The sequence below is a fragment of the Streptomyces atratus genome (assembly GCF_900119365.1).
Classification (GTDB): domain Bacteria; phylum Actinomycetota; class Actinomycetes; order Streptomycetales; family Streptomycetaceae; genus Streptomyces; species Streptomyces atratus_B.
Window position 1 is genome coordinate 56,834 of record NZ_FPJO01000009.1, and the last position, 57,671, is coordinate 114,504.

40 protein-coding genes (2 of these 40 running past the window's edge) are annotated in these 57,671 nt (G+C 71.1%); 15 read left to right on the forward strand and 25 right to left on the reverse strand.

The genetic code is table 11. The features are described from left to right. From BT364_RS17435 to BT364_RS17465, 7 genes are all read left to right on the forward strand, one after another. A protein-coding gene (locus tag BT364_RS17435; RefSeq protein ID WP_072486100.1) for a dipeptidase crosses the window boundary here: on the forward strand, positions 1 to 400 show its end. It extends 638 nt beyond the left edge of the window; the window shows 400 of its 1,038 coding nt (coding positions 639-1,038); its start codon lies beyond the left edge, outside the window; the stop codon is at positions 398 to 400. A 108-nt stretch (positions 401 to 508) separates the two neighbouring features. Beyond that, on the forward strand, positions 509 to 2,638 hold the full coding sequence (locus BT364_RS17440; protein ID WP_256259948.1) for a dipeptide ABC transporter ATP-binding protein: 2,130 nt from the start codon (positions 509 to 511) through the stop codon (positions 2,636 to 2,638). Positions 2,639 to 2,705: 67 nt separating this feature from the next. Beyond that, a complete protein-coding gene (locus tag BT364_RS17445) occupies positions 2,706 to 3,656 on the forward strand; it encodes an ABC transporter permease (protein WP_072486101.1) in 951 nt (316 codons plus the stop codon). Further along, on the forward strand, positions 3,653 to 4,579 hold the full coding sequence (locus tag BT364_RS17450) for an ABC transporter permease (protein ID WP_079179507.1): 927 nt from the start codon (positions 3,653 to 3,655) through the stop codon (positions 4,577 to 4,579). The genes BT364_RS17445 and BT364_RS17450 overlap by 4 nt, the downstream gene beginning before the upstream one ends. A gap of 62 nt (positions 4,580 to 4,641) precedes the next feature. After that, positions 4,642 to 6,501 carry an ABC transporter substrate-binding protein gene (locus tag BT364_RS17455; protein ID WP_072486102.1) on the forward strand — a complete coding sequence of 620 codons (1,860 nt, stop codon included), beginning with the start codon at positions 4,642 to 4,644 and terminating at the stop codon, positions 6,499 to 6,501. A 30-nt stretch (positions 6,502 to 6,531) separates the two neighbouring features. Continuing rightward, the gene (locus BT364_RS17460; RefSeq protein ID WP_072486103.1) at positions 6,532 to 7,818 is read left to right on the forward strand and encodes an erythromycin esterase family protein; all 1,287 of its coding nucleotides are present in this window, start codon (positions 6,532 to 6,534) and stop codon (positions 7,816 to 7,818) included. Next, complete coding sequence (locus BT364_RS17465; RefSeq protein ID WP_072486104.1) at positions 7,815 to 9,905, forward strand: prolyl oligopeptidase family serine peptidase; 2,091 nt, start codon at positions 7,815 to 7,817, stop codon at positions 9,903 to 9,905. Before BT364_RS17460 ends, BT364_RS17465 begins: the two co-directional genes overlap by 4 nt. Positions 9,906 to 9,927: 22 nt before the next feature. Here BT364_RS17465 and BT364_RS17470 read toward each other — a convergent pair whose 3' ends face one another. The 11 genes from BT364_RS17470 to BT364_RS17515 all read right to left on the reverse strand — a co-directional run bounded on the left by BT364_RS17470 (position 9,928) and on the right by BT364_RS17515 (position 21,839). After that, positions 9,928 to 11,598 carry a PucR family transcriptional regulator gene (locus BT364_RS17470; protein ID WP_256259953.1) on the reverse strand — a complete coding sequence of 557 codons (1,671 nt, stop codon included), beginning with the start codon at positions 11,596 to 11,598 and terminating at the stop codon, positions 9,928 to 9,930. Positions 11,599 to 11,704: 106 nt separating this feature from the next. Beyond that, positions 11,705 to 12,811 carry an o-succinylbenzoate synthase gene (gene menC, locus BT364_RS17475; RefSeq protein ID WP_072486106.1) on the reverse strand — a complete coding sequence of 369 codons (1,107 nt, stop codon included), beginning with the start codon at positions 12,809 to 12,811 and terminating at the stop codon, positions 11,705 to 11,707. Next, positions 12,808 to 13,764: a GNAT family N-acetyltransferase gene (locus BT364_RS17480; protein WP_218172440.1), complete on the reverse strand. Its 957-nt coding sequence runs from the start codon at positions 13,762 to 13,764 to the stop codon at positions 12,808 to 12,810. The genes menC and BT364_RS17480 overlap by 4 nt, the downstream gene beginning before the upstream one ends. 13 nt (positions 13,765 to 13,777) lie before the next feature. Beyond that, positions 13,778 to 14,974, reverse strand: coding sequence for a M20 family metallopeptidase (locus tag BT364_RS17485; RefSeq protein ID WP_072486108.1), 1,197 nt, complete (start codon positions 14,972 to 14,974; stop codon positions 13,778 to 13,780). Between the two features lie 207 nt (positions 14,975 to 15,181). Next, positions 15,182 to 15,328 carry a hypothetical protein gene (locus tag BT364_RS41565; RefSeq protein WP_177328155.1) on the reverse strand — a complete coding sequence of 49 codons (147 nt, stop codon included), beginning with the start codon at positions 15,326 to 15,328 and terminating at the stop codon, positions 15,182 to 15,184. Between the two features lie 65 nt (positions 15,329 to 15,393). Beyond that, on the reverse strand, positions 15,394 to 15,954 hold the full coding sequence (locus tag BT364_RS17490; protein ID WP_072486109.1) for an RBBP9/YdeN family alpha/beta hydrolase: 561 nt from the start codon (positions 15,952 to 15,954) through the stop codon (positions 15,394 to 15,396). Further along, positions 15,951 to 17,282: an MFS transporter gene (locus tag BT364_RS17495; RefSeq protein WP_079179508.1), complete on the reverse strand. Its 1,332-nt coding sequence runs from the start codon at positions 17,280 to 17,282 to the stop codon at positions 15,951 to 15,953. The genes BT364_RS17490 and BT364_RS17495 overlap by 4 nt, the downstream gene beginning before the upstream one ends. A 30-nt stretch (positions 17,283 to 17,312) precedes the next feature. Beyond that, positions 17,313 to 18,230, reverse strand: a complete 918-nt coding sequence (locus BT364_RS17500; RefSeq protein ID WP_079179509.1) for a TauD/TfdA dioxygenase family protein — start codon at positions 18,228 to 18,230, stop codon at positions 17,313 to 17,315. 85 nt (positions 18,231 to 18,315) lie between these two features. Continuing rightward, positions 18,316 to 19,287: a quinone oxidoreductase family protein gene (locus tag BT364_RS17505; RefSeq protein ID WP_072486110.1), complete on the reverse strand. Its 972-nt coding sequence runs from the start codon at positions 19,285 to 19,287 to the stop codon at positions 18,316 to 18,318. Between the two features lie 101 nt (positions 19,288 to 19,388). Next, complete coding sequence (locus BT364_RS17510) at positions 19,389 to 20,447, reverse strand: beta-keto acid cleavage family enzyme (RefSeq protein ID WP_072486111.1); 1,059 nt, start codon at positions 20,445 to 20,447, stop codon at positions 19,389 to 19,391. Positions 20,448 to 20,816: 369 nt separating this feature from the next. After that, positions 20,817 to 21,839 carry an AraC family transcriptional regulator gene (locus BT364_RS17515; RefSeq protein WP_072486112.1) on the reverse strand — a complete coding sequence of 341 codons (1,023 nt, stop codon included), beginning with the start codon at positions 21,837 to 21,839 and terminating at the stop codon, positions 20,817 to 20,819. Positions 21,840 to 22,159: 320 nt separating this feature from the next. Between BT364_RS17515 and BT364_RS17520 the strand changes: the two genes are divergently transcribed. The 4 genes from BT364_RS17520 (at position 22,160) to BT364_RS17535 (ending at position 28,917) form a co-directional block, all read left to right on the forward strand. Next, entirely contained in the window at positions 22,160 to 22,534 is a 375-nt protein-coding gene (locus BT364_RS17520; RefSeq protein WP_143166504.1) for a hypothetical protein, read from the forward strand. A gap of 82 nt (positions 22,535 to 22,616) precedes the next feature. Next, positions 22,617 to 24,122, forward strand: coding sequence for a long-chain-fatty-acid--CoA ligase (locus BT364_RS17525; protein ID WP_072486114.1), 1,506 nt, complete (start codon positions 22,617 to 22,619; stop codon positions 24,120 to 24,122). Between the two features lie 122 nt (positions 24,123 to 24,244). Beyond that, a complete protein-coding gene (locus tag BT364_RS17530) occupies positions 24,245 to 27,607 on the forward strand; it encodes an outer membrane protein assembly factor BamB family protein (RefSeq protein WP_079179510.1) in 3,363 nt (1,120 codons plus the stop codon). A gap of 14 nt (positions 27,608 to 27,621) precedes the next feature. Next, complete coding sequence (locus tag BT364_RS17535; protein ID WP_072486115.1) at positions 27,622 to 28,917, forward strand: nickel/cobalt transporter; 1,296 nt, start codon at positions 27,622 to 27,624, stop codon at positions 28,915 to 28,917. A 144-nt stretch (positions 28,918 to 29,061) separates the two neighbouring features. Here the strand turns inward: BT364_RS17535 and BT364_RS17540 are convergent, their stop codons facing one another. Then, positions 29,062 to 29,259 (reverse strand): hypothetical protein, encoded by a 198-nt coding sequence (locus BT364_RS17540; protein ID WP_143166505.1) that lies wholly within the window; start codon positions 29,257 to 29,259, stop codon positions 29,062 to 29,064. 546 nt (positions 29,260 to 29,805) lie between these two features. On the opposite strand from BT364_RS17540, the gene BT364_RS17545 reads away from it, so the two are divergent. Next, the gene (locus tag BT364_RS17545; RefSeq protein WP_072486117.1) at positions 29,806 to 31,479 is read left to right on the forward strand and encodes a sensor histidine kinase; all 1,674 of its coding nucleotides are present in this window, start codon (positions 29,806 to 29,808) and stop codon (positions 31,477 to 31,479) included. Positions 31,480 to 31,506: 27 nt separating this feature from the next. Here the strand turns inward: BT364_RS17545 and BT364_RS17550 are convergent, their stop codons facing one another. Continuing rightward, on the reverse strand, positions 31,507 to 32,229 hold the full coding sequence (locus BT364_RS17550) for a response regulator transcription factor (RefSeq protein ID WP_072486118.1): 723 nt from the start codon (positions 32,227 to 32,229) through the stop codon (positions 31,507 to 31,509). Positions 32,230 to 32,509: 280 nt separating this feature from the next. Between BT364_RS17550 and BT364_RS17555 the strand changes: the two genes are divergently transcribed. Further along, positions 32,510 to 33,841: a globin domain-containing protein gene (locus tag BT364_RS17555; protein ID WP_072486119.1), complete on the forward strand. Its 1,332-nt coding sequence runs from the start codon at positions 32,510 to 32,512 to the stop codon at positions 33,839 to 33,841. Here BT364_RS17555 and BT364_RS17560 read toward each other — a convergent pair. Both BT364_RS17560 and BT364_RS17565 read right to left on the reverse strand, forming a co-directional pair. Further along, positions 33,792 to 34,472: a vitamin K epoxide reductase family protein gene (locus BT364_RS17560; protein WP_079179511.1), complete on the reverse strand. Its 681-nt coding sequence runs from the start codon at positions 34,470 to 34,472 to the stop codon at positions 33,792 to 33,794. The genes BT364_RS17555 and BT364_RS17560 overlap by 50 nt on opposite strands. After that, positions 34,469 to 34,948, reverse strand: coding sequence for a hypothetical protein (locus BT364_RS17565; RefSeq protein ID WP_107408254.1), 480 nt, complete (start codon positions 34,946 to 34,948; stop codon positions 34,469 to 34,471). The genes BT364_RS17560 and BT364_RS17565 overlap by 4 nt, the downstream gene beginning before the upstream one ends. Before the next feature lie 183 nt (positions 34,949 to 35,131). Between BT364_RS17565 and argB the strand changes: the two genes are divergently transcribed. Further along, positions 35,132 to 35,980 carry an acetylglutamate kinase gene (argB, locus tag BT364_RS17570; RefSeq protein ID WP_072486122.1) on the forward strand — a complete coding sequence of 283 codons (849 nt, stop codon included), beginning with the start codon at positions 35,132 to 35,134 and terminating at the stop codon, positions 35,978 to 35,980. Positions 35,981 to 36,014: 34 nt separating this feature from the next. Here the strand turns inward: argB and BT364_RS17575 are convergent, their stop codons facing one another. Continuing rightward, the gene (locus BT364_RS17575; RefSeq protein WP_072486262.1) at positions 36,015 to 36,536 is read right to left on the reverse strand and encodes a GNAT family N-acetyltransferase; all 522 of its coding nucleotides are present in this window, start codon (positions 36,534 to 36,536) and stop codon (positions 36,015 to 36,017) included. Between the two features lie 17 nt (positions 36,537 to 36,553). Beyond that, positions 36,554 to 36,763, reverse strand: a complete 210-nt coding sequence (locus BT364_RS17580; protein WP_072486123.1) for an MbtH family protein — start codon at positions 36,761 to 36,763, stop codon at positions 36,554 to 36,556. Between the two features lie 263 nt (positions 36,764 to 37,026). On the opposite strand from BT364_RS17580, the gene BT364_RS17585 reads away from it, so the two are divergent. After that, a complete protein-coding gene (locus BT364_RS17585) occupies positions 37,027 to 38,139 on the forward strand; it encodes an alpha/beta hydrolase-fold protein (RefSeq protein WP_072486124.1) in 1,113 nt (370 codons plus the stop codon). Positions 38,140 to 38,187: 48 nt separating this feature from the next. On the opposite strand, the gene BT364_RS17590 is transcribed toward BT364_RS17585, so the two are convergent. From BT364_RS17590 to BT364_RS17625, 8 genes are all read right to left on the reverse strand, one after another. Continuing rightward, the gene (locus BT364_RS17590; protein ID WP_072486263.1) at positions 38,188 to 39,888 is read right to left on the reverse strand and encodes an ABC transporter ATP-binding protein; all 1,701 of its coding nucleotides are present in this window, start codon (positions 39,886 to 39,888) and stop codon (positions 38,188 to 38,190) included. Next, entirely contained in the window at positions 39,875 to 50,761 is a 10,887-nt protein-coding gene (locus BT364_RS17595; protein WP_072486125.1) for a non-ribosomal peptide synthetase, read from the reverse strand. Before BT364_RS17595 ends, BT364_RS17590 begins: the two co-directional genes overlap by 14 nt. A gap of 57 nt (positions 50,762 to 50,818) precedes the next feature. Then, positions 50,819 to 52,606: an ABC transporter ATP-binding protein gene (locus BT364_RS17600; RefSeq protein ID WP_072486126.1), complete on the reverse strand. Its 1,788-nt coding sequence runs from the start codon at positions 52,604 to 52,606 to the stop codon at positions 50,819 to 50,821. 46 nt (positions 52,607 to 52,652) lie between these two features. Then, complete coding sequence (locus BT364_RS17605) at positions 52,653 to 53,702, reverse strand: iron-siderophore ABC transporter substrate-binding protein (RefSeq protein WP_072486127.1); 1,050 nt, start codon at positions 53,700 to 53,702, stop codon at positions 52,653 to 52,655. Between the two features lie 153 nt (positions 53,703 to 53,855). Next, positions 53,856 to 54,710: an ABC transporter ATP-binding protein gene (locus BT364_RS17610; RefSeq protein ID WP_072486128.1), complete on the reverse strand. Its 855-nt coding sequence runs from the start codon at positions 54,708 to 54,710 to the stop codon at positions 53,856 to 53,858. 39 nt (positions 54,711 to 54,749) lie between these two features. Further along, a complete protein-coding gene (locus BT364_RS17615) occupies positions 54,750 to 55,811 on the reverse strand; it encodes a FecCD family ABC transporter permease (protein ID WP_072486129.1) in 1,062 nt (353 codons plus the stop codon). Next, positions 55,808 to 56,866, reverse strand: a complete 1,059-nt coding sequence (locus BT364_RS17620; protein WP_072486130.1) for a FecCD family ABC transporter permease — start codon at positions 56,864 to 56,866, stop codon at positions 55,808 to 55,810. The genes BT364_RS17615 and BT364_RS17620 overlap by 4 nt, the downstream gene beginning before the upstream one ends. An 11-nt stretch (positions 56,867 to 56,877) precedes the next feature. Beyond that, positions 56,878 to 57,671: the 3' portion of a lysine N(6)-hydroxylase/L-ornithine N(5)-oxygenase family protein gene (locus BT364_RS17625; protein ID WP_072486131.1), read on the reverse strand. The gene runs 559 nt beyond the window's last position; the window shows 794 of its 1,353 coding nt (coding positions 560-1,353); its start codon lies beyond the right edge, outside the window — the gene reads right to left on this strand; it ends in the stop codon at positions 56,878 to 56,880.

The window sequence follows — 57,671 nt, forward strand, 5'->3', positions numbered from 1 at the left end:
TGACGACGAGCAGATCCGGGGCGTCGCCGCGGGCGGCGGAGTGGTGTGCGTGAACTTCTTCGCTCCGTACCTGCACGAGAGCGACTACTCGATCGGCCGACTGATCGACCACATCGAGCACATTGCCGGGGTGGCCGGCGTCGAGCACGTCGGGCTGGGTCCCGACTTCATCAAGGAAGTACTTGCCGACACCACTCCCCCGTGCTGCGAGCCGGCCTTCGTCGAGGGAGTGCCGGCCGACGCCTATCTGCCCGGACTTGCGGGTCCGGCCGGGCTGCCGCTGGTCACCGATGCGCTGCAACAGCGGGGGTGGCCGGAGCGCGACATCGTCGCGGTCCTGGGGGAGAACGTACGGCGCCTGTTGCGGAACGAACTGGGCCGGCCCGCGTCCGTCGGCTGAGCGCCGTGCACGGCAGGAGATTCCCTTCGTGCGATCGGAACGACGCACACCTGAATGTTCAGCGAACCCGACGAACGACGCCTGAAGTACGTGTCTCAAAATCGTCGGATGGTCGAGGAGATGGAGAGCCATATCGTGCGCGCGAGCGATGGTTTTGAGAACGCACGTGAGCCCGCGGACGGCAGCCGAGTGCTGACGATCCGCAATCTGTCGGTCGAGATCCGCCGGGGCGACCGGATCGTCCACCCGGTCTCGGACGTCAGTCTGGCGCTCGATCGCGGGGAGACCCTGGGGATCGTCGGGGAGACCGGATCCGGCAAATCCATGACCGGCCTGGCCGTGATGGGCATGCTGCCGGCCGGTGGCCGGGTGACCGGCGGCTCGATCGACTTCGGCGGTACGGAGCTCGTCGGACTCCCCGCGGACCGGTACCGGGCCCTCCGCGGCAACGACATCGCGATGGTGTTCCAGGATTCGATGACGGCCTTGAACCCCACCCGCCGCATCGGCGAACAAGTCGCCGAACCGGTGCGGTTGCACCAGGGCGCGTCGAAGCAGGCCGCGCGCGCACGTGCCGCGGAGCTGCTCGACCTGGTCGGGATACCGAAGCCCCTCGAACGGTTGGACGACCATCCGCACCAGCTCTCGGGCGGCATGCGGCAACGCGTGATGATCGCGATGGCCCTGGCGTGCGAGCCACGGGTCGTCATCGCGGACGAGCCGACCACCGCGCTCGACGTCTCCATCCAGGCGGAGATCCTCGATCTCCTGGACGACCTCAGGTCCCGGCTGGGCATGTCGATGATCCTCATCACCCACGACATGGGAGTGATCGCCCGGCACGCCGACCGGGTGGGCGTGATGTACGCCGGGCGCGTGGCCGAGACCGGACCGACGCCAGCTCTTTTCAGCCATACCCGGCACCGCTACACCCATGCGCTGCTGTCCTCGATCCCCTCGCTCACCCAGGACCGGCGCGAGCAGCTCTTCAGCATTCCCGGCACACCGCCGGATCTGTCCGCCTCCCCCGCGGGCTGTCCTTTCGCGCCGCGCTGCGCGGCCGCGACGGACCGCTGTCACGAGGAGCGGCCGCCGCTCTCGGTGGAGGAGGACGGGCACACCCACGCGTGCTGGCACCCGGTCGCCACGGCAGCGGTCCGTACCGGCTCAGGGGCATCGGCCGTCGCACGGCCCGCCGTCTCCCCCGAGGCCCCTGCCGCACGCGAGACGATGCCGCGGCTGCGGATCGTCGATCTCGGACTCGAGTACCCGGTGGGCGGACGGGGCTTCCTCGGGCGGCGCCGCACTGTCAAGGCGGTCTCCGGAGTGAGCTTCGACGTGGCGCCCGGTGAGACGTTCGGCCTGGTCGGGGAGTCAGGGTGCGGCAAGTCCTCGCTGGGCCGCATGCTCGTGGCCCTGAACCGGCCCACGTCGGGCGAGGTGATCTTCGACGGCGCGTCGGTGACCGGTATGAGTGCCCGCGAACTCGCACCGCGCCGGTCCCAGTTGCAGATGATGTTCCAGGACTCGAACTCCTCTCTCGACCCCCGCATGCGCATCGGCGCGATCCTGCGCGAGCCCCTCGCGATCCAGGGCATCGGCAGGCGCGCCGCCCGGACCGCCCGGGCCCGCGAGCTCCTCGGGGACGTGGGGCTGCCGTCGGGCGTCCTGGAGCGCTACCCCCACGAACTCTCCGGGGGACAGCGCCAACGGGTGGGGCTGGCCCGCGCGCTGGCCCTGGACCCGAAGGTGCTGGTCGCCGACGAGCCGGTCAGCGCGCTGGACGTCTCCATCCGTTCCCAGATCCTCAACCTGATGCACCGCGTCCAACGTGAACGCGAACTGAGCAGTGTCGTGATCTCCCACGATCTCGCGGTCGTGCGGTACCTGGCCGACCGCGTCGGAGTCATGTACCTGGGCAAGTTGATGGAGACCGGCACCACCGAGGAGGTGTACGGGTCCACCGCGCACCCGTACACCGCGGGGCTGCTCGCGGCGGTTCCCGAGGCGGACCCCGCCGCGCCGCGCCCCCGGTCGGGCACGCGCGTGCGCGGCGAACTGCCCAGTCCCATCGATCCGCCCAGCGGCTGCCGGTTCCGCACCCGATGTCCACTGGCGACCGAGGTATGCGCGGCGACGGAGCCCGCCCTCGCGACCCTCACCGGCACGCACAAGGCCGCCTGCCACCACCCCCTGCGCTTGCCGGCCGCACAGCCCGAGGAGCTCTCCGCACGATGAACCGTCACTCACCACTCCCCTGCATATCAGGGACCCCACGGATCTCCCGGAGAGGAGATGGTCACGCATGAGCTGGTACGTGGTCCGACGGCTGGCGATCTCCTTCGTCGTCCTGCTGGGCATCTCCGCGCTGGTGTTCTTCCTGCTGCACGTGGTCTCGGACGACCCGGGCCGCGTGGTCCTGGGACAGCGCGCGTCCCCCCAGGCCGTGGCCGACTTCAACCGGGAGCACGGGTTCGACCGGCCGCTCGTCGTGCAGTACCTCAGCTATCTGGGCCAGCTCGCCCACGGTGACCTGGGCAGGTCCTACAAGCTCAACGAGAACGTGGGGGCGGTACTGCAGCAGAACGCCGGCCGCAGCGCGATGCTGTCGCTCGCCGGCCTGGTCCTCGCGCTGCTGATCGCCGTCCCGCTCGGCATCCTCCAGGCGGTCCGCCGCAACAGTCTCGTCGACCGCGCCGCCACGGCGGCCTCCTATGTGCTCTACGCGACTCCGTCGTTCCTGCTGGGCCTGATCCTGATCGCCGTGTTCAGCCAGTCCCTGCCGTTCTTCCCTGCCGAGGCGTCCCAGTCGCACTCCTCGTGGGTGGTCCTCACCGATCCCCGCGCCATGGCCCTGCCCGTCATCACGCTCGCTATCACCAGCGTCGCGATCTTCTCCCAGTACCAGCGCTCGTCGGCTCTCGACCAGCTCGGCCAGGACTACATCCGGGTCGCCCGGGCCAAAGGGCTCCCGGAGCGGAGCGTCCTGACGCGCCACCTGCTGCGCAATGCCTGTCTGCCGCTGATCACGCTGGTCGGCACGCTCATCCCCAGCCTCCTGGCAGGCAACCTGATCGTCGAGTCGCTCTTCAACTACCCCGGCCTCGGCCTGCTGTTCCTCAACAGCCTGCAGCACGAGGACTACCCGGTGCTCCTCGCCTACACCCTGATCGGCGGCGTCCTCACCGTGGCCGGCAACTTCGTCGCCGACATCGCGGTCGCCGCCGCCGACAGCCGAATCGAGTTGAACAAATGACCTCACGACAGACGGACACAGCGGGGGCCCTGGAGGCGGGCGCCACGGCGCCGTCAGCAGCCGATCCGGCCGACGTGCGCGAGCGGTTCACTCTGAAACCGGTGCTGCGGGCACTGCGGCACCACCCGCTGGGCCTCGTCGGCGGGCTGCTTCTGATACTCGTCGTCGGGTTCTGTTTCCTCGGCCCCCTGCTCTACCAGACCAACCAGACCGACGTGGATCTGGTGAACGCGGCTCTGCCGCCCAGTACCGAGCATCCGCTCGGGACGGACCTCAACGGGTTCGACGTGCTCGGCCGCCTCATGGCGGGCGGCAGGGTGTCCTTGCAGATCGGGCTGCTCGCCGCGCTGTTCGCCACCACGATCGGTACGGTCTACGGCGCCGTCGCCGGACTCGCCGGCGGGATCGTCGACGGGTTCCTGATGCGGGTGGTCGACACCCTGCTGTCGGTCCCCTTCCTCTTCTTCGTCCTGATCCTCTCGGTGCGCTTCCACGCGAACGCCGTGTCGCTGAGCCTGGTCATCGGCGGGTTCTCATGGCTGGTCTCCGCCCGGCTCGTCCGCGGCGAGGTCCTGACCCTGCGGGTACGGGAGTTCGTGCTGGCGGCCCGGGTGATGGGGGCCTCCCGCCCACGGCTCATCCTCACCCACCTGATTCCGAACGCGCTCAGCGTGATCATCGTCGTCATCACCTTCCAGGTAGCCGACGCGATCCTCGTCGTCGCCGCTCTGGGCTTCCTGGGCTTCGGCCTGACATACCCGACCGCGGACTGGGGCAGCCAGCTTGCCAACGGCGCGACGTTCATCTCCGCCGACTACTGGTGGCTGGTGTATCCCGTCGGCATCTGCGTCATCGTCACGGTGCTGGGGCTCAACCTGCTGGCGGACGCGTTCCGCGACGCGGTCGGTCACCGGGCCGGCTGAGGCCGCTCGCCACGACCGTCACCTCTTCACCCTCTTCCACCACACCTCGCAGGGAGCCATCCATGACACATGTGCCCGGCAAGGCCCGAGGACGCCGCTTCGCGGTGCTCGCCGCCGTGCTCGCCGTACTGGCCACGGCGTGCACCGGCGGCGACCTGGCCAAGGAGCTGCAGGGCGGTTACAAGACCCTGCCGAAGGAGTCCGGGAAGCCCAAGGACGGCGGCACGGCCACGGTCGCGCTGACTCCAGGGCTCAGCCCCAACTACATCTATCCGTATCCGCCGGCGTCCGCCAACGGCACCGTCATCGCCCGGGGACTCCTGTGGCGCTCCCTCTACCGCCCCAGTGGTGAGGGCGACCAGATCGCGGACGCCGCACTGAGCCTGGCCGAGGCTCCCCGCTACAGCACCGACCGCAAGACCGTGAGCATCAAGATGAAGCACTACTCATGGTCCAACGGCAGGCCGGTCACCGCCGACGACGTCGTCTTCTCCCTGGCCCTGCTGAAGGCCGCGCTCAAGGAGAGCCCGGCCAACTGGAGCTTCTACACCCCGGGGCAGTTTCCCGACGGCATCACCGCGAAGGCCACCGCGTCGGACGAGCTCACCCTCAGGTCCACGACCGCGTACAACCCGTCCTACCTGATGTCGATGCTGACCCTGCTGTACGTGATGCCCTCCAAGGAGTGGAACATCGCCCGCACCTCGGGGCCGCACCTGGACTACACGCAGCCGAAGAACGCCAAGGCCATCTACACCTACCTCACCAAGCAGTCGGAGTCCCAGGCCACATTCGCCGACAACCCGCTCTGGCAGGTGGTCAACGGCCCGTACCGTCTCAAGAGCTTCGACCCCACGACCGGCTCGTTCTCCCTGGTCCCCAACACGTCCTACAGCGGTCCGGGCGGCTCACGGCTCGACCGGGTCGACTTCAAGTCGTTCACCTCCGCCCCGGCGGTCCTCAACCAGTTCAAGGCCGGCAACCTGACCGTCGGAACGCTCGACTCCAGCTTCATCATGCAGATCGGCGCGCTGAAGAAGAAGGGCTACCACGTCTACGGCGCCCCGGCGCCCGCCCGGTTCGACCCGCTGGTCCTGAACTTCGAGAACACCACCCACCACTTCGACAAGGTGATCGCGCAGCCGTACATCCGCCAGGCCCTGCAACACCTGATCGACCAGCAGGGCTACATCAGGAGCCGGGGCGTGTACAACGGTGCCGCCTCCCCCAACTACACCACCGCGGGCGGCGACTCCCCATACCCGCCCGCGTCCGGTGACCAGGCGCCCTACCCGTACGACCCGGCCGCCGCCAAGAAACTGCTCACCGACCACGGCTGGAAGGTCGAGCCGGGCGGCGCCACCACCTGCCAACACCCGGGCACCGGGGCCGGCGAGTGCGGGGCGGGCATCCCGCGCGGGCAGACGATCGACTTCTCCCTCGCCTCCGCGAACACCCCGGCGTACGTCGGCGCCCGGGACACCGCCTTCGCATCGGAGGCCAAGAAGCTGGGCCTCAAGGTCACGCTCGTGAGCAAGTCGCTCAACTACCTGTACACCAACTACGGCAACTCCTTCGCGCCCGCCAACAAGAACAAGTGGGCGGCACAGGACTACGGACCGCTGTACCTGGCGGCCGGATACCCGAGCAGCAACACCGTGTTCAACACGGGAGGCAGCTTCAATCTCGGCGGGTACCGCGACGCCGAGGCGGACAAGCTGATCGACGCGTCGACGTTCGGAGCGGATTCCAAGGCCCTGTCGGCCGAGGTGACCCACCTCGGCAAGGACCTGCCGGTGCTCTACTTCCCGACTCCGCACACTCTTGTCGTGTGGAAGAACAGCCTCTCCGGGCCGCCGTCGTCGTTCAGCTCACTGCTCAGCTTCCTGTATACGCCGGAACTCTGGTACTTCCACAACTGAATGCCGCGCACGGGAAGGTGGTGAGCCGTCATGGAAGCGTTCCACGACACGTCTGCGGACATGGCTGCGCTGCGTCAACTGATCGGCGGAGCACGGGTGGTGGCGCTCGGCGAGGGCGCGCACAACATCACGGAGTTCTACGGGCTCAGGGACCTGCTGTTCCGGTTCCTGGTCCGGGAGTGCGGGTTCACCGGGCTGGTCCTGGAGTCCGGATTCGCCGAGGGGCTGGCCGTCGACGAGTGGATCGACGGCGGGCCGGGACGGGTCGAGACCGTCGCCCGGGACGGCATCACCTACCGCTTCGGCGAGTGCGAGCCGATGCGGAGGCAACTGCGCTGGATGCGTCGGCGCAACTCCGGCGGGTCGGCGAAGGTCGCCTTCTACGGAATGGACCTGCCCGGCTCGTCCACCTCCCCCGGCCCGGCGGTCCGTGCCTGCCTCGACCGGCTGCCCGCACGTCCGGGCGACGAGGAGTTGCGGCGGCTGAGCGATCTGGGCGACCGGTCGCAGGCGGCGGTCCGTTACGCGGCGATGTCCTCCTCGGACCGTGCCCGGCTGCTCGACGGCCTCCGCGGACTGGACGAGCGCGCACTCCGTTACCGCCGGCACAGCGGCCCGGACGGCGAGGACGCCGAGATCGCCCTGTGGTGCGCGGCCTCGCTCGAAGCCTTCGTCGCCGAGGCCGACGAGGACGGGACCTCCTCGGAGGGTCCCTATCCGCGGGAGGCGTTCATGGCGCGCAGCGTGGAGTGGATCCTGCGCCGGGAGCGGCGCATCGTGGTGAGCGCCCACAACGCACACGTCCGCCGTACACCGCTGCACGGTCGGCCGACCCTGGGCGGTCTGCTCTCCTCCGAACTGGGAGCGGACCTCGTCGTCATCGGGATGACATACGGCTCCGGGCCCGAAGTCACCTTCACCCAGCGGTCGTCGCGTCCGTTCGACTGCGACGTCACGCTCGGGGCGCGGACCCTGACGCCGGAGTCCGTCGAATCGCGGCTCGACCGTCTCGGCCCGGAGGTGACCCTCCTCGATCCGCGCCGCGCGCCCGCCGGCTTCTTCGACGGCGTCGAGGGGACGCTCGCCGGTGGGGAGCTCGACCCCGTCGACGACTTCCCGGCTGCCTACGACGCACTGCTCCACGTCCGGCAGGTGAACCGGATCCCCGGGGCGTTCGAGCGGCTGCGTGCCGAGTTCGTCGCGGCCGCGCGAGCGGGCTTCGAGGCGGCCCCGGATGCAGATGCACCAGCAGATCAGTCCATGCGTCCCGGAGACCTCGACGGTCTCCGGGACACCGAGGAGTCGGAGTCACAGTGAACAGCAGCCCTCCGCCGTATCCGCCCGCGCGGACCGTCGACGCCTTCGAGGACGTCGCGGGCGTCCGGGTGCCGGACCCGTACCGGTGGCTGGAGCCGGAGACCGACGAGGTACAGCGGTGGCAGCGCCGGCAGGCCGAACTCGCCACTTCGATCGCCTACGACGGGCAGGACCCTGCGGCCGTACGGAAGCTGATCGAGACATACGATGCCGGGTCCCGCCCGGCACTGCCGAGGTTCGCGGCGGGCCGCTGGTTCCGCGCCGTGAACACACCCGGTGCGGCGGCGCCCAGCGTGGTCGTCGCCGACCGGCCGTTCGGCGCGGGCCGACCGGTGGTCGACCTGACCGCGTTCGGCGACGGGCAGAACCCCGCGTTCCTGTCGTGGCTCGCGCCGTCGCCGAACGGTCGCGTCCTGGCCCTGGGCGTCTGCACCGACGGCAGCGAGCACAACACGGTCCGGCTCATCGACGTGGACTCGGGGCGCGTACTGGACGGCGCGCCGCGGCAGGTCCTGCACAGCGCGTGGGCCGGTGGCGTGTCGTGGCTGCCCGACAGCAGCGGCTTCTTCTTCCTCGCTCTGACCGGTTCGCCGCATGAGTTCCGGCAGGCCGTTTACCGTCACCGGATCGCCACGCGGGACAGCGCGGGCAGCACCGTGGTGGAACCGATCCCGGTCGGTGAGGGCTCCCAGGAGTACACACTCCTGCAGTTCTCGGCCGACGGCCGCTGGGTCGTCGCAAGTCACCGGGTGGGCAGTCCTGTTCCGGTCGCCGTACGCGATCTGTCCCGGCCCGCCGCCCCCTGGCGTCCCTTCGTCACCGACTGCGCCGGGACCGTCGCCGGACACATCGTCGGCGACCGCTACATCGCGGTGACCGATGTAGCGGCACCACGCGGGCGCGTGGTTGCGCTCCCGCTGGACGCCGCCGACCCCAACGACCCGGCCTCGTGGACGGAGTTGGTGCCGGAGGGCGAGACGGTGCTGCGGTCCTTGTCTCCGGTCGGTGACCATCTGTACCTCAGTGAGTTCGACCGGACGTGCGCCCGGGTACGGATCCTCGACCGCTCCGGCGCCGTCACCGGGGAGGTTCCGCTACCCGGGCAAGGGGCGCTCTCCGCACCGTTCTTCGCCCTGACCGGCCTGGCCGTGGGCTCTCCCCCGGACGACTTCGTCTTCGCCTTCTCCACCCCGACCAGCTCCTGGGGCGTCTATCGGCACCGTCCGGGAGAGGCGGACATCGAGACGCTGTCGGCCCCGGCGGTCACCCTCGACGCCGACGTGACGTTCGAGCGGGCCGTCGCACTCGACGGCGTGGAGATCCCTTACCACGTGGTGCGACCGGCGGGCAGCGACCCGACGCAGCCCGCGCCCACGCTGATCTCCGCGTACGGAGCGGCGAACGTGCCTCTGCTGCCGCAGTACCAGCCCGAGATGGCCGCCTTCGTCGCGGCCGGTGGCGTGCTCGTACAGGCCCATCTGCGCGGGGGCGGCGAGTTCGGCCGCGACTGGTACCTGGCCGCGCACCGGGAACGCAAGCACGTGCGCGACCGCGACCTCATCGCCGTCGCCGAGCACCTCATCGCCACAGGGCTCACCACACCCGGGCGGCTCGCGCTGACCGGTGGCTCCGACGGTGGTCTCATGTGCGGGGTCGCTCTCACGACGCGCCCCGAGCTGTGGTGTGCCGTGCTGCCGATGGCGCCGCTCCTCGACCTCATCGGGGGCACCCGCGATCCCTATCTGGACTTCGTCATCCGCAAGGCGTGGGCGGATCCGGACGATCCTGCGGAAGTACGGCGGCTGCTGCGGCTCTCGCCCTACCAGTTGGTCGGGCCCGGCGTCTTCCCGGCGGTCTATCTTCAGGCCGGGGCGACCGATCCGCGGTGTCCTCCCTGGCATGCGCGCAAGTTCGCCGCCCGCCTGCAGGCGGCACAGGAAGGGGACGCGCCGATCCTCCTGCACGTCTTCGACAACGCCGGGCACGGCGCGGCGACGTCGTACGAGGTCGCGACCGCACAGGACGCCGAGTGGCTGGCCTTTCTGATCAGGACACTCGGTCTGGGCCGTCAGGAAGCTTCCGGATGAGCGGGCGGGACGGCCTGTCCGCTCATCCGCCGTCCGGGGCGGACCTGAGCGACATCAGGTGCAGCTGCAGCATGGCCGAGAGACGTGCGGACGGATCATTGAGGTCGATCCGGCCGACCTCCGCCGCGCGCCGAAGCCGGTAGCGGAACGTGTTGGGGTGCACGAACATCGAGGCGGCGGCCGTGGCGACATCGCCGAAGGCGTCGAGCCAACTCCGCAGCGTCTCGGCCAGGTTGGTCGCGTGGATCTCGTCGTAGGCGATGACGCGTGCGACGACGCCGCTGGGCAGGTCCCCGCGCGGGACGAGGTCGGCGAGCTCCAGCAGCAGTGCCTCGACGTGGACGTCGTCCAGGCGGGCGACCGGCTGCCCGGCGGTTCCCGAGCGCAGGACGCGCGACGCCCGTTCGGCTCCGGTACGCGACCGGGCCAGTGCCGCACTGTCCTCGGCGTACGGCCCTACGCCGATCACGGGGCGCAGCCGGGAGCCCACGCGGGCCAGGAACTCGGTGGCGATGCGGGCCGCCCGTTCCTCGGCGTCGTGCCGGTTCTGCGGAAGAAGGGGCAGGATGCCGTACGCGATGTCGCCGATCAGCGCCGCGGTGGCGCGCGGGTGCACCGCGGCCAGATGCATGGCGAACGCGTCAGTGAGGCGTTTGCGTTCGGTGGCGGTACGGGCGGGCAGCCGGTGTTCATTCGCCGCGTCGACGACGGTGAGTGCGAGAACGACGGCGGGCTCGTCCTTCAGGCCGAGGCGGCGGATCGCCTCGGGTGATCCAGGGCCGCTCTCCAGTGCGGTGGCCAGCAACTCCGCGCGCTGCCGCCTCTCCATGTCCGCGTCCGCGCGCTGCCACACCATGTGCATCGCGACCAGCTTGGACGCCTCGTAGAGCACTTCGCTGCGGTCCTCGCTCAGCGGCTCGGCGACAACCACCCAGATCGCGCCGAGGATCTCGTCCCCGGCGCGCACGGCGATCGCCGCGCGCGGCAGTTCGGGCGACTGTGTCGTGTCGCCCGACTCGGGGAGAGACGCGACGAAGACGGGTCGGTCGCTGCGGTAGATCGCCTGGAACACCCCGCGTTCCTCAAGGATGCGCGTGTAGTGCTCGGGGACCTGCCGGCCCAGGATCGTCTGGACCCGCGAGGGGTCGATGTCCTCCTGCCGGCTGGAGAAAGCCAGCAGGCGCGAGTTGCGGTCCTCGATGGTGACGGGCGCGTCCAGCAGCGCGGCAATCGCGTTGGCGACCGCGAAGAGGTCGCCGGACTCGATCCGGTCGGCCGTGTGACCATCCATGTCATGCCGGTTGCTGTCGGTCGTCAGCGTCCGGAGCATCCCCGCCAGGTGCGTCCAGGAGGCGCCGCGGGCGAAGGAGAGCACGGCCACGCCCGACGCCTCGGCCGCATCGATCAGCGCCTCGTCGGCGGTGACAGGCGCGCGGACCACCAGGGCGGCGGCGCCGCGCTGCCCCAGGCGGGTGACGACTCGGGCGATGTCGGAGAGGTCGTGCAGGGCTACGCCCAGTACCAGTGCGTTGTCCGGGAGTTCCGGCTCGTCGAGTGGGTCGTGGATGACGACGCCGCCGATGCCGTCGGCGCGTTCTACGTCACCGCAGACCACGTCGAGCAGGGTGGAACCGAGTTCCTCCAGGACACGCGCGAGGCTTGCTCGCGGAAGGCTGGTCACGGGAATGAGCACGGGGCCGAAACTAGCCCGGTCCACCGGCATCGGAGTTGGTCGCGCATGACGTAATGATGCCAGCCCGTTCGTCCACACGGACGAACGGACCGGCGCGGTGAGGGCCTCAGGGGACGGGCACCCAGGTCGTCGAGTCCGTCACCTCGTCCAGAATCTCCGGGACGGGGGTGACGCCGAGGCCCGGCCCGGTCGGCACGGCGAGATGTCCGTCCACGAGGTGGAACGGTGCGGTGATGTCGGTCCGGTAGTAGCGGTCGGAGGCCGAGGTGTCGCCGGGCAGCACGAACCCGGGCAGTGCGGCAAGCGCCACGTTGGCGGCGCGGCCCAGTCCCGTCTCGAGCATGCCGCCGCACCAGACGGGGACGCCGTGCGCCGCGCAGACGTCGTGGATCCGCCGCGCCTCCAGATAGCCGCCGACGCGGCCCGGCTTGATGTTGACCACGTGGCAGGCGCCGAGCGTGAGCGCGTCGGCGGCGGCGCGGGCGGAGACGATCGACTCGTCGAGGCAGATCGGGGTGGTGATGCGCTTCGCGAGTTCCGCGTGGCCGAGGAGGTCGTCCTCCGCGAGAGGCTGCTCCAGCATCAGGAGGGCGAACGGGTCTAGCCGGGCCAGATGGCGGGCGTCGCCGCGGCGATAGGCGGCGTTGGCGTCCACCTGCAGCAGGATGTCGCCGAACCGTTCGCGGACGGCGCGCACCGGCTCGATGTCCCAGCCGGGTTCGATCTTCAGCTTGATCCGCAGATAGCCGGCGTCCAGATATCCGGCGACGGCGTCGAGGAGCGCGGGGATCGACTCCGTGATCCCCACCGACACCCCGCACGGCACTCTGTCGCGGACCGCGCCGAGGGCGTGTGCGAGGGGCACTCCCCGGGCCCGGAGGTCCGCGTCCAGCACCGCCGTCTCCAGGGCGGCCTTGGCCATGCGGTGCCCCTTGAACGCGGCCAGAGCCGGGGCGACCTGGTGGGCGTCGAGGTCGGCCACCCCGGCGAGCGCCGGGACCAGGAAGCGGCTGAGGACGTCCGCGGCGGCGTGCGTGTACTGCGACGAGTACTGAGGAGCGGTGCCCGCGCCGCACTCGCCCCAGCCCTCGGCCTCGTCGGTGACGACGCGCACCAGGAGGGCCTCCCGCACTGTCTCGGTGCCGAACGAGGTGCGGAACGGGGATACGAGGGGTGCCTTGATGGTGCGCAGTTCGACTCCGGTGACCTTCACGCTGTCTCCTGTGGCGCTTCGTTGTGGTGTGTTCCGTGCCGGTGCGTGCCGCCGGCGACCTGCGTCGGGCTTCCGCGGTCCACGACGTACCAGCCCGCCGGGTCGAAGCCGCGCACCCGCGCGCCGTCGGCGAGCAGTCCGCCCAGCACGTCCCGTACCGCCGTGCGCCAGCTCACGGCGCACGCCGGGTCGCTCAAGCGCAGTGCCTCGATGTCTTCGGGTACGGCCACCAGTACGGTGCGTGCGTTGTCGCCGGTGCGCCCCACCGACGGCGCGCCCGTGGCGGAGACTCCGAGGGCGACGGTCGCTCCGCGCGACCGGGCGACTTCCGCGTCGGCCGGTCTGGGCCGCCCGGCGCAGACCGACTCGGCCTCCGGAGACGCCAGACGCCACCGCACCAGAATCCGGTCGCTGTCGTCGCTGCGGTTGATCCCGTCGTCGATGGGGCCGTAGAAGTCCGGCAGGTACTCGGCAGGCTCGGCAGCCAGCTTGGCGATGTTGAAGTACGCGTTGCGGCGCACCAAGGGGTCGTACGTCCAGCAGATCTCGCCCACACCCCGCGCCAGCGTCCAGGCCCGCTGGTGCAGTTTCAGGGCGAATCCGACGTTGCGCCGCCGCACGTGGGGCAGCACCCCTGCGATGTGGCTGTGCAGGGCCGCGCGCGCCGGCGGGGAGAAGAACCCGAAGCAGGAGCCGACCAGTTCGTCCCCCACGAAGGCGCCGCTGACATAACTGCCCGCCTTCGCCAGCGCACGCAGCAGGTCGGCGGTCACCACCGGACTGTTCTCGCCGGTGCGCCAGATCTGCTCGTAAAGGCGCCGAACGGCCTCAAGCTCACTGACACTGTCCAGGGAACGGATGTCGATGCCCGCGACGCGCGCGGCGGTCTCAGCCGCGGCGTACGCCGCGTCGACGGGCGGGGATTCGGTGCGGTCGCGCAGGAGATCGGTCACGCAGGTCATGGTTTCAACCCCGATCTTCGCGCAGCTGGTTCGAGGGCACAGGATGCGGGCTCCCGCTTCGTCCGGGCGGACAGCCGTCCTGCGGTGCCAGGAGGTCGGCCACCAACGCGGTGAGCAGTCGGGTCCGCCGCGGCAGCTCCGCGACGAGCAGATGTTCGTCGTCGGCATGCGCGCCGCCGCCCACCGCTCCCAGGCCGTCGAGGGTGGGGGTGCCGACTCCCGCGGCGAGATTTCCGTCGGAGGCGCCGCCGACGGCCACCTGCGTGAGTGGGCCGAGCCCGAGGTCCGTCGCGAGCCGGCACGCCCGCGCAAAAAGATCCTTCGATGCGGTGGCCTGCAAGGGCGGCCGGTTCGGACCACCTGTGACCTCCACGGCTGCGCCGGCCAGCCGGGCCCGCAGGTCGCGCATCGCTCGGTCCACACGGTGCTGCTCTGCCGCGTCCCGTATGCGGACGTCGACGTCGAAGCGTGCCGAGGCGGGGACGGTGTTGGTCGTGGTGCCCGCCTCCAGGCGGGTCGGCGTGACAGTCGTACCGCGTGCCGCATCGCCCAGTGCGGCCACGGCCAGGATCTGGTGGGCGGCCTCGATCGTCGCGTTCACGCCACGCTCCGGCTCGAGGCCGGAGTGGGCGGCACGTCCTCGAACCAGCACCTCGTAGCGCGACACCCCTTTGCGTTCCGTCTTCAGGGCCCCACCCGGTCCGGCGGCCTCCAGTACGAGGGCGGCAGAGCAGGAGCGGGCCTCGCCCTCGATGAGCTCCCGGGACGAGGGCGAACCCGGCTCCTCGTCACCGGTGATGAGGAGGGTGACACCGTCCAGCGGATGCGCGGCCCCGGGTCCGGACACACTCGTCCGGGCCCCCGTGCCGATCAGGTCCGCCAAGGCGTGGAACGCCATCACCAGGCCGGCCTTCATGTCGAAGCAACCGGGTCCGCGCAGCACCCCGTCGCGAACCTCGAACGGATGGCTCTTCAACGACCCGACCGGCCACACCGTGTCGTGATGCCCGATGAGCAGCACGCGCGGGGTCCGGCCGAAGCGCCACCGCACATGCGTGCATCCGTCGATGACTACCCGCTCCGCCTCGGCCCCGAGGTGACCGGCGCCGATCCGGGCCACCAGCTCGGCGCTGCGGGCGACTGCGGCCAGGTCGTCCGAGGGGGACTCGCAGCGCACCAGCCGCTCGACGTCTGCGATCATCGCGGCCGCACGCTCTCGTTCCCGGCTCTCCGGCCGGGCACCGTCCTCCTGCCCAGTGGTTCGATTCACCACGGCGCGGTGTTCTGTCACGGCGGACACCTCCAGTCGACGCATCTGCCCAGCATCGCGAGCTGCGCCGCGGTGGGATCTGTCCGGTCGGCCAATATCGATGTGCTCGATTGGGGTGGGGCGATGAACCGGGCTCTCTCACGTCCAGGGCCATCGCCACAGCTCCGTGTAGTCGGAGAAGGACAGGCCACGCGCTCCGCTCAGCCAGCGCACGAAGCCGGCGATGTTGGAACTGCCGGCCGCCGAGCGGCTCGGAGACCACAACAGGTCGGTTTCGGTGCTCATCAGCGCCTCCGGAGGCGGGGTCGTGCGGGTGGGACCGGGCGTCGGACGGATGCGTCGGACAGAATTCAGCCGAGCTCGCGGACGAGCTCTTCCGCCCGGGGCCATTCGCCGTAGCCGGATGCGGGGTTGAGGTGTCCGACCTGGCCGAGATTCACGAGACGGCTCCCCCATGCCCTGGCGAGATCGGCTACGCGATCGAAATCGGCCAGGGGGTCGTCGGTGCCCGCCGCGACGATGCTGGGGAAGGGCAGGGGCACCCGCGGCACGGGCAACCAGCCGTTCTCGCGCAGGGCCTCCTGAGTGGGGTAGCCCTCGGGCAGCGGCGTGCCGAAGTCCGGGGGCGCCGCCAGCAGCGCGCCCTCGATCCGGCGCCGGTGTCGTCGCGTCCAGTGTGCGACGGTCATCACTCCGGCGCTGTGGGCGACCACGACGACCGGGCCGGAGATGTCCGACAGCACGTCGTTCAGTGCGGTGACCTGAGCGCCGCAGCTCAGCCTGCCGCTTGTCAGCGGCGGAACGGTCCGGGCGTCGGCGATCCTGCCGGCGAGGATGGTCTGCCAGTGATCCGGCACGTGATCGCGCAGTCCGGGGACCATGACGACCGTCGGTGATGCGGTGGGACTCATGTGGACAGCTCCTGATTCGTGGGAGTCACGGCGGGAAGCAGGGCCGAGCGGCGTAGATCGTGCTCGTAGCGGAGCTTGCCGATGACGAAGGCCACACCGCTCAGGACCGCGACGAACGGGACAAGTCGCAGTGCGCCGAGCAGGCCCATGCGGTCCGCGAGCATGCCCGTCACTGCGGGCCCCGGGGCAAGCCCGAGCAGGCTGTTGGCCAGGGTGAGGGTGGCCATGGCCGTTGCCGCGACGGCGGCGGGGGTCAGATTCGCCACCATGGCGGCCGCCGGACCGGCCGTGGCGTTGGACAGCAGGGTCCCGGCGCCGATCAGCAGCAGCTGCGACGGGCCGACCGGCAGGTGGAATCCGGCCGTCAACAGCACGAGCGTCCCGAGACTGCAGATGATCGCAACGGTCCACTTCCGGCCGCGGATCCGCCGGCTGAGGCGGTCGGTGACGAACCCGCAGAGGATCATGCCCGCCCCTGTGATCAGTGCGAAGGCCCCGGCCACCACGCCGGCCTTCGCGGTAGGCATGGCGTAATAGCGATTGAGGAAGCTGGGCATCCAGGCGAGCAGGGCCATCGCGATGAACATCTGAAGGCCGCTGCCGATGTAGGCGCAGAGCACGGAGACCGAGCAGAACAGCCGCGGCAGCAAGGTCCGGATCGGGGTCCGTCCGCCGGATGAGCCACTGCCGCCGACGGCACCCGGCCCCAGTCGCTTCTCCTTGACCACGATGCCGTAGACGGCGGCCATGACCAGTCCGGCGATCCCGATGACGCCGAACGCCCAGCGCCAGCCGAGGTGCTGGGCGACGACGCCACCGATCGACACGCCCAGCACGGATCCGAATGCGCCTCCCGCGATGAACGCGCCGGAGAGCGTGGCCCGCAGGGTGACGGGAAAGACGCTGAGGACCACCGCGATGCCGACACTCCCGTAGGCCGCCTCGCCGACACCGACCAGGAACCGCCCCAGGAACATCTGCCCGTAGCTCGCCGCGACGGCGCAGCCCAGCGTCGCCAGGCTCCACACCGTCGCGGCGACGACCAGGCTCCTGACCCGGCCCCAGCGGTCCGCCAGGAGCGACAGGGGGAAGGTGAGCACACCCACCATCAGGGCCACGATGCCGCTGAGCGAACCCAGTTGGGCATCGGCGAGCAGCCACTCCGCCTTCAGCAGGGGGAAGACCGCGTTGAGGACCTGCCGCGACATGTAGTCGATCAGCAGGAGCCCGAAACTCAGCGCGAACACCAGCCGGGCGTACCCACGGGATACGGCCGGCGTGGCGTGAGACGTGCCGGGCACTGCCGTGCCGGCGGTGTGAACTCCCATTGGCGTCACCTTCTCGTCTCCGGTCAGGGCTCAGAAAGGTCTGTCGCCGACGATCCCGGCGCGCTCCATCTTGCGGACGGCGGGCCAGTAGTCCTGGACGGCGTAGTGCTGGGTGGAGCGGTTGTCCCAGATGGCGAAGCTGTTCCGCCGCCAGCGCCAGCGCACCTGGTACTCGGGGACGGCCGCCTGGCTGATCAGGTAGTTCAGGAGGTTGTTCGCCCCGGGCGCGTGGTCCTGGCCGAAGCGCACGTTGTCGGGCGTGTGGAAGTTGACGAAGTGGGTGGTGAACGCGTTGACGAAGAGGATCTGCTCACCGGTCTCCGGGTGGGCGCGCACCACCGGGTGCTCCGGGTCCGGGTACCGGTCCTTCAGCTGGTGGCGCTGTTCCATGGGCATGACCGCGCCGAAGGTCGCCTCGATGCTGTGCCGTGCGCGCAGACCCGCGATCTGTGTCTTGATGTGCTCCGGCAGCCTCCGGTAGGCCTCCGCCATGTTGACCCAGACCGTGTCTCCGCCGACCTCGGGCGTTTCCACGCAGCGCAGTACGGCCCCCATGGGCGGGCACTCGCGCCAGGTCGCGTCGCAGTGGAGCGCGTTCTCGTAGTGCTCGGGCCTGCTGTCCAGGTCCTTGTAGATGCGGACCAGCCCCGGATGGTCGGGATCGCTGCCGGCCACGGGGTGGTCCTCCAGCGGGCCGAAGCGCGAGGCGAGGGCGACGTGTTCGGTGCGCGTGATGTCCTGGTCCCGCAGGAAAAGGACCTTGTACTTCAGCAGCAGTTCCCTGACCTCGGCGAACAGGTCGTCGTCGCGCGAGGCGTCGCCGAGGTTCACTCCGAAGAGCTCGGCGCCGATGGTGCAGGTCAGCGGCTCGGCCTTGATCGATGTACGGAGGACCCCCGGGCGCACCAGGGCGGGCGCGTGTTCCCTCGGGTGGACTCGTTGAGGCATGTGTTCACTCCTGGGGTGAGGTGCGAGGCACAGCGTGTTCAGAAGTGCCGGGCACGGCGTTCTCGAAGTGCGTGGCACGGAGTGTTCACAGGACGAAGACGGATGATCCCGTGGTCCGTCCCGCTTCCAGATCGCGGTGTGCGTGTACCGCGTCCTGGAGTGAGTAGCGCTGATTGATCTGGATCTTGATACGTCCGGACGCGACGTGCCCGAACAGTTCGCTCGCCAGGGCGTCCCGCTCCGCAGGTTCCGCGATGTAGTCGGCCAGCGCGGGCCGGGTCACGAACAGGGATCCGTGGAGGGCGAGTTGCATGGCGTCGAGGGGCGGTACGCCGGAGGCCGTGCCGAAGCACACCAGCAGGCCGCGGCGCCGGAGCGAGGCCATGGATCCGGCGACGGTGTCCTTGCCGACGCTGTCGAAGACGACGGGGACCCCGGCGCCGTCGGTCAGTTCCCGCACCCGCTCGGCCACGTCCTCACGGCGGTAGTGGATGATGTGGTCGCAGCCGTGTGCGCGGGCGATCTCGGCCTTCTCCTCGCTGGAGACCGTGCCGATCACATTGATTCCGAGCAGCTTCGCCCACTGGCAGAAGATCAGGCCGACGCCTCCCGCCGCCGCATGGAGCAGCACGGTGTCGCCGGGCTTCAGCGGATGGATCCGGCGCAGCAGATAGGCGGAGGTGAGGCCGCGCATGGTCATCGCGGCGGCGGACTCGCAGCTGATGCCGTCCGGCAGCTTGATCAGCGGCCCGGCGGGCATGACCCGCTCGGTGCTGTAGGCCCCCAGCGGACTGCCGGTGTAGGTGACGCTGTCGCCCTCGGCGACATGTGTCACCCCCTCGCCCACGGCCTCGACCACACCGGCGGCCTCGACGCCGAGCCCCGCGGGCAGCGGGGCCGGGTACAGACCGGAGCGGAAGTAGGTGTCGGCGAAGTTGAGTCCGACGGCGACGTGCCGGATCCGTACTTCGCCCGGGCCCGGGTCGCCGACGGGGACCTCCTCCCACCGCATGACGTCGGGGCCGCCGGTCTCATGGAAGCGGATGGCGTGTGCCACGGGTTGCTCCGTTCGCTCGTGTGGGTACGGCGGTCGCGGGGCGACCCTGATCGGCCGGGACGGATGCCGCATGGACCCCGGGACCGCCTGGTGGGGGTGGGTCAGCTCTTGATGTCGCGCAGCATGAATCCGCGCCGGCCGGGGCGGCGGTTGGGCACCATGCCGAGCCGGTCCAGGGTCTCGTCGGTGTCCGAGTACCACTCGCCGAGCTTGTAGATCTTCTTCGCCTCCTGCCCGGTGGCGATCTCACGGCCGAGCGCGTCGGCGATCTTGACCATCTGCTCGACCTGCTGCACGGAGGACATCCGCTCGCCCTTGCGCCGCCAGAGGTTGTCCTCGTTGCCCACTCGTACGTGCGTGCCCAGGGCGATGCCGATCGCGTTCATCGGCGCCACCGCGCGCATGGACGCCTCGATGCTGAGCACGGCGCCGTCCGGGACGCGTCGGATGAACTCGATCAGGTCGGCCGGATGCCGGCCGGCGAACCCGCCGCCGATGGCGACGTAGTTGAGCACCATCGGCCCGTTGTAGACGCCCTTGCGGACAAGCCGTTCCACGGTCTCCAGTTGTGCCATGTTGGCGAGTTGGAAGTGCGGCTGGACGCCGTTGGCGCGGAGTCGCTCCAGGTGCTCCAGGTAGAAGTCCGGTCCTGCCTCGACCACCATGTCCCGGTAGGCTTTGTAGTACGCGGGCTTGGCCATCGAGGTGCCGTCGATGTCCTCGTCGTCGAAGAGCTCGACGATGTTCATCTGGTTGGTGTTGATCGCGATCGTCACCTGGTCCGGGCTGGGGGTGATCTCCGCCAGCAGGTGGCGCGTGTCGTAGCTCAGCCACTTGGCATCGGCGCCCTCGTCCTCGGGGGCGAAGGAGATCGACCCACCGATCTGGAGGATCATGTCCGGCACGGCTTCGCGCAGCCGGGCCATCAGCTCGTTGAACATGGACATGCGCTTGGAGCCGTGGCCGTCCAGCTCGCGCACGTGGATGTGGAGTGCCGTGGCGCCGGCGTTGTGACAGTCGACCGCCGCCTGCACATGCTCGTCCATGGTGAGCGGGAGGTCGTCGGCGTCACCGGGCAGCCACTCCGGCCCGTAGGGGGCCGCCTGGATCACCAGCTTCTCCTGGTTCTCCGGATAGAGGGAATCGTCGAGGAAGTGCACGGTCCATCTCCTTTTTCGGACGGGGCTTCACTCGCCGCGCGTCACTGCCCGTATCGCGAGGCCCGAATGGCCTGGTGCGGGGCTCAGTGAGCTCGCGGGCGGGGTTCCCGGGCCCGCTGGGCGGCTCGGATTCGATCAGCGAGTTCAAAGGGGGCTCTCGGCTGCGAGCAGGGGTCCTGCTCGTCCTTGTGGGGGCCGTCGGTATCCCCTGCGGTAATGCAACGTTAAGCGCGGGTTACGTGCCGCGCTTTCCCCTGGGTGACAGCCCACTTGTCACTTGGGGACAGGCCCTGCCCCCGCCGGAGCCGCCCCGGCCGGCCCGGGGCGGGGCGGCGGACCGCTGCGGGTCCGGCTCCTGATCGCCGGTGATCACTCCTCGCCGGAGGGCTGCTGCCCGACCCGCCCGATGCGCCACTGCCTCGGGCTGCTGCCGAACTGCTCACGGAACCAGCGGGAGAAGCCGCTCGGTCCGGAGAAGCCCAGCAGCCCGGAGATCTCCGTCAACGAGCGGCGCGGATTCGCCACAAGCTGCTCCGCGAGCTCGGTACGCGTCGCGTTGAGGAGGGAGGAGAACGTCTCGCCCGAGCCGGCCAGGTGCCGGTGGACGGTTCTCCGGTCGACGCCGAGGCTGGACGCGACCTGCTCGATCGAACAGCGCCCGCTCGGCAGCAGGACTTCGATCATCTCTCGCACACGGTCCGGCACGGTCGTGTCCCGTGAGACCGCGATGGACTCGAAATACTGCTGTGCGTAGTTCCGGAGCAGCGGATCCGACATCGCATTGGGAGTATCGAGGTCGCTCGCGCAGAAGACAATCCCGGTGAATTCTCGGTCGAATCCCACCATCCGGCCGAAAATGCGCCGGTAAGTACTGAGATCTTTGGGAGCACTGTGTGTGAAACATACGGAGACCGGCTGCCACCTGGCGCCGAGAAATGTCCGGAGAATTCCATGAAAGGCACCCACGGCCAGCTCCTTGGCCTGCCGGGCCTCCATTGCCTCACCCAGCTCCAGACCCACCTTGAGGGTGGCCAGGCCGTTCGCCTCGGAGACTCGGCCACGGAGCATCTCGTTGTACATGTAGTCATGTCGCATGAGCAGCCCGAGTGCGCTGCGGACATCGGGCTCCTCGCGGATGACCAGGCTGATGGGCCCGAGGTTGGCGAAGCGGCGGCGTTCGGCGAGGAGCAGGCCGAAGTCCTCGCGGTGCGAGGCCGCCGCCGAGAGTTCGAGCAGCTGGGCCGCGGCCACGCCGGAGATCCATCTGTCCTGGACGGTGAGACCCACGGGGTCCAGACCGACGCTCTTCATCAGTACCTGCGGATCGATGCCGAGGGACTGGCTGAGCTCGACGTAGCTGTTCAGCGCTGCATTGCGGACCAGTGGCTTCAACGGCGCACTCCAAGGCTCTGTCCCCAAATGGTAAGTACGATGTCACCTCAAGTAAAGCGATGCGCCAGGCCGTGACCTAGCGTTGCACCACCGCGATGGAGGCATCCTCCCGGGTTCGGCGTCCCGGCCGATCGGAAATCCTGCGGAGAGCACCATGGCAAATACTCCGACCATTGACCAGCCCCTTGGAAAATCGGCAGGGAATCCCATGCAGGTGAATGACTCTCGACGGAATGACCTGGTTCAGATCCGCGGAATTCTTCCGCACGGAAAGGAGCAGGGTTCCGGCCGGACGGACGCGCGACCCGAGTGAGGCCGGTATGACGAGCGTGGACAACGTGCTGCGCCGGCCCTGTGCGGGGCCGGCCGTGTGGAAGGGTCCGGATCTGGCGAACTCCACCGAGTGGGTCCTGAGACTGTCGCCGGCACAGACCGGCGAACTCGACGCGGCTCTGCGGTCGGTGCGTGAGCGTGGCCTTCCGCTTCTGAAGGTGACCGCTGACGACTTCCCGCTGCCGACCCTGGCCGGTGAACTGGCCCGACTCACCGACGTACTGGAGAACGGGCGGGGCTTCGTACGCGTCAAACGCATTCCGGTCGAGCGGTACGGCCGGGCGGCGGCGAGCACCATTTCCTGGGGGCTGGGTCAGCACCTGGGCGTCCCGGTGTCGCAGAACGCCGCGGTCGCGACGTGATCGCGAAGCAGAACCCGGCGGGCCCCTGCGGCTCCCACGGCCAATGGTGACCGTCATCAGCTCAGATCGAAGGGGAAGCCGAATGAACAACCTCGCCTCACTCCTGGCGGAATCCGCCTCTGCCGGTGGCGACCGCATCGCCGTACGCCAGGACGAGACCGTCCTCACCTATGCCCAACTCGACGATGCGAGCGCCCGGTTCGCCGGTCTGTTGCGCGCCGAGGGTGTCCGGCCGGGTGATCGGGTGGCGTTGGTCGTGCCCAACGTCATCTGCTTCCCGATCGCGTACTACGGCATCCTCCGCGCAGGCGCCGTAGTGGTTCCGATGAACCCCCTGCTGAAAGCCCGTGAAATCGAGTTCACTCTCCGGGATTCCGGGTCCCGCATCGTGGTGGCGTCCCCGCTGTGCGCCGACGAGGCCACGACGGCCGCCGCGGCGGCAGGGGCCGAATGCCTGGTCACGGACCCGGCGTCGTCCGGCGCCCCGGTGCGGTCCACCGAGCCGATGCCAGGGATCGTCGAGCGGGGTGCGGACGACACCGCCGTGATCCTCTACACCTCGGGCACAACAGGGACCCCGAAGGGCGCCGAACTGACCCACCGCAATCTGATGACCAACGCGGCCACCACGGTCGAGACGCTGATCCGCGTCGGGCCGGACGACGTACTGTTCGGCGGCCTGCCACTGTTCCACGCCTTCGGGCAGACCTGCGCCCTCAACACGGCCGTCGCCGCGGGCGCCACCCTGACCCTGTTGCCGCGATTCGAGCCGGCGAAGGCTCTGGAGATCATGCACCGGGACGGGGCCACCGTCTTCCTGGGCGTCCCCACCATGTACACGGCCCTGCTCCGGGCCGGGATCCCCGACGGCCATGACCTCTCACGGCTGCACCTGGCCGTGTCCGGCGGTGCTTCCCTGCCGGTCGACGTACTCCACGGCTTCGAGCGGGAATTCGGCGTCACCGTGCTGGAGGGCTATGGGCTCTCCGAGACTTCTCCGGTCGCCTCGTTCAACCCTCCGGACCGGCCACGCAAGGCCGGCTCGATCGGGCTGCCCATCCGCGGGGTGGAACTGAGGCTCGTCGCGGACGACGGCAGCACGGTCGGCCCGGGCGAAGTCGGTGAGATCGCGATCCGCGGCGAGAACGTCATGAAGGGCTACCGGAACCGTCCCGGTGCGACCACGGAAGCCATCCGGGACGGGTGGTTCCACAGCGGTGATCTCGCTCGGGTCGACGAGGACGGCTACTACTTCGTCGTCGACCGGAAGAAGGACCTGATCATCCGCGGCGGATACAACGTCTACCCGCGCGAGATCGAGGAAGTGCTCTACGGACACCCTGCCGTCGCCGAGGCGGCGGTGGTCGGCGTGCCGCACCGGACGCACGGGGAGGAGGTGGCCGCCGTGGTTACGCTCCGGGACGGTGAACGGGCGACGGCCGATCAACTGCGCGACTACGTCAGACAGCGCGTGGCCGCCTACAAGTACCCCCGGATCGTCACGTTCACCGACGGGCTCCCCAAGGGTGCCACGGGCAAGATCCTCAAACGCGAGATCGCCCTCCGGCACCAGGCGTTCGAGGACTGAACCGATCCGGTTCCGCGCCGACCCGACGGGCGGGGATCGCAAACTGAACTCTCATGGGCGGCTTGATGAAAACTGTTCGATCTTGAATGAGAAGCCGCGACCGTTGGCTAGCGTCCGCTTATATGAAACGTATACGCACAGCGGCCGGGCTCTGTCTGGCGCTGCTGTTCCTCGCACTGGGAGTCGGCACCCAGCCGGCGCTGGCGCATGTCTCGCGCCAGCATGCGGAACTCGTCGTCGCCACCGGGGACAAAGTCACCAGCGGCCGTCTCGTCGTCCACCGCGACCTCGTGTCCCCGGAGCAGGCCGGAGCATGGGCGACCCGGTTGCTCGCGGTCGACTGCCCGGCCACCGGCTCCGGCGTTCCGGGCGACAACGGCGGGGTGCCCGGCGGGGTCGTGATCGAGTTGGCGTGGAGCTGCCACGTCGACGCGCTCGATCTGAGCCCGCTCCTCGACAAGGGCGGACTGACCCAGGTCGTCGTCGAGTTCGACGGCACTGCGGTCGACGCCACCGCTGCCACGCCGCTGGTCGACGCCGAAGGCGCGCACGCCCTGCCCAGCTTCCCGTGGCTCACCGTCGCACTCGCAGCGGCGGCCGTTCTCGCGCTGGTACTCGCCGCGCTACGACTGCCGGCCCTGCTGCGGTCGTCGCGGACACGCCGCCGGTTCCAGCTCGCCACCACGGGCGCCATCGCTCTGTCCTGCCTCGCTCCGCAGGCGGCTTTCGCCGACGACACGGCACCGTCCACCGTCACCGTCGAGGGCACCGTCTTCAAGGACGCCAACGGCAACGGCAGGCGGGACAAGGGGGAACGTGCCATGTCCGGCGTCGATGTCACCGACGGCGCCGTGTGGACCACGACCGGCGCCGACGGCTCGTACTCCCTCGCCATCGATCCGAGCCGGCGCGAGAGCGACATCGTCAGCATCGTCTCGCCCGACGGCTATACGCCTGTCCTGCGCAAGGACTACATCCCGCAGTTCTTCCACAAGGTCCCCGAGACCGGCGACAAGGGCGTCGACTTCGCGCTCGTACCGGACCGCCACGCCTCCGACCCGAACGAGACCTGGGTCATGAACTCCGACCCCGAGGTCAGCAACGTCAGCGACGCCCAGGCGCGCACGGCGCTGCCCCGGTGGACGGGGCAGGTCCAGGCGATGTCCGAGGTCGACGGTGCGACGATGCAGATCGCGACCGGCGACCTCACCGTCACGGACTACGCCGCCGAGCCGCGCCGCCAGGCCGCGTACGACATCTTCAGCAAGGGCCTGGAACAGGGGCGGCTCGGCCACCCCTTCTACCCGGTCATGGGCAACCACGACTTCGGCGGCACGGCCACCTCCCAGGGCTACGCCGGCAGTCTGGAGTACTACCGCCGCAACATGGCCCCGGAGTGGTACAGCTTCGACCGCAACGGCCGCCACATCGTCGTCCTGGAGGACAACTACGACGCGAGCGGACTGAAGCCGCAGCTGGAGTGGCTGCGCAGGGACCTGGCCCGGCACGCGGTCGGCAAGCAGGTGCTCGTCTTCGCGCATCGCTCGCTGTTCACCCAGTGGGGCCCTGGCGCAGGCATGCAGCCGACGATCGACGAGCTGGCCGAGTACGACGTCCGGCTGGTCGCGGCGGGCCACAACCAGCAGGCCGAGTTCCGCCGTGGTGCCTTCGAACGGTCCGTGGAGATCAACAACCAGGGCACCTACGGAATCGACGGCGCCCACCCCGATTACAAGGTGCTGGACTTCAGCGGAATCACGGACGATCCGCACACCCGCCGCAACGAGGACACCGGCCATGTCACCGGTATCCACCGGCAGTTCGACATCGACGACGACAGCGCTCTGGTCAGCCCCGCACCGCGCAGCGTGCACGGCTCGGCAGACGCGGTCCCCGTCGAGGTGTACGCCGAGGACGACGGCCGCACCCCGGCCAGGGCCTCGCTGACCGTACGGGACAGCCGCGGGCACGTCGTGAAGCGGACCAGCCTGCGCTTCGGCCGGGAACCCGGCAGGCCCGGCATCGAGAACTGCTACACCCCGCCGGGCGGCAGGCCCGAACCGTGCCCCGACGCACGCGGGGCGTGGACCCGGGCGAGCAGCACACTGCACGGGCTGCGGCCCGGCACGTACACCGCCAGGACGACCGTGTACGACACCCGGGGCAAGGCGTTTCCCGCGCTCCCCGCGCTCGGGAGCACCTTCGACGTCGTACGGCAGTCCGAGCTCTCCGAGCCGAGGGCCGGGCAGAACTGGCTCCGGCAGGGCGGCGACGAGGCCGGGCGGTCCTCGGCCGCCGACGAGCCGGGCCCCGCACTGGACCTGAAGTGGGTCCGGCACACCGGCGAGCAGTTCAACCTGAACGGCTCGGTGGTCGCGGACGGCAAGGTGATCGTCTCGTCCCGCGCGTTCGACTCCCCGTACAGCATGATGCTGGCCTACGACATCAGGTCCGGGCGGGAGATCTGGCGTACCTACCTGGACGGCGACGCCGAATCGGCGCCCACGCTCCACGAGGGACGGGTGTATCTGACGACCGGTGTCGGACGGATCTACGCGCTGGACGTCCGGGACGGTCATGTTGCCTGGGAATCGATCGACCGTGAGGAGCACCACGGCGACACGGTGCGCCGCTACGGCCGTGCGGGCGGACCGGTCAGTGTCTTCGCACTCACCGGACAGGACCGCACGGTGGCCGTCCACCAGGACTGGGACACCGTCCGCTGCCGTGACGCGAAGACCGGCGCCCTGCTGCCCGGCGGCTTCGGCGCCGCCGCCTCCTGGGGTCAGTCCCACAGCACCGCGGTGCGCGAGCCCGGTTCCGACACCGCCTATCTGCACTCCTCGTCGAGCAACACGGTCATCGCCATGGACCTGACGAGCTGCAAGCAGCTGTGGGCGAAGGACACCGCGGGCGACATCGACAGCCACTCGTCGCCCGTGCTCACCGATCCCGCGTCGGGCCCGGCTCAGCTGGTCACCTTCACCACCTCCGGTGTCCGCGGGCACGACCCGGCGACGGGTGCGGTGACCTGGGAGTCCGGGCTGGGCGGCGGCAGCACCTGCGAGCCGGGCCGCGCCCCGCTCACCAGCCCTGCCGTCCGGGGCGGCATGGCCTACGTGGCGGGACGGGACGGTGTCGTACGCGCCTACGACACGAGCGCGGCCGATCCCTCGAAGCCGGTGTGGGAGACCAAGTCCGGCTATCTGCCCGGGAAGAGTCCACTGGACGACAAATGGCGGGTCGCCATGGGATGTTCGGCCGGGGACGGTTCGCCGACGATGCATCCGCTGGTGACCGGGGCACTGGTGTACGTGGGGACGTGGGACGGGCGCCTTCTCGTCCTGGACCGTGCCACCGGCCGGCAGCTCGCCGCGTACAACCTCGGGGCAGGCGTCGCCTCGGCCCTCTCCGTCAGCGGTGACTGGGTATTCGTCCTCACGGACGACGGCACGGTCCACGCGCTGGCCGCGCGCCGGAACTGAGAGGAAGCACCACCGTGCGATCACTCCGCACCGGGGTGCTGCTCCTGCAGGCCGCCGTCCCCGCGCTGCTGTTCGGCAGCGCGGGGACGGCCCAGGCGCACCCCTTCGGCACACCCCCCGTCGTCAGGGTCGAGGCGGCGGGCCCCTCCGCCGTGGACGCGACCTGGTCCGCGCAGCAGGACGACGTCGCCGTCCTGCGGAAGAGCTCCGGCGGCGATGTGACGGGCTATCTGCGCGCGCACATCGTCGTACGCCAGGACGGCAGCCCCTGCCCGGCGGACCGGGTGGACGGCATGACACTCCACTTCTCCTGCCCGCATCCGGTGGACCGGATCACACTGACGGTCACCGCGCTGACGGACACCGATGCCGCCTACCGAACGCTGTCGGTGACCGATGCGGGCAGCGGAGGACTGCACACGGCGAAGGAGCCGACGCGCACGCTCGCGCTGAAATCCGATGCACGAGCCGACTCGGGCTCTCCTGGCGGGAGTTGGACCAGTGATCTGAGCTCGCTGCTGGACCGCGGAGTGGCCCTTTGGACGGCGCTGCTCGTGGCGGCGGCCGTGGGCGCGCTGCACGCCTGTGCTCCCGGGCACGGCAAGTCGCTGGCCGCCGGATACCTGGTGGGCGGCCGGGGCAGACCGCGGGACGCGGTGTGGCTCGGGGGCGTCGTCGCCGTGATGCACACGCTCTCGGTCACCGTCCTCGCGATCGGCTGGTGGCTGGCGGCGAAGAAGGCGCCGGACATGGAGGCGCTGACGGAATGGCTGCAACTGGCCGCCGCGCTGGTGGTGGCAGGGGTGGGTGCGGGCCTGCTGCGGCGGAATCTGCGTCACCGCGGCCACCATCACGCACACCGTCACGAGCACGGGCAGGAGCACGGGCAGGAGCACGGGCACGGTCATTCGCCCGACGGCCACGACGCGAGTGGGCACGGCCACGGGCACAGCCACGAGATCCCCGACGCCCCCTCGCTGCTCACCTGGCGCGGTCTGGTCCTTCTCGGTGCGTCCGGCGGCCTGTTGCCCTCGCCCTCCGCCTTCCTGGTCCTGCTCACCGGGCTGCTCACGGGCAAGGTCGGTTTCGCCCTCGCGATGGTGGCCTCCTTCGGCGCGGGCATGGCCCTCACCCTGACGGGTGTCGGACTGATCGTGCTGCGCGGCCGTGACGCGCTGCTGGACCGTGTCTCCCGTTCCTCGCTGCTGCGCACCTGGACCCCGAGGATTCCGCTGTTCGCCGCCTCGGCGGTGGTGGCCGGAGGCACGGTGGCCTCGGCGCTCGCGGCGGTACGGCTTCTGGCGCCGTAAAGGAGTTCGCAGGGACCGGCGACCGACCCGCGGACGGAGCCCGGCCGACGGAACCGGCCGATGGAGCGGTACCGGCGGACGGAGATCCTCCACGTCCGGCTTCGTCCTCCAGCGCTCCGTGGTCCCGGTCCCGGTCCGAGCCGCTCACCGCTCGTCCTCGGTGGTCCCGGCCGGGCCGGCGGTCCGTACCGGAAAGAGCGTGGACCAGCGCACTTCCTCCTCACGCTGCTCCTGTCCCCGTCGCAGCCGCGCCTGGACGGCCAGGCACACCACGGCAGTGGTGCCCGCGACCGCCGGCAGTGCGGCCAGGACCGGAGCGACCGGTATGAGCAGCAGAAACATCGTGAGGACCGCCGATCCCCACCCGGTCAGCACGGCGGCCGCGGCCGGCCGCCGGGAGCGCGGCCGGTCCTGGCCCGCCCGCCCTGCGTTTCCGTTGCGTCCACCGGACCGTGTCCTCCAGCTCTTGCGGTTCTCCGAGCGCTCCCCGGCCGCACGGGCGGCGGGGAGCGGTCGGAAAGGTCCGGCAGATCACGAGGGGACGGGACCGGACCTTCCCGGCCGCACCATGCTGGCCGCGCCCCTCGAAGCCCCCCAGGGACCGACGGGTACGTTCCGCCGGGCCGACCGGCCCTACGTGCCGGGGCGTCGGGGAGCCGACCGGCCTCACCGGGCCGGTGGCGCACGGCCGGACCCGCCCTGCGGCTGCCGTAGGCTGACCGTCCGTGGACCGGTCCCAGCCCTGCGGTGATCCGGTGAGCGATTTCCCGGTATACGGCACACGGACCCTGAGAGCGGCGCCCGATGACAGAGACAGCCCCCAGGGCCTTGCCCGACTCCCCCTGTGCCGGTCCGGCGTCCTGGCCCCAGCCCAGCCGGCCGGACAGGATGCGCGGTCTGCTGGATGCCGTGATGAGCCTGGGGCGGGGCCTGGAACTGCCCGAGGTGCTCCGCGGGATCGTGGAGGCCGCGGTGACCCTGACCGACGCGGAGTACGGGGCGCTCGGCATCGTCGGGGACGGGCAGAAGCTGCTGGAGTTCCTGCCGGTCGGCATATCGGAGCAGCTCGCCGCCGTGATCGGCCAGACGCCGTGCGGGCGCGGCATCCTCGGTGAGCTGATCCGGCACCCGAAACCGCTGCGGCTCACCGATCTCAGCAGCCATCCGCGCAGCTTCGGTTTTCCGCCCAACCATCCCCCGATGCGCACCTTCCTCGGGGTGCCGGTGCGGGTACGGGAAGAGGTGTTCGGCAACCTCTACCTCACCGAGAAGCGGGGCGGGGTGAGCTTCGACGCCGACGACGAGGCGGTGCTGACCACCTTGTCGATCGCGGCCGGGGTCGCCATCGACAACGCCCGCATGTACGACGAGAGCCGTCGCCGGGAGCGGCGGCTGGAGGCGCTGGGCGAGATCACCCGCACGCTGCTCTCGGGGACGGACGCCGACGAGGTGCTGCATCTGATCGCCGAGCGGGCGATGGAGGTGGCGGGGGCCGACCGGGCCGCGATCCTGCTGCCGACACCCCGCACGCCCCTCTCCGGGGCTTCGGCGGCCTCCGGGGCCGAGGCACGTCTGACCGTTGCCGTCGCCCACGGCAGGGATTCCGAACGCGTCACGGGGCTGTCCGTACCCGCGCGGGGTTCACTGGCCGGACTCGCCGCCCGTACCGGGACCCCGGTGCACTGCGCCGATGTGCGTACCGATCCCCGGGCCCACCCGTTCGGCGACGGTGCCGAGGACGGTCTGGGTCCGGTGGTGACGGTGCCTCTGCGGGTCGACGCGGAGACCAGGGGCGCACTGCGCCTGGGTAGGCCGGTGGACCGCCCGCCGTTCGACGACACCGAGGTCGCGCTCGTCTCGGGCTTCGCCGACCAGGCGGCCATCGCCCTGGAACTGGCCCGCAGGCGGGCCGAGTCCGAGGAACTCGCCGTCATGCACGACCGGGACCGGATCGCCCGCGATCTGCACGATCTGGCGATCCAGCGTCTCTTCGCGACCGGGATGACCCTGCAGAGCACCACGCGCGCCATCGCGGACCGGCCGGACGCGGCCGAGCGGGTCAGCCGGGCGGTGGACGATCTGGACACCACGATCCGGATCATCCGGTCCACCATCTTCGATCTGCGGACGGCGGACGGTCCGGGCCGCGGCGGGCTGCGGCACCGGATGGCGGAGACGGCTCGCACGGCGGCCCACGCCCTCGGTTTCCGGCCCTCTCTGCGGATCGACGGGCCGGTGGACACCACGGTCCCGGACGAGCTGGCCGAACATGTGGTGGCGGTCGCCGCCGAGGCGGTGTCCAATGCCTCCCGCCATGCCCGTGCCACGCGTATCGGCATCGTGCTGTCGGCCGATGACGCGGTGACCCTGACCGTCACCGACAACGGCATCGGAATCCGGGACGGTGTCACGGCCGCGCCCGGGACAGGGGCCGCGGCCGAGCGCCCCGGAGGGCTGGCCAACATGCGTACGCGGGCAGAGCTCTGCGGCGGCACCCTGACCATCGAACGGCCGGCGGACGGCGGCACCCGGATCATCTGGCGCGCACCGCTCCACGACTGACGCCCGGGACCGGCGTCCGAGTACCCGTCAGCCTCTCGGGGCCTGCGGCCACCCCTGGCGGTCCTTGACCCGGCCGACGAGCATCGCGGCCTGGATCCGGCGGCCCACGCCCAGTTTGGCGAGGATCGAGGAGATGCGGTTCTTGACGGTCTTCTCGGCCAGGAAGAGGCGTTCCGCGATCTCGCGGTTGGTGAGGCCCTCGCCGATGAGATCGAGGATCTGCCGCTCCCTGGGCGTGAGTCCGTCCAGTTCCGATCCCTCCGACGCCTCGGCAGGGGGCCGCTCGGTGCCCCGCAGCCGCTCCATCACGCGGGCGGTCGTCCGCGGATCGAGCATCGAGGTGCCCGACGCGACCCTGCGTACGGCGGTGATCAGATCGGCTCCGTTGATCTGCTTGAGCACATACCCGGCGGCGCCCGCCATGATGGCGTCGAACAGCGCCTCGTCGTCGTCGAACGACGTCAGCATCAGGCAGGCGAGTTCGGGCATCAGCGCGCGCAGCTCCCGGCACACCTCGATGCCGGCGTGATCGCCGCCCCGGTCGTCGCCGAGGCGTACGTCCAGCACGGCGACCTGCGGTCTGCTGGCCGGTACCCGGGCCAGCGCCTCCCGGGCGTCGGACGCCTCGCCGACGACCTCGATGTCGTCCTCGGCCTCCAGCAGATCGCGTACGCCGCGCCGGACGACCTCGTGGTCGTCGAGGATGAAGACACGTACGGGGGCCCGGGACCGGGGCGGATCCGTGCTCAACGGGGTCGTGCTCGGTGGGGTGTTCGCGAACTCATTCACCACATGCTCGATCGGTTCGGGGAGAGGGCCGGAAACAGTATGTGCCCGTCCGCGGGACTGTTCCCGCCGGGGTGCAACAGCATGGAAAACGGCGTCTGAACAGGGCCGAAAGACCCTGTGGCCAGGGGCCGGTCAGCGGGTGGGGCGCGGTGCCATACTGACGCCGCCAAGATCGTCCGGGCACCACGGACATCTCCCTTCCCGGCCACCCCACTGTGCTGCAACGAGGAGCAACCGGCCCATGAACACCCCGAGCGAGGACTACCACGCACTGCTCGCACGGCATGACGCGATGCGGCTTCGACGACGCATCCTGGCCCCGTCCGGCAGTCGTGCCGGGGAGTGGAGCGCCGAGGCCCCGCAGGCGTACGACGGAACGGCCGACCAGCGGCTGATCGGCGACTCGCTGTCCCTGGTGAACCCGCTGGAGGAGCTGATCGCCGAGCTGTACCGGATCCTGTTCGAGCGGCACCCGTATCTGCGGTCGCTGTTCCCCGAGTCGATGGCCTTCCAGCAGGCCCATCTCGCCGGGATCTTCCGGTATCTGATCGGCAATCTGCACCGTACGGAAGAAATGATCGGCGTCTTCGGGCAGTTGGGACGCGATCACCGCAAGCTCGGTGTGCGCCCCGCGCACTTCGAGGCCTTCGAGGCGGCGCTGATCGAGGCGCTGCGCGTGCGCGCGGGCGCCCGGTGGACCCACGCGCTGGAGCAGGCCTGGCTGCGGATGCTGCGGCTGGCCGTCTCGGCGATGGTCAGGGGCGCGGACGAGGCGATCGCCGAACCGCCCAGCTGGGAGGCGACGGTGACCTCGCACGAACTCCGCACCCCCGATCTCGCGGTACTGCGGGTACGGCCACATCAGCCCTACGCCTTCGAAGCCGGGCAGTACGCGTCCCTGGAGTCGCCGCTGCTGGAGCAGGCCTGGCGTCCGTACTACCTGGCCCGAGCCCCGCATCCGGACGGTGAACTGGAGTTCCACGTACGGGCCCGGGGCGCCGACGGGGTGAGCGATGCGCTGGTGCACGGGGCGCGGGAGGGCGGCGCCGTCCGTCTCAGCGCCCCGCGCGGCGCACTGGCCCTGCCGGATCACCTTCCGGCCGCGGATCTTCTGCTCATCGCCTCCGGTACGGGCTGGGCTCCGATGAAGGCGCTGCTCCAGCGGATCGATGCCGACCACTCCCGCGCCCACCGGGTACGGCTGCTGCTGGGTCCCGCAGGGGAGATGGCGGCGGCCGGGGAGATGTACGACGCGGCGTATCTGGAAGCGTTCCGGCGCAAGCGCTCCTGGCTGACCGTCATCGCGGCCGACGCGGCGAGTACCCGCTTCGCGGGTGCCGGGCTGCGGGCCCTGAACGGAATACTGCCCCCGCAGCCCGGGGCCGCCGCCCGGCAGCACGCCTTTCTGGCCCTGGCCCCCGAGGCCGCCACGACCGGGCCGACGCAGGCCGTCGCCGCTCGGCTGGCCGCCGCCGGAGTACCGGCCGAGCAGATCCGTCACGACGCCACCGGCGTGGTCGCGGTCACAGAAGTGTCTGCCAGTACGACCAGAACCGGATTGCTATCAGCATGACGATGGCCAGACACCAGGTCACCGGCACCACGAGGGGGAACTCCAGCACCGCCGCGACCAGGGCGCGCGGCGCGGGCAGGACGCCGTGGCGCAGATTGTGCACCGTGGTGTGCCAGAACATGAAGACGGTGGCCACCCACACGAGCACGCACCACAGGCAGAGTGCGCCGATCTCGAACAACGCCTGGGTCATCAGCCACATGCAGAAGCCGACACCGAACAGCGTGCCGAGGTTCAGTCCCAACCAGTACCAGCGCCGGTAGCGCGCACCCGCGAGCAGGCCCGCGCCGGTCCCCAACACCGTCCCGAAGGCGACCAGCCCGATGAGCGGGTTGGGAAAGCCGAACGCCGACGCCTGCTCGCTGCGCATCACACTGGTGCAGGACACCACGGGGCTCAGCGAGCAGGCGGGCACGAAGCCGGGGTCGGCGAGCAGTTCGAACTTGTCGATCGTGATGACGAACGAGCCGAGCAGCCCGAGTGCGGCGGTGACGACCAGCAGCCACCCGAACCCCCGCCTCGCCCCCGCGCACTCCCGTTCGTCACCCGCCCCGGACGCGCCGGCGCATTCCCGCTCGTCGGCCTCGGGGCCTTCCGCCACCCTCCCCGTCCCGCACTCCGACAGTTTCATGCCCGCCCCCGTACGGAACCGTCCGGCCAGACGACCTCCACCCGGATTCCCCGCGCACGCGCGAAGGCGACCAGATGCGCGGTGGCGTCCCGCCCGTCCGACGGCGATCCGTCCCACACGGCGAGCACGGTCCGGCAGGTCTCCACCAGCTTTTCATCGGCGCCGACACACGCGTCGCGGTCGGTGGGATCGAAGACCAGCAGTCGTACGTGTTCGGCCAGGACCAGCAGTTCGCCCGCGGCCGACCGGTCCCGCTCGGGCAGCACGGCGGGAACCGCGCCCTGAGCCGGCAGCAGCACCGTCAGCTTCCGCCCGGCCTCCCTGGCGGCCCGCCCGAACACCAACGGCAGCCCCGCCCCGACCCGTACCAGGGCGGCGGCACCTTCCGCCAAGCGGTCCAGCCGCGCTCTCAGTTCGGCTTCCACCAGCTCCAGGGTTCTGTTGCCGAGGTCCCTGTGCCCGACGACTGCGATCACCATGTTTCCCTCCTCGCGCACCCGCGGTGTGCGATGCATCGCAGTGAACCCATCGGAGGCCGGGCACCGCTAGGGCCGATCGGCCCTGTCGGCCGGAACTCGGCGGTAGCGGCCCCGACGCGAACGGCAACTCCCTTCATTCACACAGGATCACGCCAATTTAGGCTAGGCTAAGCTAAGTATGTGAACAGGGTGCGGGGCGGCGCGGTCGTCGTCAAGTTCGGCGGGAACGCCATGGTGGACGCGAGCCTGAAGCGGGCGTTCGCCCGGGACGTCGTGGAGCTGTGGCGCACAGGACTGCGCCCGGTCGTCGTGCACGGGGGCGGGCCACAGATCAGCGCGATGCTGGATCTCCTCGGCCTGGAGTCCCGCTTCGAGGCGGGGCTGCGGGTGACCACTCCGGAGACCATGGATGTGGTGCGCATGGTGCTGAGCGGCCGGGTCCAGCGGGAGCTGGTCGGCCACATCAATGAGCACGGGCCCTTCGCCGTGGGGATGACCGGCGAGGACGCGCACACGATGACGGCGGTGCGGCGGCCGGCCCGGGTGGACGGGCGGCCGGTGGACATCGGTCTCGTCGGCGACGTCGTGGACGTGAACCCGGGCGTGGTGCGCACGCTCCTGGAGGAAGGGCACATACCGGTGGTCTCCCCCGTGGCACGCGGCGAGGACGGGCAGGTCTACAACGTCAACGCCGATCTCGCGGCGTCGGCCCTGGCCGTGGCCCTCGGGGCCGAGCGGCTGGTGATGCTCACCGACGTGGAGGGGCTGTACGCCAACTGGCCGCACAGCACCGAGGTGATCGAGCACCTGACGGCCGACGCGCTGGACGGGATGCTGCCGGGGCTGGCGAGCGGGATGCTGCCGAAGATGGAGGGCTGCCTGCGGGCCGTCCGCGGCGGGGTGCGCAAGGCCCATGTGCTCGACGGCCGCGTACCGCACGCGGTGCTGCGCGGCCTCCTCGGCGAGACCAGCCCCGGCACCACCGTGGTTCCCGGCAGCAGCCCGGACCACTGCGGCAGCACCGTATGACCGCGGCGGCCGGCCCGCCCGTGCGTGCCGGCCGTCACAGGGTCTTCGTGAGGATCCGCGCGTTGCGCCGGGGGTCCAGGGACCGCGCCCAGGACGAAGGTGCCCGGCGTGCGGTCGTGGGCGCGAAGCCGTACCGGAGGAACAGGCCGCCACCGCCGGTCGTCGCCGTGAACAGCGCGCCGAGCGACCGGGCGTGCGCCATGGCCAGCGCGGCCCGCAGGAGCCCGGCCCCCACTCCGCTCCCCTGCCGGTGACCGGCCACGCAGAAGTTGTACAGCACGCCCACGGGACCGCGGCCCTCCCCGGGGCCGGCCGGGTACACGCGCAGGCCGACGGAACCCTCGACGGTGCCCGAGGGGGCCTGCGCCACGAGGAAGTCGGCCGCGTGGGCGGCGTAGAGGGGGACGGGCCGCTCCCGCAGCGCGCCCGAGCGCACGAACGGCCGGGACAGTTCGGCGAGTTCGGCGGCGTCCTCCTCGCGGGCCGGGCGTACGGAGTACGCCGGTACGGGGAGCGCGGACGGCAGCGGGGCGGGGCGCGGCGAGGCCGTGATCAAGACGTTCCCCACACGGTTCAGTCGGTGGACGCGGCGAGGGACCGGGGGCGCAGGTCGGTCCAGTTGGCCTCGATGTATTCCAGGCACTCCTCCCGGGTGTTCTCGGTGAGAACGATCGTCCATCCTCCGGGAACCTCGGCGAAGGACGGCCAGAGCGAGTGCTGTCCCTCGTCGTTCACCAGGACCAGGAAGCGGCCTTCGGGGTCGTCGAAAGGGTTGGTGCTCATGTGTCGGTGTCTCCTCGGGCCCGACGGGCCGGTGTCGGCCGCGTCGTGACTGTGCGTCGGATCCGGAGGCGGATCGGGGATGGAGGGAGCAAACCACGTTAGGTTAGGCTCACCTAATGCAGGATGAGCCTAACCTCTCCCCTCCCCTCTCACAAGGAGACGTTCATGCGCCGGGTGATCGCACGGGTCCGCACGCAGGACGGCATGGACGCACCTTCGGGCACACGCCGCCGGACCGCGAACGACCGCCGCACCGGCCGGTCATGACTTCTTTCGGCTCCGGCCCCACGGCCGACGGGGAAAGCCCCTTCGCCGCGTTCGGGCTGCCCCGCAGACCCGGCACCGACGCGTTCTGGGCGGCGGCGCGGACCCCCGCGTCGGTGCCCGACGGCGTCGGCGGCTGGCGGACCCTGTTCCTGTGGCGCGGGCCCGGTGCCTGCATCGATTTCGAGAGCTGGTCGCAGCCGGTTCCCCTGCACCGATGGGCGGGCACGGACTGCTGGTACGCCGAAGTGCGCATGCCCGCGCGGCTGCGGGTGACCTACCGGATCGTCGCGGGCGACGCGGCCCACGCGGATCCGTTCAACCCGGTCGGTGCCGGCGCGGACCGGTCCATCGCCGCGACCCCGGACGCCCCGGCGCAGCCGCACTGGCCCCTCGTCGGCCCCGACGACGTCCTGCCCCTGCCGTCGGCCCGGCTCCGCTGGAACAGTGCGCGGCTCGGCGGGCGGCGCACCGTGCGCGTCCACCCGGCGGGCGGCGGCGGGCCGGTCGTCCTGCTGCTCGACGGGGACGACTGGCTGTATCTGCACCCGGCCATGGCCGCGTTCGACTCGGCCGTCGCCGGTGGCGCGATGCCCCCGGTGACGCTCGTCTTCGTTCCGGCCAAGGACCGGGCGGCCGAGTTCGGGTGCAGGCCCGAGCTGTGGGAGGCGGTCCGGGACGAACTCCTGCCGCTGGTCGCGGAATCCGGCGTACCGGCCGACCTGGACCGGCTGGTGGTGGCCGGGCAGAGTCTGGGCGGGCTGAGCGCGCTGTACGCGGCGCTGGAGTTCCCGGACCTGGTCTCGCGGGTCGCTCTCCAGTCGGCGTCCTTCTGGTGGGCCCCCGGCGCCATGGACCTGGCGGACCCCCTGGGCGGCCCGGTCGGCGGCGCCGTCGCCGCGCGGCTGCGACGGGGCCCCGATCTGTCCGGTCTGCGGTGCGCGTTCGACGCGGGGGAACACGAGACGCGGATGCTGCCCCACTGCGAGCTGGCCGAGACCCTGACCGAACAGGCCGGCGCGACGGTGCGGATCTCCCGGTCGCCCTCGGACCACGACCGGGCGGGCTGGCGGCACGCCCTGCTCAGGGATGTCGCCTGGGCCCTCGGCTGAGCGGTTTCGGGGACGTGTCCGGGCACGTCCCCGAGACCGCCCGGCGTGTCACCGGGCCACGGCCAGGCAGTAGTCGGCGTCGCGGGCCAGGAGGTTGCGGTGGGTGTCCTCGGCGGTGATGACGCCCTCGTCCAGGACGAGAACACGGTCGGCGGCGTCCAGCAGGGCCGGGCTGCTGGTGATCACGACCGTGGTGCGGCCCCGGCGCGACTTCGCGACGTTGCGCGCGATGAGCTGCTCGGTGACCGCGTCGACCGCCGTCGTCGGGTTGTGCAGGACCAGTACGTCGGTGTCGGCGGCCAGGGCGCGGGCCAGGGACAGCCGCTGACGCTGCCCGCCCGAGAGGTTCGCCCCGCGGTCGCGGACCGCGTGGTCGAGCCCGTCGCGGTGGAGGGCGACGACATCCGTCAGCATCGACGCCTCGACGGCTTCGGGAATCGTCCGGCTGGTGCCCGACGGGTCGATGTTCGTGCGGAGGGTGCCCGCGAAGATCTCCCCGTCGTACGGATTCACCAGCATGTGCTCGCGGACCGCCTCGACCGACAGCTCCGCGATCGGCTGCTCGCCGAGCCGCACCACTCCCTCGTACGCGTCCGGCGCGACATTCACCGCGAGGACCGCCGCGAGATCGGCCGCCGCGCGCGGCTGATAGACGGCGATCGCCACGAACTCACCTGCGGCCACCTGGAACTTCAGCCCGCGCAGCGCCCCGTGCCGGACGCCGTCCACCGCGAGCCCTCCGCCCGGGGCCGGGCGCTGCGAACCCGGGGTCGTCACCGGCGGCGCGGAGAGCACCAGCGCCATCCGCTCGGCCGAGGCGCGCGCCGTCATCACGTACTTGGGCATCTCCGAGAACATCTTGAGCGGCTCGATGATGAACTGCGCCAGGCCCACGGCCATGACCAGTTCCCCGATGGTGATCCGGCCGTCGAACGCCAGCCGGCCCGCCGTCAGGGACACGGCGGCGGCGAGGACCGCGTTGAGGGCCAGTGCGGTGCCGGCGTACGCGCCGTTGACCCGGGCGACGGTGATCGCCTGGCGTTTCGCGTCCGTGCTGACCTTCCGGTACGACCCGAACGCGGCGTGGTTGCCGCCGAAGCCGTGCAGCGGACGCAGGCCGGTGATCAGGTCGGCGACCTTCGCGCCCGCCCGCGCCACCCGGGCCTGCTGTTCGCGGGTACTGGCGCCGATCCGCCTGGACATCACGGCCAGGACCGACAGGATCGTGACGGTCCCCACGATGACCAGCAGGCCGAGCCGGACATCGGCCAGGCCCAGCGCGAGGGCCGCGACCACCACCGCGACCAGCGAGCTGACCAGCAGCGGCACCACCTCGACGATGTCGGCGGTCTGGTCGGCGTCCTCGGTGGCGATGGTCAGCACCTCGCCGGACTTCAGGTCGACGTCCCTGGCCACCGGCTGGAGCCCGCAGGCGGCCACCCGCACCCGCCAGCGGTGCGCCTCGGTCGTGTTGGCCTTCTGCAGGACCCGCATCCCGAACCGCCACGACAGCGACACCGTCGTGATGATCACGGCCAGCGCGCCGATCGACAGGCCGAGCGCGGCCGGGCTGCGGTCCTGCATCGTGTGCTCGACGATCAGACCGAGCGCGATGGGGAAGGCGGTCTCCCCCGCCTGGTACAGGCCCATGAGGACGGTGCCCCGGACCATGGCGCCGACGTTGCGGCGCAGCGCGGTGCGCAGGATGTCCGCCCCCGGCCGGGGGCGCTGCGTGTCAGGAGTTTTCATCGAGGTGGCGGGCAATCGCTTCCGGGGTTCGCAGGGTGAACAGATCACGGATGGTGATCACGGGACCGTACTCGCGGCGGAGCAGCCCGGTCAGCCGCACCGCCAGCATGGAGTGCCCTCCGAGGGACACGAAGTCGCTCACCGCGCTCACTTCGTCGTCGTCCAGGTCCAGTGCCTCGGCGAAGAACTCGCACACCAGGGTCTCGGTCCCGGTCTCCGGGCCGCGTTCTCCCGCCGTGGTGAGCGCGCCGAGCGGCCTGGCCTCCCCCAGCGCCTTGGTGTCGGCCTTCCCGTTCACGGTGAGCGGGATGCTGTCGACCCGGGCGAAGTGCGTCGGACGCAGGAAGTCCGGCAGCCCGGCGCCCACTTCGGCGGCGACCTGCGCCAGGTCGGCGCCGTCCAGTACGAGATAGGCGGCCAGCCGGTACGCGCCGTCGACCTGCGGGTCGGGCTGGGCGACCGCGGCGGCGGACCGCACCGCCGGGTGCGCCGCGAACACGGCCTCGACCTCGCCGAGTTCGACCCGGTGCCCGCGGATCTTGACCTGCTGGTCGGTACGGCCCAGGTACGTCAGGTTCCCGTCGGACCGGCGGATCACCAGGTCGCCGGTCCGGTACATCCGCTCGCCGGGTCCGGCGAACGGGCAGGCGACGAAGCGGTGCGCGGTCTGGGCGCTCTGCCCGAGGTAGCCGCGCGCGATGCCGATGCCCGATACGTACAGCTCGCCGGGGACCCCGTCGGGCAGCGGGCGCAGCCACGGGTCCAGTACGTACACCTCGGTGTTGTCGATCGCCACGCCGACCACCGGGTCCTGGCACTCGAAGGTGCCGACGCCGAGGGTGTTGATGGTGTACTCGGTGGGCCCGTACAGGTTGTAGCCGACTGTGCCCTCGGTCCCGGCGAGCCGCTGCCAGAGCGTCGGGGTGACGGCCTCGCCGCCCAGCAGCACCAGCGCCGGCCGCCGTGCCGGGTTGTCCAGCAGGCCCTCGGCCACCAGCTGCTGCGCGTAGGTCGGGGTCACATTGATGACGTCGATCGCGTGCTCACGGCAGTACTCGACCAAACGGGGGGCGTCGCGGCGCAGTTCCTCGTCGCAGATGTGGACCTCGTGTCCGTCGGCGAGCCACAGCAGTTCCTCCCACGACATGTCGAACGCGAACGACACGGTGTGCGCGATCCGGAAGACCCGGTTGCCGTGCTCGGCGAGGACCGGTTCGAAGATCCGCCGCTGATGGTTGATCAGCATGTTGGTGAGCCCTGCGTACTCGGTCACCACGCCCTTGGGCTTCCCGGTCGAGCCGGAGGTGTAGATGGTGTACGCGGGGTGCCGCAGGCGGTCCGGGTCGTCGGGCGCGAACGTCACGTACGGATCGGCCTCGGGCAGGGGCCGGTCCAGCTCGATCAGCTCGCCGCCGAGCCGGGGCGAGACGGTGCTCACGGTGAGGATCACCTCGGGCCGGGCGTCCGCGACGATGGCGGCGATCCGCTCGTCCGGGTGGTCCAGTTCCAGCGGTACGTACGCGGCGCCGACGCGCAGCACGGCGAACAGAGCCACGATCGAGTCGAGGGAGCGCGGGATCGCCAGACCCACGGCCGTCTCGGGTCCGATGCCCCGGCGGGCGAGAACTCCCGCCAACGCCCGGCTCCGTAGCTGGAGTTGGGCGAAGGTCATGGCCGAGCCGCGGGCGACGAGCGCGACCCGCCCGGGGTCACGGTCCGCCGCCAGGTCGAAGCGGTCGACGACGGTGTCCGTGCCGACGTCGGTGCGTCCTGCGGGCCCGGGGGCCGGGGCGAGCCCCGGCAGCGCGCCCACCCGCCCCGTCGACCGGGCGAGGTCCTCCAGTACGCGGAGGTAGTCGTCGAGGAGGCGGCGGGCGCCCCCGGGGTCGTCGTCGCGGTGCTCCAGCTTGACCGTGAGCCGGTCGCCGGGCGTGACGACCCAGGTGAACGGGTAGTGCGTGGAGTCGTCGGCCCGCACCGAGGTGATGCCGTGCCGGGTGTTCATCGCGGCGAACGCGTCCGGGTCCAGGAAGTTCTGGAGCACGAACAGGTTGTCGAAGAGGGTGTCGTGCCCACTGGCACGCTGGATCTCGCCGAGGCCCAGGTGCTCGTGCTCCATCGCCTCGACCCGGGCCGCCTGAACGGCCGACAGGTACGCGCCGACCGTGTCGTCGGGCCGGGCCCGCGTCCACATGGGCACCGTGTTGAGCAGCACACCGACGATGCCGGAGTGGCCCTCGCCCTCCCGGCCCGAGACGGTCACACCGAACACGGCGTCACCGCGGCCGGTGCGGGCGCCGAGGAGCAGGCCGAACGCGCCGGTCAGCACCGTGTTCAGAGTGACGCCGTGCACCCTGGCCGCGTCCCGCAGCAGGTCGGACAGTTCGGCGGAGAAGGTGTGCGTGAGCGCGCGCGGCAGGTCGTCCGGGAGGGACGGGGCCGGTCCGGCGAGCAGCGTCGGGCCCGGCAGGCCGGCGAGGTGCTGCGCCCAGAAGCGGTTCGACACCTCGGGGTCCCTGGCGTCGAGTGCCCGGGCGTACTCCTCGAAGCCCGGCACGGCGGGGACCGCGACCGGCGGTTCGCCCGCCACGACGGCCTCGTACGCCTCGAAGAGATCCCGCAGCACGATCTCGCGGGACCAGCCGTCCCAGAGCAGCAGGTGGTAGCTGAGCAGCAGGCCGTCCCGGCCGTCGGGCAGCCGCACCACGGTCAGCCGGATCAGCGGCGGTTCGCCCGGGTCGAATCCCGACTCGCGGTCCCGGGTGCGCAGCTCCTCGGCCTCCGCGTCGCTCGTCACGGCGGTCGTGCGGACGTCGACCCGCCGGCCCGCCTTGAGGACCTGGACCGGGTTCCCGTCGTCGTCGGTGGTGAAGCCGGCGCCCACGGCCGGGTGGCGCGCGATCACGTCCGCCATCGCCTCGGCCAGCGCGCCGGGGTCCAGGCGCCGGTCGAAGGTGAACCAGCTCTGCGCGACGTAGTGTCCGGCCGTGCCCGCCATCTGGGCCTGGAAGAACAGGCCCCGCTGGAGCGGGGTGACCGGTGCGGTGCGCTCGGCCGTGGCGGAGGCGTCCGCGATGTGTTCCAGGGCGGTGCGCCAGTGCCCGGTGATCTCGTCGGGTATGCCCCCGGCGAGGGTGAAGGCCGCGTGCAGGCATCCGGTGCTGTCGTCGGTCCAGGCGTTGACCTCGACGGCGTACGGGCTGCCCTGGTCGCCGCCGGTGAGGTGGAGGGCCCGGGACTCGCTGCCCCGGCCCAGGTAGTTGAAGAGCACCTGTGGGCGGGCGTCCAGCAGCGGGGCCGTCTGCGCGTCGAGGTACCGGAGCCGGCCGTAGGCGACGTGTTCGTGCTCGTCCGGCCGGCGTTCCGCGGTCTCGCGCGCCGCCGCGACGGGGTCGGTGTGCGCCGTGAGCCGCACCGGTGCGATGGCGGTGAACCAGCCGACGGTACGGGAGTAGTCGTGGTGCTCCAGGGCCGGGACCCGGCCGTGCCGCTCCAGTTCGATCGCGAGATCGGTGGGCGTGGGCTGGATGCGCGTCAGGGCGGTGCGCAGCGCGCCGCACAGCAGCTCGGTGAGGCCCACGCCGAGTGCGGCGGGGGCGCTGCGGGTCACGCGGTCGCTCACCTCGCGGGCGAGTACGACCGTGGTCTCGCGCAGGTCCTGGACCTCGGGCAGCAGGGCGGGCGCCTCCAGCGTGGTGATCCAGTGTCCGAGAGCGTAGGCCGCCGGGCCGGACCCTGCCGCCAGCGCCTCGGCGTACTCGGCGTAGGACGTGGTCGGCGGTGGCAGGGCCGCACCGGCGAGGGCGGTGGCCAGATCGTCCAGGAGGATCAGCCAGGACACCGCGTCGACGGCGAGGTGGTGGACGGTGACCACCAGGGTGCGGCTCGCCGCCAGCCAGGAGAACGCGATGACGTCCCCGGATTCGGGGTCGAGCCGTCCGGCGGCCTCGTTCGCCGCTGCCGTGGCGTCGGGGGCGTGGGTCGGTGTGACGGCGACCTCGCGGGCGGGTTCGGTGCGCAGGGTCCACACGCCGTGCTCGACGCGCAGCCGCAGCCGCAGGACCGGGTGTGCGGCCACGACGGCGTTCGCGGCGCGCCGGACGTCGGCGAGGTCGGTGCCCTCGGCCGCCACCACCGCCCTGGCCTGGGCGAAACGGGCGAGTGAACCGCCCAGTTCGCGCCGGCGCAGGATGATCGGGGTGGCCGGCAGCGGGCCGTCCTCGCGGTGGGCCGGTGCGGACGCGACGGGCTGCGGGGTGTGCGTGGCCAGATGGCCGGCGAGCGCGCGCGGTGTCTTCAGCAGGAACACGTCCCGTGGGACGATCCGCAGGCCGAGCGCCCTGGCCCGGTTGATCACGGTGATGGCGACGATGCTGTCGCCCCCTGCGCCGAAGAAGTCGGTGTCGGCGTCCACGGCGACGCCGGGCAGCGTCTCGGCGAAGATGCCGACCAGTGCGGTGAGCGCCGAGTCGCTCGTGGCCGCCGGGGTGCCGTCCTGGGCGGCGCGCGCGGTCAGGGCCTTGCGGTCCAGCTTGCCGTTGACCGTCAGCGGCAGGGCGTCGGCCGGCAGTACCCGGCCCGGCACCATGTGTGCGGGCAGCTTGGTGGACAGCAGGGCGGTGAAGTCGCCGGGCACCCGGCCCACGACGTGTGCGACCAGGTGGTCGCCGCTGTCCGCCACGGTGACGGCCGCGTCGACGACGCCGTCGAGCTCCCGCACGGCGGACTCCACTTCGCCCGGCTCGATGCGGAAGCCCTTGAGCTGCACCTGGTCGTCGGCACGGCCGGCGAACTCCAGCTCGCCGTCGAGGGTGCGGCGGGCGAGGTCGCCCGTGTGGTACATGCGGGAGCCGTCGGCCGCGAACGGGTTCGCCACGAAGCGGCCCGCGGTGAGCCCCGGCCGGCCCAGGTAGCCGAGCGACACCTGGTCCCCGGCGACGTAGATGGCGCCCACCCGGCCCGGCGGCACCGGCCGCAGCCGGTCGTCGAGCAGATGGACGACCAGGCCGGGGACCGGGCCGCCGATCGGGCTGACGTCGTCGCCGGGGCCGAAGTCCTCGTCGGTCAGGACCCGGTGGGTGACGTGGACGGTGGTCTCGGTGATGCCGTACATGTTGACCAGCTCGGGCGCGGCGGTGCCGTGCCGCTCGACCCAGCCGCGCAGCCGTCCGAGGTCCAGCGCCTCGCCCCCGAAGACGATCCGGCGCAGCGCCGTGACCGGTTCGGCGGCGAGCCGGTCGGCCTCGGTGAACTGGTGGAACGCCGACGGGGTCTGGTTGAGCACGGTCACCCCGCGCTCGCGGACCAGCCGGTGGAAGTCGACCGGGGAGCGGGTCAGCGCGTACTCCGGCACCAGCAGTTCGCCGCCGTGCACCAGGGCGCCCCACAGCTCCCAGACCGCGAAGTCGAAGGAGAAGGAGTGGAACTGGACCCAGACGTCGTGCGGGCCGAAGTCCATGTCGGGCCGGGTGTTCGCGAGGAGCGTCACCACGGCGGAGTGCGGAACGACGACGCCCTTGGGGCGGCCGGTCGAGCCGGAGGTGTAGATCACGTACGCGGGGTCGTGCCGACCGGCCCCGGGCCCGGCGGTGGTGGCCGGCGCCGGCTCGTCGCCCTGGACGAGCACCCGGGCCTGGACGCCCGCTCGGGCCAGCAGGCGGGTGAAGCGGCCCTGCTGTTCGCGGTCGACGAGCACGACCTGCGGGGCGGCGTCGGCGAGGATGTACTCCAGCCGCTCGTCCGGGTACGCCAGGTCCAGCGGTACGTAGGCGCCGCCCGCGGTGACGACCGCGACCAGGGCGACGACCTGTTCCAGGGAGCGCGGTACGGCGACGGCGACCCGGGTGCCCGGCCCGGCCCCGGCCGCGCACAGGACCGAGGCCAACTCGTTCTTGGCATCGGCCAGTTCACCGTACGTCAGTGACCGGGTGACGCCGTCGAGGGCGCACTGGGTGACGGCGGTGGCTGCCGGGTCGCGGTCCGCTGCGGCGTCGAACAGCTCGCCCAGGGTCGCCGGGGAGGCCGGCGCCGGGCCCCGGCCGGCCTCGGGGGCCAGAAGGTCGTCGACCGGGGTGTCCGGCCGTTCGAGCAGGCCGGTGAGGGTCCGGGTGAAGGTGTCCAGGATCGCCTCGGCGCTCTCCCGGCGCAGCAGCTCCCCGTCGTGGATCAGGTTGAAGCGCGGACGGCCGTCGGTGGTGCGTTCCACGACCAGCGTCAACGGGTAGTGCGGGGCGCCCTCGTTGACGATGTCGGTGATGACCGGTTCGTCGCCGGGGCCGCGCAGGGCGTCCACGTCGGTCGCGACGTCGAACACCACCAGGGTGTCGAACAGCGGGCCGGCGCCGGTCAGGCGGCCGATCCTGGCCAGCGAGACGTGCTGGTGCGCCAGCACCGTGCTCTGGTGTTCCTTCACCGTGGCGAGCAGCTCGACCGCCGTGGTGTCCGCGGACCAACGGGCCCGCACGGGGATGGTGTTGATGAACAGGCCGACCATGTCCCCGATGCCGGGCACCGCCGCGTCGCGCCCGGAGACCGTGGAGCCGAACACGACGTCCCGGCCGTGCAGGATGCCGCCCAGCGTCACCGCCCACGCGCTGTGCACGGCCACACTCAGCGGCACACCGGCCGAGCGGGCGGCGGCGTCGATGTCGAGGGCGGGCTCGACGGCGGTGTCGGCGAACCGGTCGGAGGGGGTGTGCCCCTCGGCCACCAGCGAGGGGCCGGGCAGACCGGCGAGCTCGTCGTGCCACACCCGCTCGCTCTCGTCCTGGTCGCGTCCGGCGAGCCAGGTCACGTAGTCGCGGTAGCCGCCGAGCGGGTACACGCTCCCCGGCACGTGGTACTCGGCGAGCAGCGCGCGGAGCATCGGCGGTACCGACCAGCCGTCGGCGACGATGTGGTGCACGGTCTGCACCAGGACGTTGCGGCCGGAGCCGGCGCGGATGAGCGTGTACCGCATCAACGGCCCGGCGGCCAGGTCGAATCCGGCGCGGCGGTCCCGCTCGGCGTGGTCGCGGATCTCCTCGTCGGTGAGGCCGGGGCGGTCCAGCGTGGCGAAGGGCGCCTGTGCGCCGCTCTCGACGACGGAGACGACCCGGCCGTCGGCGAGGGCGGTGAACCGGGCGGCCAGGTTGGGGTACAGCGTGAGCAGCCGGGTGGCCGCCGCCGCGAGCCGGTCCGCGTCCACGTCGCCGTCCAGCGTCAGCAGTTGCTGCTCGACGTAGCTGCCGGTCGCGTCGTCGTCGAAGACCGAGTGGAAGTACAGGCCCTCCTGAAGGGGGGTCAGCGGCAGGATGTCCCGCAGCGCCGGGCCGTCCAGGTCGTCGACATCGGCCTGGGTGAGCCGCACCAGGGCGAAGTCGCTGGGGGTGTGGCCGCCCTCTTCCAGCGCGGCCAGGGCGGACAGGGCGGCCCGGAAGTACGCGCCGAGGGTGGTGATGTCCTCGTCGGTGAACATCCCCTCGGGCCAGGAGATGGTGGTGACCAGCTCGTACGCGCCGCTCGCGTCGGGTTCGGCGATGGCGTTGAACTCCAGGGCGCGCGGCAGCCGCATCCTCGGGTCGCGCTTCTCGCCCAACTGACCTGTGATGCCCGCGAGTTGCCAGTCACCGGACGCACCCGCGTCGAAGCGGCCCAGGTAGTTGAACAGCACCTGCGGCGCGGGGGCGGTCAGCCCGGTTTCGCTCAGGTAGCGCAGGGCGCCGTACGAGACGCCGTTGCCGGGTACGGCGGCGAGGTCCTCCTTGACCGCCTTGAGGGCGGCGGCCAGGTACGCCGGGGCGGTGAAGTCGGCTGCCGTGCCGGGGTCGACGGTCACCGGGAACAGGGTGGTGAACCAGCCCACGGTCCGCGAGAGTTCCGGTTCGAAGCCGGTCGCGTCCGCCACATGGCGTCCCTCGCGGCCGTGTCCCTCCAGTTCGATGTGGGCGAAGGTCTGCTCCTGCCCCCGGTCGCGGCGCCACCGGGCGAGGGAGACGGCGAGCGCGGTCAGCAGTACGTCGTTGACGCCCGCGTGGAACTTCGCGGGGATCGCGCCGAGCAGCGCGGCGGTGTCCTCGGGGCCCACGGTGACGGTCCGCGCCCGCTCCCTGGCGACGGTGTCGGTCCCGGACGGGGCCCGTCGGCCCAGCGGTGCGTCGGGCCCCGGCAGGGGGCGCTGGAAGTGGGTGCGGTCGCGGTCGAAGGCCGCGCGGCCCAGCAGCTGTGTCCAGCGCCTGAACGACGTTCCCACGGGGGGCAGTTCGACGGGCGTGCCCGAGACGGACTGGCGCCAGGCCGTGGCCAGGTCGTCCATCAGGATCCGCCAGGACACACCGTCGATGACGACGTGGTGGGCGACCATGACCAGTTGCCGCGCCTCGCGGCGCCACACGGCGCGCAGCATCACGCCGCCCGCCGGGTCGAGCCCCTCGGTGGCGAGCGCGACGCACTCCTCCAGCGGGCGGTCGCTCTCCTGCCACCCCACGACGGCCCGTCCGGCCTCGGGGATGTCGAAGCTCCAGCGCTCGCCGCGCACCAGCCTGGCGCGCAGCATGTCGTGCCGCCCCAGCAGGGCGGCGAGGATCTCGTCGAGCGCGCCGGCGGTCAGCTCCGCCGGTGTGTTCAGTACGACGGACTGCACGAAGCCGTCGATCGCGTCCGTGGTCCGGCCGAGCCACTGCACGATGGGCGATCCCACGACGGGGCCGGTCGCGACATCGCCGTGGTCCACGGCGGATACGTCCTCGCGGCTCGCCACCGCGGCCAGTGCCCCGAGGACGCTGTGGGTGAAGATCTGCCGTGCGGTGACGTAGAGACCGGCCTCCCGCAGCGCGCTCAGCAGTGAGATCGCCAGAATGCTGTCTCCGCCGAGCTGGAAGAAGTCCTGGTCGGCCCCGGCCTTCTCCAGCCGCAGCACCGCCGCGACGGCCGCGCACACCACCCGCTCGTTGTCGGTGGCGGGTGCCACGACGGAGCCCGTGCCGATCTCGGGTTCCGGCAGGGCGCCCCGGTCGAGCTTGCCGTTCGCGGTGAGCGGGAACTCCTTCATCACGACGAGGTGGGCGGGCACCATGTACTCCACCATGTGCCGGGCGGCCCATTCCCCGACCTCGTCCGCCCGCAGCTCCTCGTGGCCGGCGGCCGGGATCACGTACCCCACCAGGTAGGTGCCGCCCGCCGTTTTCTTCTTCGCGACGACGCAGCTGTGCCGTACGCCGGGGTGTTCCGCGAGGCCGGCCTCGACGTCCTCGATCTCCAGCCGCATGCCGCGGATCTTGATCTGGTTGTCGGCGCGTCCGAGGAAGTCCAGCGACCCGTCCGGGGCGAACCGCGCCAGGTCACCGGTCCGGTACAGCCGGGACCCGTCGTCGGCGAAGGGGTTCGCCACGAACCGGGAGGCGGTCAGGCCGGGCGCGTTGACGTACCCGCGTCCCAACAGGAACCCTCCCGCGTACAGTTCGCCGCCGACCCCGACCGGGACCGGGCGCAGCTCGTCGTCCAGCACGTACAGCTGGGTGTTGGGGTTGGCCCTGCCGATCGATGTCGACAGGCGTTCCGCCGCGCCCCGGTAGATGACGTGGGAGACACCGATGGTCGTCTCGGCCGGGCCGTAGCCGTGGTACAGGGGGATGTCGAGCCGGGTGCGGAACCGCTCGTACAGCTCCGGGGTCAGCACCTCGCCGCCGCACCAGACGTGCCGCAGACTGTCCAGGCGGCCGGAGTCGCCCGCGATCTCCAGCAGCACGTCCAGCATCGACGACACCAGGTAGGTGAAGGTGACGCGCTGCTCGGCGATCACGCCCAGCAGATGGTGCGGGTCGCGTTCGCCGCCGGGCCGCAGGATCACCAGCCTGCCGCCGCGGGCCAGCGGCAGGAAGATCTCGTTGATGGAGATGTCGAAGGACAGCGGTGCCTTGAACAGCGAGGCGTCGTCGTGGCCGAAGCGCAGGATCTCGTCGGCCTGCCACAGCAGGCGCTCGCTGATCGCCTCGTGCCGGATCATGGCGCCCTTGGGCCGTCCGGTCGAACCGGACGTGAAGATCACGTATGCCAGGGCCGTGCCGGGGACGGCCGCCTCCGGCCCCTCGGCGGGGTGGCCGCCGAACCGCCAGTCGTCGAGGTCGACGGCCACGGCGTCCGGTTCACCCGGACCGTGCTCGCCACGGTCGTTGAGCTGGAGCACGACCCGGGCGTCCTCGACGACGACGGCGCGGCGCGCGGCGGGCCACTGCGGATCGAGCGGCACGAACGCGCCCCCGGCCCGGAGCACGGCGAGGAGGCCGATGACCATGTCGGCACAGCGGCCGAGCGAGATCCCGACGACCTGCTCGGCGCCGAGGCCGCGTTCGATCAGGTGGTGCGCCAACTGGCTGGAGCGTTTATCTGCTTGACGGTACGTCAATGACCGGTGCTCATCGACGATCGCGACGGCGTCCGGCCTGGCGCGTGCCTGCTCGAGGAACATCTCCATGATGGTCGGGCGGACCCGGTCGGCCCGGTTGTCGTTCCACTCGGCCAGGGCTTCGAGCCTCGCCGCCACGCTGGACGGGCCGATGGTGCCGAGGGGGCGGTCCGGGAAGTCGGCCAGGTCGTCCAGTGCGAGCTGCGCGTCGGCCGGGCCGACGCCGTCGGGGACGGTGATGCTCCAGCCGTCCGCGACGGGTTCCCAGCCACCGCTCCCGGCACCGCCGTTGTCGACCCACCCGAGGACATCGGTGAACAGTGTGCCGGGGGTGAGGTCCATGCCGTCGGGGCCGAGGCCGGTCGCCCAGTACGACAGCCCGATGGCACAGGCTTCGACGATGGTCCGGTCGCCGTGGTCGCCGGTTCGCCGGCGCACGCCGGCCAGGCGGGCGGGAGAAAGCAGTACACGGGGAACGGTCGGTTCCGTCATCGAAGACTCAGCATCCTTCCAAGGTACGCAAGTTGACCCAACCTGACTTAGGTTTGCCTAACTACCTTCGCGCCAGGCTCGCCACAGACGCGCGTACTGACCGCCCAGAGCCACCAGCTCCCCGTGCGTCCCCTCTTCCACCACGCGCCCCGCGGACAGCACGGCGATCCGGTCCGCCGCCATCGCCTGGGTCAGCCGGTGCGCCACGTACAGCGTGGTCCGCCCCGAGCACGCGGCCAGCACGGCCCGCTCCAGCTCGGCGGCGCCCTCGCTGCCCGCCTCCGCGGTCGACTCGTCGAGCACCACCACCGGCGCACGGCCCAGCACCAGCCGGGCCAGGGCGATCTGGGCGACCTTGGTGACATCCAGGCGCTCGCCGCCCTCGCCGACCGTGGTGTGCAGCCCGTCGGTCAGCAGCTCGGCCCACTCGCCCGCGCCGACCGTGCGCAACGCCTCCATCAGCTCGGCATCGCCCGCGCCGGGTGCGGCGAGCCGCAGGTCGTCGGCGAGCGACCCCGAGAACACATGGGTCTCCTGCGTCAGGATGCTCACCAGGACCCGCGCCCCGGCCTCGTCCAGACCGGCGAGGTCGTGCGGCCCGATACGTACCGAACCGGACTGCGGGGTCCCGATGCCGGCGATCAGCGCGGCCAGGGTCGACTTGCCGGCACCCGTCGCCCCCACCAAAGCCAGCGAACCACCGGCTGGAATGGACAGGTTCACGTCCCGCAGGACCGGTTCCTCGGTGTCGGGATAGCCGAAGGTCAGCCCCTCCACCGTCACCGGGTACGGCCCGGCGCCGGCCGGTGCGACGGACACATCGCCCACCAGCCGCTCCTCCGCGGGCTCCCCCAGCACCCCGACCAGACGGGTGAGGCTCGCGCCCGACTTCTGCGCCTCGTCGAAGGTGAACATGATGGCGCCCAGCGGGGTGAACAGCCGGTGGAACATCAGCGGGGCCGCCGAGACCTCGCCCAGACTGGCGGCGTCGGCCTCCAGCAGCGCGTACCCCACCACCACGATCAGGACCAGCCCGATGAACTCGGCGCGGTTCTCCCTGCCGACGAACCGCCCGAAGAAGCGGAACACATCGACGCCGAGATCGCGCACCCGCCACGACTCCCGGGTGACCTTCTCGCGTACGGCCTCCTCCAGGCGGTACGCCCGGACCGTGCCGATCCCGTTCAGACCGCTGATCAGCGCCTGGGCACGGTCGGCCTGAGCGGCCCGCTGCTTCCGGTAGAGCGGTGCGGACCGGGGCAGGTACCACCGCAGCGCCAGCCCGTACGCGGGCAGCGCGCCGGCGCCCGCCAGGCCGAGCCGCCAGTCCAGTCCGAACATGCCGGCCGTGGCGATGACGACCAGCACGCCCGCGGAGAACACCGTGGGGATGGCGGACCGGATGCCCTTGGACAGCACGGCCACGTCGTCGCCGACCCGGGACAGCACATCGCCCCGGCCGACCTGCTCGACGCGTGCGCTCGGCATCCCCAGCACGGCGCGGACGGCGCCTTCCCGCAGCCGGGCGAGCAGATCGGCCCCCAACCGCCCGATCAGGTACGTCGACACGGCGGTGGCCACCGCGCCGAGCAGCGCGGCGGCCACCATCAGTGCCCCGACCGTGACGAGCACCGAACGCGATCCGCCCTCGGTCACCCCGTCGACCACCTGGCTCAGCAGGAGCACGGGGAGCACCTGGAGCACTGCCCCGGCCACCGTGGTGAGCAGGGTGGAGGCCGTCAGCCACGGGGCCCGGCGGCAGTGCGCCACGACCCATCCGGCGGCCTCGCCCCCGGTCGCCGTGCGCAGGGTTGCCGGGGCGACGCGGGTGTCGGTGGTGCTCACGCGAAGACCAAATCTCTCCGGGGACGGGGCCGTCCGATCGGCATGTCTAGTCGACCGACTTGACGAGTTCGTCGATCGCGTAGGGCAACGACAGCAGGGTGCCCTGGGACATGGCCGCGCCGACCGCCGGACCCTCGCTGTCCAGCAGGTAGGACACCTTGCCGTCCTTGACGGCGGGCAGGTTGGTGAACAGCTCGAACTTCTTCAGCGCTTCCGTGTCCGCCTTGTCGTTGATGACGAAGATGCGGTCGACGTCGACCAGGTCGACGCGCTCGGGGGACAGCGCGGTGAAGAACTTGCCGTCCGCGATCGTGTCGATCTCGGTCCGGTACTTGAAGCCGATGCCCGTCGTCAGTCGCCCGCGCACGTCGGTGGAGGTGAACGGCGCGACGGAGTCCTTGTACCAGGAGAGCGCCACGGCGGTTCGGTCGGCGAACTCCGGGTGCGCCTTCTTGGCCGCGTCGAGCTTGTCCTGGATGCCCTGCACCAGTTCGGTGCCCTCCGTCTCCTTGCCGAGCGCCTTGGCGATGTGCACCGCGTTGTCCTGCCACGGAGCGCTGAAGGGCTCCTTCTCGCCCTTGGTGCGTCCCACCGTCGGGGCGATCCTGGAGAGCTTCTCGTAGGCGGCGTTGTCGATCTCGGAGTACACCGCGGTGATCAGGTCCGGCCGCAGCGAGGCGATCTTCTCGTAATTGGGGCCCGAGTCACCGTTGTTCATGACGACCTCGGGGCGGGTGTCGCCCCACTTGTCCTTCACCCAGGGCCACTGGGTGTTGATGTCGGGGGACTTGCCCGCCGGGTTGGGGTACTGGTCGACCATGCCGACCGGCTTGATGCCGAGCGCCAGGACGGCCTGGTCGTCCGTGTAGCCGACGGAGACGACGCGTTGGGGAGCCTTGGTGATCTTCGTGGATCCGAATGCGTGCTCCACGGTGACCGGGAACGCACCGGCGGCAGCTGCCGGGGTGTCGTCGCTCTTCTTGTCCGCCGAGTCGGAACCGCATCCCGCGAGGAGACCGACACCGAGGGCCGTGGCGGACAGCATCGCCGCCACCCGCCGCCAGGGCTTCACAAGCGTCGTTCGATGGAGAAGCATCCGGAATCCCTTGCTTTCACACTGCTCACTGCACCTCTGTGTAAGGGCAGCCAAACCTTACCCTGAATAAGTGAGGGCAGCCTAGCCTAACCAGGCAATTTTCCTCCGTCGGGAACGAGTTGGGCTCCCGGCCGCTCTCGTGCCCGGCAGAACCTACGGATCGAGCCGTACGTGCGTACGGCCGATCGGCACGATGAGCGGCCGGTCCCCCACCGGATCGTCGATCACCGTGGCGCGCAGCCCGAACGCCTCGTCCAGCAACTCGGCGGTGATCACGTCACGCGGGTGCCCCTGCGCCAGGACGGATCCCGCCCGCATCACGATGAGGTTGTCGCTGTAGCGCGTGGCCAGATTGAGGTCGTGCAGCACCATGACCACGGTGCACCCGGACTCGTGCAGATCGTCCACCAGATCGAGTACGTCGATCGCGTGCGCCAGGTCCAGATAGGTGGTCGGCTCGTCCAGCAGCAGCAGGTCGGTGCCCTGGGCCAGGGTCATCGAGATCCAGACGCGTTGACGCTGCCCGCCGGACAGCGAGTCGACCGGACGGTCCGCCAGTTCCAGGACCCCGGTCATGGCCAGTGCGCGCTCCACCACACCGGCGTCGTCCGAGGACCACTGCCGAAGCCAACTCTGGTGCGGATGGCGCCCCCTGGCGACCAGGTCGGCCACCGTCAGCCCCTCCGGCGCGACCGGCGCCTGCGGCAGCAGGCCGAGCTTCTTCGCCACGTCCCTGGTCCTGAGCCGGGCGATGTCCTCGCCGTCCAGCACGACCGAGCCGCTGGCCGGCTTGAGCAGCCGGGTCAGGGTGCGCAACAGGGTCGATTTGCCACAGCCGTTGGGGCCGATGATCGTGGTGATCACCCCTGGGGGGATCGCCACGTCGAGATCGTCGATGACCGTCCGGCCGCCGTACCCGACCGTGACGCCCCTGGCCGCCAGCCGCGGGACCCCCTCGGCTCCGGTCTCCGTCGCGGTCCCGGTCTCGGTGATGAACTGAGCGGCCACGAGCCCCCCTTGGTTGGATTCGCCTTGCTTTCTCACCGTCTACCTCAGGTTCGCCCGCACCAGCAGATACACGAGGAACGGGCCGCCGATCGCGGCGGTGACCACGCCGACCGGCAGAGTGATCGGCAGCGCCGTACGCGCGAGGAGGTCCGAGCCGATCAGCAGCAGCGCCCCCACCAGGCCGGAGGCCACCATCGGCGGCGTCGGGAACCTCGCCAGCCGCATCGCCACCTGCGGCGCCACCAGAGCGACGAACGGAACGGGGCCCGCCGCGCTCACCGCCACCGCGGCCAGCAGCACCGCGCACAGCAGCAGGATCGCCCGCACCCACGTATGCCGGACGCCCAGGCCGGCGGCGACGTCGTCACCGAGGTGCATCGGCTTGAACTGGAACGCGGCACCGGCCACCACGACGACGAGGGCGACCGTGCACCAGAGCGCCACCTCGATCTCGTCCCACGACCGGTCGGCCAGCGAACCGACCAGCCACGCCTGGGCCCTGGCCACGTCCCTGATGTCGGCCTGGACCAGCAGCCAGGTCGTGATCGCCTCCATCACGGCGCTCACCGAGATGCCGATGAGGATGAGCCGGAAGCCGTCGATCCCGCGCCGCCACGCCAGGAAGTACACCAGCAGCCCCGTGCCGAGACCGCCCGCGAGCGCCGCCGCGGGCAGGCCCACCGAGCCGACGACCGCCGCGGCGGTGCCGCCCGACACCGTCACCAGGAACACCGCGACCGCGCCCGCTCCCCCGGTGATGCCCAGGACGTCCGGGCTGGCCAGCGGGTTGCGCGCGACGGACTGCGTGATCGCCCCGGACACCCCCAGCGCGATCCCCACGACGAGACCGGCCAGCGCACGCGGCATCCGCAGATCCATGACCACGAACTCGTCGACCTGTTCGCCCCGGCCGAGGATCGTGGCGATCACCCGGGACAGGCCGATGGGGAAGTCCCCGACGCCGATGGAGAGGCAGAACACCAGGAAGGCCGCCGCCGCCAGCAGCACCGTGACCAGGACGAGCCAGGGCCGCCATACGAACGACACCTGTCCGAGCCGCACACCCGGCGCCACCGATGGGTTCACTTCTGTCCCGTTCATGCGTTCCTGAACTTTCCGCGCCACACCAGAATCGCGAAGAACGGGGCGCCGAGGAGAGCGACCACCACTCCCGCGTCCAACTCGCCCGGCCGCACCACCAGACGCCCCACGATGTCGCAGACCAGCAGGACGACGGCTCCGAGCAGCCCCGCGTACGGCACCAGCCAGCGGTAGTCCGGCCCGGTCAGGTACCGGGCCACATGGGCCACCATCAGCCCGAGGAACGCGATGGGGCCGCAGGCCGCCGTGGCCGCCCCGGCCAGCAGGGTGATGGCGACGATGCCGATGGCCCGGCTCAGCGCGATGTTCACGCCCAGCCCCCGCGCCACGTCGTCGCCCAGGTTGAGCAGATTGAGGGCGGGCAGGGTGATCAGCGCCAGTACCAGTGCGACCGCGATGAACGCGGTCACCGGCCGGATGACGTCGAACCCGGCACCGGCCACGGAGCCCGCGTTCCAGAACCGCAGCGCGTTCAGCGACTCCTGGTCGGACAGCGCGACCGCCGTGGTCATCGCCGCGAGGAACACCGTGATCCCCTGCCCGGCCAGGGCGAGCGTCAGCGGATTGCCCGCTCCCCGGCCGATGCTCGCGAGGCCGAAGACGACGACGCCGGCGATCGCCGCCCCCACGAAGGCGAACCAGACGTACTGGAACGGGTCGGCGAAGCCGAACACGGCGATCACCGACACCACGGCGAACGAGGCGCCGGCGTTCACCCCCAGCAGGCCCGTATCGGCGATCGGGTTGCGCGTGTACCCCTGGATCAGCGCGCCGCCGGTCCCCAGAGCGATGCCCGCGACGATCGCGAGCACCGTCCGGGGCACCCGCACGGTCTGCACGATGAGCCTGATCTCGGTGAGCCGCCGGTCGGGGTCGGGGGCCGCGAACAGTCCGTGCCGGACCTCGGCGGGACTCAGCGCGCGGGCGCCGACGGCCAGGGACACCGCCGCGGCGACCACGAGGACCGCCGCGAGTGCGAGCAGACCCACAAGCCGCCGTCGGCGGGCCCCTGCTGTCCCCCCGGGAGCGGGACGCTCAACTGCAGTCGTGCGCATGTCGGCGGTCGTTATCCCTTTGTCCCGGTGCCGTCGGCGACCGGCCGGACCGCGTCGGAGGCCGACTTGACGCCCCGGTCGAGCAGCGAGTCCAGGATCTCGCCGACCCGTATCGCGGTGTTGGACAGCAGGGACGTCGTGATGCCGTGCGTGTGCTCCGTGCCGCCCTGGAGGTAGATGCCGCAGCGCAGGCCGGGGTCGGTCGAGACGCGGTAGTCGCGCTCGACACGGACGCGGCCCTCGTCGTCGCGCAGGCAGCGGCCGGCGACCTCACCGAGCAGGCCGAGGGGGTCGGCGGGGCTGTAGCCGGTGGCGAACACCACGACATCGGCGTCCAGATGCGTCTCCTCGCCCGTCACCAGGGACTTCACGGTGGCGCGTACGCCGTCGGGCGTCTCCTCCACATCGCTGACCCGGGACACGTTGAGGAAGCGCAGCCGTTCGGTGCCCAGGACCTTCTCCTGGTACATCTGCCGGTACAGGTCGTCGATCAGGTCGATGTCCACCACGGAGTAGTTGGTGTTGCCGTGGTAGGCCATCAGCCGGCTCTTGACGCCGGCGGGCGCGCTGAAGTAGTCGTCGACCGCTCCGGGGTCGAAGATCCGGTTGGCGAAGCTGCTGTCGTCGGCGGGGCTGTAGCCGTAGCGGGAGAAGACCGCGCAGACCTCGGCCCCGGGGAAGCGGCGGTGCAGGTACGCGACGTTCTCGGCGGCGCTCTGTCCGGCGCCCACGACGACGAACCGCTGGGGCGAGGCACCCTCCAGCCCGTCGACCTTGTGCAGCAGATCGGAGTTGTGCCAGACGC

Bases quoted from the DNA above. Each gene is read 5' to 3' on its own strand.
- BT364_RS17440 (WP_256259948.1), top strand. From the start codon at position 509: ATGGTCGAGGAGATGGAGAGCCATATCGTGCGCGCGAGCGATGGTTTT.
- BT364_RS17445 (WP_072486101.1), top strand. From the start codon at position 2,706: ATGAGCTGGTACGTGGTCCGACGGCTGGCGATCTCCTTCGTCGTCCTG.
- BT364_RS17450 (WP_079179507.1), top strand. From the start codon at position 3,653: ATGACCTCACGACAGACGGACACAGCGGGGGCCCTGGAGGCGGGCGCC.
- BT364_RS17455 (WP_072486102.1), top strand. From the start codon at position 4,642: ATGACACATGTGCCCGGCAAGGCCCGAGGACGCCGCTTCGCGGTGCTC.
- BT364_RS17460 (WP_072486103.1), top strand. From the start codon at position 6,532: ATGGAAGCGTTCCACGACACGTCTGCGGACATGGCTGCGCTGCGTCAA.
- BT364_RS17485 (WP_072486108.1), bottom strand. From the start codon at position 14,974: ATGATCGCAGACGTCGAGCGGCTGGTGCGCTGCGAGTCCCCCTCGGAC.
- BT364_RS41565 (WP_177328155.1), bottom strand. From the start codon at position 15,328: ATGAGCACCGAAACCGACCTGTTGTGGTCTCCGAGCCGCTCGGCGGCC.
- BT364_RS17490 (WP_072486109.1), bottom strand. From the start codon at position 15,954: ATGAGTCCCACCGCATCACCGACGGTCGTCATGGTCCCCGGACTGCGC.
- BT364_RS17495 (WP_079179508.1), bottom strand. From the start codon at position 17,282: ATGGGAGTTCACACCGCCGGCACGGCAGTGCCCGGCACGTCTCACGCC.
- BT364_RS17500 (WP_079179509.1), bottom strand. From the start codon at position 18,230: ATGCCTCAACGAGTCCACCCGAGGGAACACGCGCCCGCCCTGGTGCGC.
- BT364_RS17520 (WP_143166504.1), top strand. From the start codon at position 22,160: ATGACGAGCGTGGACAACGTGCTGCGCCGGCCCTGTGCGGGGCCGGCC.
- BT364_RS17525 (WP_072486114.1), top strand. From the start codon at position 22,617: ATGAACAACCTCGCCTCACTCCTGGCGGAATCCGCCTCTGCCGGTGGC.
- BT364_RS17530 (WP_079179510.1), top strand. From the start codon at position 24,245: ATGAAACGTATACGCACAGCGGCCGGGCTCTGTCTGGCGCTGCTGTTC.
- BT364_RS17540 (WP_143166505.1), bottom strand. From the start codon at position 29,259: ATGTTTCTGCTGCTCATACCGGTCGCTCCGGTCCTGGCCGCACTGCCG.
- BT364_RS17545 (WP_072486117.1), top strand. From the start codon at position 29,806: ATGCGCGGTCTGCTGGATGCCGTGATGAGCCTGGGGCGGGGCCTGGAA.
- BT364_RS17555 (WP_072486119.1), top strand. From the start codon at position 32,510: ATGAACACCCCGAGCGAGGACTACCACGCACTGCTCGCACGGCATGAC.
- BT364_RS17560 (WP_079179511.1), bottom strand. From the start codon at position 34,472: ATGAAACTGTCGGAGTGCGGGACGGGGAGGGTGGCGGAAGGCCCCGAG.
- BT364_RS17580 (WP_072486123.1), bottom strand. From the start codon at position 36,763: ATGAGCACCAACCCTTTCGACGACCCCGAAGGCCGCTTCCTGGTCCTG.
- BT364_RS17585 (WP_072486124.1), top strand. From the start codon at position 37,027: ATGACTTCTTTCGGCTCCGGCCCCACGGCCGACGGGGAAAGCCCCTTC.
- BT364_RS17590 (WP_072486263.1), bottom strand. From the start codon at position 39,888: ATGAAAACTCCTGACACGCAGCGCCCCCGGCCGGGGGCGGACATCCTG.
- BT364_RS17595 (WP_072486125.1), bottom strand. From the start codon at position 50,761: ATGACGGAACCGACCGTTCCCCGTGTACTGCTTTCTCCCGCCCGCCTG.
- BT364_RS17605 (WP_072486127.1), bottom strand. From the start codon at position 53,702: ATGCTTCTCCATCGAACGACGCTTGTGAAGCCCTGGCGGCGGGTGGCG.
- BT364_RS17615 (WP_072486129.1), bottom strand. From the start codon at position 55,811: ATGAACGGGACAGAAGTGAACCCATCGGTGGCGCCGGGTGTGCGGCTC.
- BT364_RS17620 (WP_072486130.1), bottom strand. From the start codon at position 56,866: ATGCGCACGACTGCAGTTGAGCGTCCCGCTCCCGGGGGGACAGCAGGG.